This is a genomic window from Rhodococcus sp. 14-2496-1d (genome assembly GCF_002259365.1).
Taxonomy (GTDB): Bacteria; Actinomycetota; Actinomycetes; order Mycobacteriales; family Mycobacteriaceae; genus Rhodococcoides.
The window spans coordinates 1-57,671 of sequence record NZ_NPFV01000009.1 but is presented as its reverse complement, the minus strand read 5'-3'; the positions used below and the strand labels follow the sequence as shown (position 1 = coordinate 57,671).

Annotated in this window: 53 protein-coding genes and 1 pseudogene (1 of these 54 running past the window's edge); 32 read left to right on the top strand and 22 right to left on the bottom strand. The window is 63.9% G+C overall.

The genetic code is table 11. The features are described 5' to 3' along the window. From CH296_RS05685 to CH296_RS05645, 8 genes are all read left to right on the top strand, one after another. Positions 1–672, top strand: the 3' portion of a protein-coding gene (locus CH296_RS05685) for a cytochrome c biogenesis protein ResB (protein ID WP_037106701.1). It extends 954 nt beyond the left edge of the window; the window shows 672 of its 1,626 coding nt (coding positions 955–1,626); its start codon lies off the left edge, out of view; its stop codon occupies positions 670–672. Positions 673–676: 4 nt separating this feature from the next. Further along, a complete protein-coding gene (ccsB, locus tag CH296_RS05680; protein WP_037106700.1) occupies positions 677–1,639 on the top strand; it encodes a c-type cytochrome biogenesis protein CcsB in 963 nt (320 codons plus the stop codon). A gap of 484 nt (positions 1,640–2,123) precedes the next feature. Beyond that, complete coding sequence (locus tag CH296_RS05670; RefSeq protein ID WP_032382568.1) at positions 2,124–2,783, top strand: thioredoxin domain-containing protein; 660 nt, start codon at positions 2,124–2,126, stop codon at positions 2,781–2,783. Next, a complete protein-coding gene (locus tag CH296_RS05665; RefSeq protein ID WP_032382567.1) occupies positions 2,758–3,396 on the top strand; it encodes a vitamin K epoxide reductase family protein in 639 nt (212 codons plus the stop codon). Before CH296_RS05670 ends, CH296_RS05665 begins: the two co-directional genes overlap by 26 nt. Positions 3,397–3,451: 55 nt before the next feature. Next, positions 3,452–4,084, top strand: coding sequence for a TlpA disulfide reductase family protein (locus tag CH296_RS05660; RefSeq protein WP_032382626.1), 633 nt, complete (start codon positions 3,452–3,454; stop codon positions 4,082–4,084). Next, a complete protein-coding gene (locus CH296_RS05655) occupies positions 4,081–4,713 on the top strand; it encodes a TlpA disulfide reductase family protein (RefSeq protein ID WP_052054827.1) in 633 nt (210 codons plus the stop codon). Before CH296_RS05660 ends, CH296_RS05655 begins: the two co-directional genes overlap by 4 nt. Further along, the gene (locus tag CH296_RS05650) at positions 4,710–5,573 is read left to right on the top strand and encodes a cytochrome c biogenesis CcdA family protein (RefSeq protein ID WP_037106698.1); all 864 of its coding nucleotides are present in this window, start codon (positions 4,710–4,712) and stop codon (positions 5,571–5,573) included. The genes CH296_RS05655 and CH296_RS05650 overlap by 4 nt, the downstream gene beginning before the upstream one ends. Before the next feature lie 99 nt (positions 5,574–5,672). After that, on the top strand, positions 5,673–6,914 hold the full coding sequence (locus CH296_RS05645; protein ID WP_037106759.1) for an Nramp family divalent metal transporter: 1,242 nt from the start codon (positions 5,673–5,675) through the stop codon (positions 6,912–6,914). Positions 6,915–7,349: 435 nt separating this feature from the next. On the opposite strand, the gene CH296_RS05640 is transcribed toward CH296_RS05645, so the two are convergent. From CH296_RS05640 to CH296_RS29305, 10 genes and pseudogenes are all read right to left on the bottom strand, one after another. Further along, positions 7,350–8,396: an ABC transporter ATP-binding protein gene (locus CH296_RS05640; protein ID WP_037106697.1), complete on the bottom strand. Its 1,047-nt coding sequence runs from the start codon at positions 8,394–8,396 to the stop codon at positions 7,350–7,352. Continuing rightward, on the bottom strand, positions 8,393–9,907 hold the full coding sequence (locus CH296_RS05635; protein WP_080732884.1) for an iron ABC transporter permease: 1,515 nt from the start codon (positions 9,905–9,907) through the stop codon (positions 8,393–8,395). Before CH296_RS05635 ends, CH296_RS05640 begins: the two co-directional genes overlap by 4 nt. Before the next feature lie 71 nt (positions 9,908–9,978). Beyond that, on the bottom strand, positions 9,979–11,007 hold the full coding sequence (locus CH296_RS05630; RefSeq protein WP_037106694.1) for an iron ABC transporter substrate-binding protein: 1,029 nt from the start codon (positions 11,005–11,007) through the stop codon (positions 9,979–9,981). After that, a complete protein-coding gene (locus CH296_RS05625; RefSeq protein ID WP_241483655.1) occupies positions 11,004–13,613 on the bottom strand; it encodes an AMP-binding protein in 2,610 nt (869 codons plus the stop codon). Before CH296_RS05625 ends, CH296_RS05630 begins: the two co-directional genes overlap by 4 nt. A 317-nt stretch (positions 13,614–13,930) precedes the next feature. Beyond that, complete coding sequence (locus CH296_RS05615; RefSeq protein ID WP_032382621.1) at positions 13,931–14,533, bottom strand: cadmium resistance transporter; 603 nt, start codon at positions 14,531–14,533, stop codon at positions 13,931–13,933. 94 nt (positions 14,534–14,627) lie between these two features. Continuing rightward, positions 14,628–15,182 (bottom strand): signal peptidase II, encoded by a 555-nt coding sequence (locus tag CH296_RS05610; RefSeq protein WP_032382562.1) that lies wholly within the window; start codon positions 15,180–15,182, stop codon positions 14,628–14,630. Further along, positions 15,179–17,131 (bottom strand): cation-translocating P-type ATPase, encoded by a 1,953-nt coding sequence (locus CH296_RS05605; protein WP_037106692.1) that lies wholly within the window; start codon positions 17,129–17,131, stop codon positions 15,179–15,181. Before CH296_RS05605 ends, CH296_RS05610 begins: the two co-directional genes overlap by 4 nt. Continuing rightward, a complete protein-coding gene (locus CH296_RS05600) occupies positions 17,128–17,508 on the bottom strand; it encodes a helix-turn-helix transcriptional regulator (RefSeq protein ID WP_037106689.1) in 381 nt (126 codons plus the stop codon). The genes CH296_RS05605 and CH296_RS05600 overlap by 4 nt, the downstream gene beginning before the upstream one ends. 76 nt (positions 17,509–17,584) lie before the next feature. Continuing rightward, complete coding sequence (locus tag CH296_RS05595; protein ID WP_032382620.1) at positions 17,585–18,538, bottom strand: arsenic resistance protein; 954 nt, start codon at positions 18,536–18,538, stop codon at positions 17,585–17,587. 96 nt (positions 18,539–18,634) lie between these two features. Further along, positions 18,635–18,931: pseudogene (locus CH296_RS29305) on the bottom strand (MerR family transcriptional regulator); the annotation flags it as partial. A 314-nt stretch (positions 18,932–19,245) separates the two neighbouring features. Here CH296_RS29305 and CH296_RS05590 point away from each other — a divergent pair. The 5 genes from CH296_RS05590 (at position 19,246) to CH296_RS05570 (ending at position 25,597) form a co-directional block, all read left to right on the top strand. Continuing rightward, a complete protein-coding gene (locus CH296_RS05590) occupies positions 19,246–20,922 on the top strand; it encodes a Mu transposase C-terminal domain-containing protein (protein ID WP_037106687.1) in 1,677 nt (558 codons plus the stop codon). Positions 20,923–20,986: 64 nt separating this feature from the next. Then, entirely contained in the window at positions 20,987–21,892 is a 906-nt protein-coding gene (locus CH296_RS05585) for a TniB family NTP-binding protein (RefSeq protein ID WP_037106749.1), read from the top strand. Then, entirely contained in the window at positions 21,889–23,127 is a 1,239-nt protein-coding gene (locus CH296_RS05580) for a TniQ family protein (RefSeq protein WP_256980345.1), read from the top strand. The genes CH296_RS05585 and CH296_RS05580 overlap by 4 nt, the downstream gene beginning before the upstream one ends. Before the next feature lie 191 nt (positions 23,128–23,318). Beyond that, complete coding sequence (locus CH296_RS05575; RefSeq protein ID WP_037146834.1) at positions 23,319–24,485, top strand: site-specific integrase; 1,167 nt, start codon at positions 23,319–23,321, stop codon at positions 24,483–24,485. 257 nt (positions 24,486–24,742) lie between these two features. After that, positions 24,743–25,597, top strand: coding sequence for a recombinase (locus tag CH296_RS05570; RefSeq protein ID WP_242640281.1), 855 nt, complete (start codon positions 24,743–24,745; stop codon positions 25,595–25,597). A gap of 135 nt (positions 25,598–25,732) precedes the next feature. Here CH296_RS05570 and CH296_RS05565 read toward each other — a convergent pair whose 3' ends face one another. Further along, positions 25,733–26,758 carry an AraC family transcriptional regulator gene (locus CH296_RS05565; RefSeq protein WP_037146831.1) on the bottom strand — a complete coding sequence of 342 codons (1,026 nt, stop codon included), beginning with the start codon at positions 26,756–26,758 and terminating at the stop codon, positions 25,733–25,735. A gap of 109 nt (positions 26,759–26,867) precedes the next feature. On the opposite strand from CH296_RS05565, the gene CH296_RS05560 reads away from it, so the two are divergent. The 7 genes from CH296_RS05560 (at position 26,868) to CH296_RS05525 (ending at position 33,958) form a co-directional block, all read left to right on the top strand. Then, positions 26,868–27,188 (top strand): 2Fe-2S iron-sulfur cluster-binding protein, encoded by a 321-nt coding sequence (locus CH296_RS05560; RefSeq protein WP_037146828.1) that lies wholly within the window; start codon positions 26,868–26,870, stop codon positions 27,186–27,188. Between the two features lie 24 nt (positions 27,189–27,212). Then, a complete protein-coding gene (locus tag CH296_RS05555; RefSeq protein ID WP_037146827.1) occupies positions 27,213–28,601 on the top strand; it encodes a cytochrome P450 in 1,389 nt (462 codons plus the stop codon). Next, positions 28,598–29,806: an NAD(P)/FAD-dependent oxidoreductase gene (locus CH296_RS05550; RefSeq protein WP_037146826.1), complete on the top strand. Its 1,209-nt coding sequence runs from the start codon at positions 28,598–28,600 to the stop codon at positions 29,804–29,806. Before CH296_RS05555 ends, CH296_RS05550 begins: the two co-directional genes overlap by 4 nt. Before the next feature lie 69 nt (positions 29,807–29,875). Continuing rightward, entirely contained in the window at positions 29,876–30,616 is a 741-nt protein-coding gene (locus tag CH296_RS05545) for a transglutaminase family protein (protein ID WP_037147416.1), read from the top strand. Between the two features lie 394 nt (positions 30,617–31,010). Further along, positions 31,011–31,847 (top strand): SDR family oxidoreductase, encoded by an 837-nt coding sequence (locus tag CH296_RS05540; RefSeq protein WP_037146825.1) that lies wholly within the window; start codon positions 31,011–31,013, stop codon positions 31,845–31,847. Between the two features lie 46 nt (positions 31,848–31,893). Next, complete coding sequence (locus tag CH296_RS05535; protein ID WP_037146824.1) at positions 31,894–32,958, top strand: BtrH N-terminal domain-containing protein; 1,065 nt, start codon at positions 31,894–31,896, stop codon at positions 32,956–32,958. Between the two features lie 445 nt (positions 32,959–33,403). Beyond that, the gene (locus CH296_RS05525; protein WP_008720413.1) at positions 33,404–33,958 is read left to right on the top strand and encodes a PaaI family thioesterase; all 555 of its coding nucleotides are present in this window, start codon (positions 33,404–33,406) and stop codon (positions 33,956–33,958) included. A gap of 16 nt (positions 33,959–33,974) precedes the next feature. Here CH296_RS05525 and CH296_RS05520 read toward each other — a convergent pair whose 3' ends face one another. Further along, a complete protein-coding gene (locus CH296_RS05520) occupies positions 33,975–35,468 on the bottom strand; it encodes an MFS transporter (protein ID WP_080734183.1) in 1,494 nt (497 codons plus the stop codon). A gap of 186 nt (positions 35,469–35,654) precedes the next feature. Between CH296_RS05520 and CH296_RS05515 the strand changes: the two genes are divergently transcribed. Beyond that, complete coding sequence (locus CH296_RS05515; RefSeq protein WP_037147412.1) at positions 35,655–36,359, top strand: TetR/AcrR family transcriptional regulator; 705 nt, start codon at positions 35,655–35,657, stop codon at positions 36,357–36,359. Positions 36,360–36,606: 247 nt separating this feature from the next. Next, complete coding sequence (locus tag CH296_RS05510; RefSeq protein ID WP_037190569.1) at positions 36,607–37,161, top strand: recombinase family protein; 555 nt, start codon at positions 36,607–36,609, stop codon at positions 37,159–37,161. Between the two features lie 14 nt (positions 37,162–37,175). Here CH296_RS05510 and CH296_RS05505 read toward each other — a convergent pair whose 3' ends face one another. The 5 genes from CH296_RS05505 to CH296_RS05485 form a co-directional block, all read right to left on the bottom strand. Further along, entirely contained in the window at positions 37,176–37,952 is a 777-nt protein-coding gene (locus CH296_RS05505) for a GIY-YIG nuclease family protein (protein WP_242640282.1), read from the bottom strand. 155 nt (positions 37,953–38,107) lie between these two features. Continuing rightward, positions 38,108–43,033: a DEAD/DEAH box helicase gene (locus CH296_RS05500; RefSeq protein ID WP_094634730.1), complete on the bottom strand. Its 4,926-nt coding sequence runs from the start codon at positions 43,031–43,033 to the stop codon at positions 38,108–38,110. A gap of 216 nt (positions 43,034–43,249) precedes the next feature. Further along, a complete protein-coding gene (locus tag CH296_RS29465) occupies positions 43,250–43,654 on the bottom strand; it encodes a hypothetical protein (RefSeq protein WP_252342206.1) in 405 nt (134 codons plus the stop codon). Positions 43,655–43,999: 345 nt separating this feature from the next. After that, positions 44,000–44,641: a hypothetical protein gene (locus CH296_RS05490; protein WP_052057730.1), complete on the bottom strand. Its 642-nt coding sequence runs from the start codon at positions 44,639–44,641 to the stop codon at positions 44,000–44,002. Between the two features lie 163 nt (positions 44,642–44,804). After that, the gene (locus tag CH296_RS05485) at positions 44,805–45,314 is read right to left on the bottom strand and encodes a hypothetical protein (RefSeq protein ID WP_052057729.1); all 510 of its coding nucleotides are present in this window, start codon (positions 45,312–45,314) and stop codon (positions 44,805–44,807) included. A 554-nt stretch (positions 45,315–45,868) separates the two neighbouring features. Here CH296_RS05485 and CH296_RS05480 point away from each other — a divergent pair. The 6 genes from CH296_RS05480 to CH296_RS05460 all read left to right on the top strand — a co-directional run bounded on the left by CH296_RS05480 (position 45,869) and on the right by CH296_RS05460 (position 48,518). After that, positions 45,869–46,105 (top strand): hypothetical protein, encoded by a 237-nt coding sequence (locus CH296_RS05480; RefSeq protein WP_037146810.1) that lies wholly within the window; start codon positions 45,869–45,871, stop codon positions 46,103–46,105. Positions 46,106–46,153: 48 nt separating this feature from the next. Further along, complete coding sequence (locus CH296_RS05475; protein ID WP_037146805.1) at positions 46,154–46,453, top strand: hypothetical protein; 300 nt, start codon at positions 46,154–46,156, stop codon at positions 46,451–46,453. A gap of 56 nt (positions 46,454–46,509) precedes the next feature. Next, a complete protein-coding gene (locus CH296_RS05470) occupies positions 46,510–46,839 on the top strand; it encodes a hypothetical protein (RefSeq protein WP_037146804.1) in 330 nt (109 codons plus the stop codon). Continuing rightward, entirely contained in the window at positions 46,836–47,009 is a 174-nt protein-coding gene (locus CH296_RS28825) for a hypothetical protein (RefSeq protein ID WP_155292480.1), read from the top strand. Before CH296_RS05470 ends, CH296_RS28825 begins: the two co-directional genes overlap by 4 nt. Before the next feature lie 396 nt (positions 47,010–47,405). Continuing rightward, a complete protein-coding gene (locus CH296_RS05465) occupies positions 47,406–48,014 on the top strand; it encodes a hypothetical protein (protein WP_052058739.1) in 609 nt (202 codons plus the stop codon). Positions 48,015–48,212: 198 nt separating this feature from the next. Beyond that, positions 48,213–48,518 carry a hypothetical protein gene (locus tag CH296_RS05460; RefSeq protein WP_037154365.1) on the top strand — a complete coding sequence of 102 codons (306 nt, stop codon included), beginning with the start codon at positions 48,213–48,215 and terminating at the stop codon, positions 48,516–48,518. A 305-nt stretch (positions 48,519–48,823) separates the two neighbouring features. Here the strand turns inward: CH296_RS05460 and CH296_RS05455 are convergent, their stop codons facing one another. Both CH296_RS05455 and CH296_RS05450 read right to left on the bottom strand, forming a co-directional pair. Further along, positions 48,824–50,044 (bottom strand): cold shock domain-containing protein, encoded by a 1,221-nt coding sequence (locus CH296_RS05455; RefSeq protein ID WP_114332301.1) that lies wholly within the window; start codon positions 50,042–50,044, stop codon positions 48,824–48,826. Between the two features lie 206 nt (positions 50,045–50,250). Next, positions 50,251–50,589, bottom strand: coding sequence for a hypothetical protein (locus tag CH296_RS05450; protein WP_037154359.1), 339 nt, complete (start codon positions 50,587–50,589; stop codon positions 50,251–50,253). 248 nt (positions 50,590–50,837) lie between these two features. Here CH296_RS05450 and CH296_RS28530 point away from each other — a divergent pair, with 248 nt between their 5' ends. Next, positions 50,838–51,176, top strand: coding sequence for a hypothetical protein (locus CH296_RS28530; RefSeq protein WP_037154356.1), 339 nt, complete (start codon positions 50,838–50,840; stop codon positions 51,174–51,176). Positions 51,177–51,760: 584 nt separating this feature from the next. Then, complete coding sequence (locus CH296_RS05440; protein WP_037154353.1) at positions 51,761–51,988, top strand: hypothetical protein; 228 nt, start codon at positions 51,761–51,763, stop codon at positions 51,986–51,988. Here the strand turns inward: CH296_RS05440 and CH296_RS05435 are convergent. The 3 genes from CH296_RS05435 to CH296_RS05425 all read right to left on the bottom strand — a co-directional run bounded on the left by CH296_RS05435 (position 51,964) and on the right by CH296_RS05425 (position 54,837). Then, the gene (locus CH296_RS05435) at positions 51,964–53,043 is read right to left on the bottom strand and encodes a hypothetical protein (RefSeq protein ID WP_032364200.1); all 1,080 of its coding nucleotides are present in this window, start codon (positions 53,041–53,043) and stop codon (positions 51,964–51,966) included. The genes CH296_RS05440 and CH296_RS05435 overlap by 25 nt on opposite strands. Before the next feature lie 317 nt (positions 53,044–53,360). Then, positions 53,361–53,711, bottom strand: coding sequence for a helix-turn-helix transcriptional regulator (locus CH296_RS05430; RefSeq protein WP_032364201.1), 351 nt, complete (start codon positions 53,709–53,711; stop codon positions 53,361–53,363). A gap of 13 nt (positions 53,712–53,724) precedes the next feature. After that, on the bottom strand, positions 53,725–54,837 hold the full coding sequence (locus CH296_RS05425; protein WP_032405569.1) for a tyrosine-type recombinase/integrase: 1,113 nt from the start codon (positions 54,835–54,837) through the stop codon (positions 53,725–53,727). 213 nt (positions 54,838–55,050) lie between these two features. On the opposite strand from CH296_RS05425, the gene CH296_RS05420 reads away from it, so the two are divergent. Together CH296_RS05420 and CH296_RS05415 are read left to right on the top strand one after the other, a co-directional pair. Beyond that, positions 55,051–55,281, top strand: a complete 231-nt coding sequence (locus CH296_RS05420; protein WP_032364250.1) for a heavy-metal-associated domain-containing protein — start codon at positions 55,051–55,053, stop codon at positions 55,279–55,281. A 33-nt stretch (positions 55,282–55,314) separates the two neighbouring features. Next, positions 55,315–57,483 carry a heavy metal translocating P-type ATPase gene (locus CH296_RS05415; RefSeq protein ID WP_037106642.1) on the top strand — a complete coding sequence of 723 codons (2,169 nt, stop codon included), beginning with the start codon at positions 55,315–55,317 and terminating at the stop codon, positions 57,481–57,483. Positions 57,484–57,671 lie beyond the last annotated feature (188 nt).

The following is a 57,671-nucleotide window of genomic DNA, read 5'->3' as shown; positions in this document are numbered from 1 at the left end:
CGCACCGAAGCGCTGCAGTTCCGCCCCGACGACGCCACCACGTTCCTCAGCAGCGGCGCGCTGCGATTCGACCCGCCCGGGGGGACCTACGCCACCGCCGAGGAGCGGCGCCGAGGGCAGATCGCCATCGAAGGGCTCTTCGCGCCCACCGCGCAATTCAATGGCAACCTGCTCTCCTCCCGCTTCCCGGAATTGGTCGATCCTGCTGTGGCAGTGGACATCTACAAAGGCGATACCGGTCTCGACACAGGCATCCCGCAGTCGATCTTCTCCCTGGACCAGGAGATGATCAACCAGGGCCGGCTGGTGAAACAAGACCGGGTCAACCTGCGGCCCGGAGAATCGACGACCCTCTCCGACGGCACCGTCGTCCGGTTCGACGGGGCCAAGGAATTCGCGAACCTGCAGGTCGGATACGACCCCGCGCAGCGGTGGGTGCTCGTGTTCGCCATCACGATGATGACCGGACTGCTGATCTCCCTGGTGATCACACGCCGCCGTGTCTGGTTCCGGATCCACCCTGGCGAACACGGTCTCTCGCGAGTGGACATGGGTGGCCTGGCTCGCACCGATCACGCGGGTTGGGGACCCGAATTCGAGACCCTCCGGTCACAGATCTGGCCGCAGACAACCCCGAGCGACTCCCAGACCCACGACAGAGAAACGGTGTAGTGCCATGGCGATCGACGACACCTTCGCCCGGTGGAGCGACATCAGCTTCGAGACCGCGTTCGTGGTCTATCTCCTCGCCGCGATCGCGTTCCTCGCGCAGCTCGCGACGACCCGTACTGCGGAACTGCACAATACGGAGCGGCTTCGTGTTCGGATCATTGCTGCCACGTCGGCGACGCCGGGACGTGTTCCCGACGCACCCCGGCGAGTTCCATCCGAACGTTTCGGGCGTAGCGGACTCGGGTTGGTGATGGTGGCACTGACTCTGCACGTGGGGTCGATCGTCCTTCGCGGGGTCGCCACGGGTCGGCCTCCGTGGGGCAACATGTACGAATTCGTCTCGGTCACCTGCGCGGCCGGTGTACTGGCTGCCGTGGTGGTTCTGCGCTCGACGCAGCTGCGCACCCTGTGGTTGTTCGTTCTGGTACCGACGTTGATCCTGCTGTTCGTCGCCGGCACCGTGCTGTACGCCGACGCAGCACCGGTGGTACCGGCACTGCAGTCGTACTGGCTGCCGGTGCACGTCTCGATCGTCTCGCTCGGCAGCGGGGTGTTCTTGATCTCCGGGGTTGCGAGCGCGCTGTTCCTGATCCGCATGAAGCATCCCGAGGACTCGGGGAGCAGAATGAGCCGAATCGTCGCCCGTCTTCCTTCCGCGCAGACACTGGACATCCTGGCCTACAAGACCACGATCTTCGCATTTCCGCTGTTCGGCGTCGGCGTCATCCTCGGTGCGATCTGGGCCGAAGCCGCATGGGGCCGGTTCTGGGGCTGGGATCCGAAAGAAACGGTCTCCTTCATCGCCTGGATCGTGTACGCCTCCTACCTGCATGCCCGCGCCACCAGCGGGTGGCGCAACACCCGCGCAGCGTGGATCAACATCGCGGGATTCGTGGCGATGCTGTTCAACTTGTTCATCATCAACATGGTCGTCTCCGGCCTGCACTCCTACGCAGGATTGAACTGATGCCGCCCGCTACGTGCCTCCCAGCGCGTCCGCACGGTCCCGGGACGCGGGGTATCGGTGTCGTCGACCCACCCCAACCGCGATCCTGGAGCCTGGGCCGCGATCTGGAGCATCTGACCCCGAGAGTCTTGCCGAACATGTTCTGTCATAGCGGCGTTCGATATATCGTCAGAGTGCGAGTATGCAGCCATGGATAGGGCTGCGAGAGAACGTGCGCTCGTTCGAGGGGTGCCGGCGCACCTCGGTTGTCGATGCCCCTGCTGCAGTGGTCATGCCGATCCCGTCGAGCCCGCGTGCAGTCCGGTCCCCTCTCCCAGATCTGATCTCTTTCCATGGTCGAGTTCGCGGTGCCGACACCGGTGTCGGTGATGTTGTGGTGCGAGACCAATAGGTTTCCAGACGCGATAGGTACCGCCCATTCGGGCACATCGATCATTCCGAACGACACATCGATCAGCCGGAACGAACCGAAAAGGTAGTTGTTATGAGCCGAGCGTTGAAGATTTCCTTGTCCCTGGTGGTCGTGTTCGCCGCCGCGTTGGCTGTATTTCTGGTGGTGGACCGATCGGGGTCCCCGGATGCTGTGGCCGCCGAGCAGGCCGCGACCGACCCTGCCTCGATTGCGGTGCGCGAGAACAGTCATCGGTTGAACTCGGTGGCCGATGGCCGGGTCACGTTCGTGGAGTTCCTCGACTTCGAGTGCGAGGCCTGCCGGTCTGCCTACCCGGCGATCGAACAACTGCGTGAAGAGTACGGCGACCGAGTGAGCTTCGTGGCCCGCTACTTTCCCATCGCCTCCCACTTCAATGCCGAACGAGCCGCACGCGCCGTCGAAGCCGCAGCGCAGCAGGGCGGATTCGAGGCCATGTATCAGCGCATGTACGAAACGCAGGCGCAATGGGGCGAACAACAGATTCCGCAGGACGAGTTGTTCCGCAGCTTCGCCGTCGAGCAAGGGCTCGACATGAACGCCTTCGATGCCGCCTACACCGACCCCGTGACGCTCGCGCGCATCGAAGCCGACGTCGCCGACGGAATCGCGCTCGGCGTGCAGGGCACACCGACGTTCTTCCTCAACGGCACCAAGATCGAGCCCACCACCTACGGAGACCTCGCCGATGCCCTCGACGCTGCACTCGGCTGACCCCACCGCTGCCACCGGATTCGGTCAGGGCGGACAGTTCGTCCGGAGCCTGCCCTGGCTGCTGCTGGTAGGGGGCGTGACCGGACTGGCCGCAGCGTTCGTGCTCACGGTAGAAAAGTTCGCTCTGGCGCTCGATCCCGCCTACGCCCCGACCTGCAGCATCAACCCGGTGCTCAACTGCGGATCGGTGATGGACACCCCGCAGGCATCGGTGTTCGGATTTCCCAATTCCCTTCTCGGTATCGCAGGCTTCGCCGTCGTGGCAGCAGTGGGAGCCGCCCTTCTCGCCGGCGCGGTGTTCGCGCAATGGTTCTGGGGTGCACTGCAGGTCGGTGTCACTGCTGCCGCAGTCTTCGTGCACTGGCTGATCGGACAGAGCCTCTACGACATCGGCGCTCTGTGCCCGTACTGCATGGCAGTGTGGGCGGTCACCGTACCGATCTTCTGGTACGTCACGCTGCGCAACCTCGACCGCGCAGCTGCGAGTGCGAGCCGACGGCAGTGGATGGAGGTGTTGATGCGCAATCACTCGATTCCCCTGACCGTGTGGTACCTGACAGTGATTGCTCTTATCGCACAGCGCTTCTGGTCGTATTGGTCCACACTGCTATGACCGACGGCACGTGTTCGCCTCGTGTGCGATCCCCGCGGTGGGGACGGTCGAGGCAATGAGACACAGCGGAACGGTTGTGATGCTCGTACTCGTGGCCGCATCGATCGTGGCTCTGTGGCCACGCTCCGACGACGTCGAGCGCGGCCCGTCCGACGTCATCGCCGACAACTTTGCACCGGTCGGACCCGAACCCGCATCGACCCGGCCGGCCGGTGTCACGGAACAAGGAGCAGCAGCGCTACCGCTGTGTCCGCCACCGATACCACGCGCAGGCGGTCCACTGGCGGGGATGACAGTACGCTGCATCGGCGACACTGTCGACGTCGATCTCGCCGCCGCTCTCGGCAATGACACGACGTTGATCAACGTGTGGGCATCCTGGTGCGGCCCGTGCCGCACCGAGATGCCCGTCGTCGACGCCTACGCCGCAGATCCCGACGCGATCCGAGTCGTCGGAATCAACGTCGAGGACCGACCCGCGGACGCGGCCTCGCTGGTGACGCAACTGGGCCTGCGCTATCCGAACTACATCGACGGCGGCAGCGTCCTGGACGCGCTCGCGGCACCGCCGGTCCTGCCCCTGAGCTTTCTCCTCCGTCCGGACGGAACGATCGAGCGCGTCACCGACCCGACAGTGTTCGAGACGACAGACCAGATCCGCACTGCAGTAAAGGACTTCACCTCATGAAACGCTTCCCGCCAGTGCGGGTCGGTGCGCGCCGTCAGGGCTGCAGGCCCTCCGCGGCAATTGGATCGATCGTTGCCGCCGTACTACTGATCTCCGGATGCTCCGGAGGCACCGACGCCGCGGCTCCCGCGGGGAGCTTCGACTTCGTCGCCCCCGGCGGACAAACCGACATCGTCTACGATCCACCCGAAACCCGAGGAACCGTAGGCGAACTCGCAGGGCCTGACCTGATGGAGGAAGGCAAGAGCGTCGCTCTGGCGGACTACGACGGCAAGGTGGTCGTGATCAATCTGTGGGGCCAATGGTGCGGGCCCTGCCGCGGCGAAGCCGACGACCTCGAAGAAGTCTACGAGGCAACCCGCGAGCGCGGTGTGCAGTTCCTCGGCATCAACGTCAGAGACCCGCAGAAGGACAAAGCGCAGGACTTCGTCGTCGACAACAACGTCTCGTACCCCTCGATCTACGACCCCTCGATGCGGACACTGATCGCCCTCGGTGGGAACTACCCGACGAGCGTGATCCCCTCGACGCTGGTACTCGATCGTCAGCACCGAGTCGCGGCGGTCTTCATGCGCGCCCTGCTCACCGACGATCTCCTTCCCGTCGTCGAACGGATAGCCGCCGAATGACGACTCTTCTCGCCCAAGACATCGGGTCGACGTTCCAGAACGCCGCGTCGAGTGGGCCCCTGGTGCTGGCGATCGCGGCATGCATGCTCGCCGGGCTGGTCTCGTTCGCCTCACCGTGCGTGGTGCCGCTGGTGCCGGGATACCTGTCCTACCTGGCGGGAATCGCCGGTGCCGACGCCCAATCAGCCGAGACCCGAGCGCCCGGCAACTCGACCACCGGCAACTCGACCACCGGCAACTCGACCACCGGCAACTCGTCGACGGAGCTGGCGAATCGCTGGCGTGTGGCCGGTGCCGCGTCGTTGTTCGTCGCCGGGTTCACGGTCGTCTTCGTCCTCGCCACAGCCTCGGTCTTCGGGGTCATCGGCACCTTACGCATCAACGAGCAAGTGCTCCAACGCGTCGGCGGTGTCATCACGATCGTCATGGGTGCGGCCTTCATCGGGTTGATTCCCGTCTTGCAACGCGACGTCCGGTTCGCACCTCAACGCATCTCCTCCCTCGCCGGAGCCCCGCTGCTCGGCGGGGTGTTTGCGCTCGGCTGGACGCCGTGTTTGGGTCCCACCCTCGCCGGCGTGCTGTCCGTGGCGGCGGGCACCGAAGGCGCAACAGCAGCTCGCGGGGTCACCCTCATCGTCGCCTACTGTCTGGGACTCGGTCTGCCGTTCGTCGTTCTTGCGTTCGGCTCGAGTTCGGCGATGCGCGGTGTGGGGTGGCTTCGGAGGAATTCGCAGAGGATCAAGGTCGCGGGCGGCATCATCATGATCGCGGTCGGCGTCGCGCTGCTGACAGGGGTGTGGGGGTTGTTCATCGCCTGGATCCGCAACGAATTCGTCACTGCCGTCGTGTTGCCCATCTGAGGTAAGTACGCCGTCTGCACCACCTCCATTGCATAGTTCGGGTAGCCGAACTATATTTTTCAGGGTCCTGAAATGATGACGGTGCCTGGGGGTGTGGTCATGTCTGTGCTGCAGCGCCGATCGTCTCGGCCGCCCTCGAGGTTCCGCGCGGGATTCGTGTTGCTCGGCCCGGCGTTCGTCGCCGCGATCGCCTACGTCGACCCGGGCAACGTCGCCTCCAACGTCAGTGCGGGCGCGCAGTTCGGATATCTGCTGGTCTGGGTGATCGTCGCGGCCAATGTGATGGCCGGCCTCGTGCAGTTTCTGTCCGCCAAACTTGGGATCGTCACCGGCATGAGCCTCCCTGAGGTCGTCCGTGAGAAATCGAGCAAGTCTGTGCGACTTGCCTATTGGGGGCAGGCCGAAGTCGTCGCCATGGCCACCGATCTCGCGGAGGTGGTCGGCGGTGCCATCGCGCTGTACTTGCTCTTCGACTTGCCACTGCTGGTCGGGGGCCTGATCACCGGGGCCGTGTCGATGGTTTTGTTGATGGTCCAGGACCGGCGGGGCCAGCGTCCCTTCGAGTTCGTGATTCTCGGTCTACTCGGTGTCATCGCCGTCGGATTCCTCGCCAGCGTCGTGGTCGAACCGCCATCGTTCACCGAGGCCGCGGCCGGTCTGATTCCTCGGTTCGACGGCGCGGAAAGCGTGTTGATCGCCGCCGCGATGCTCGGTGCGACGATCATGCCGCACGCGGTCTACCTGCACTCCGGACTCGCACGTGACCGGCACGGACACCCCGATGCAGGTCCGGTCCGTCGGCGGTTGCTGCGTGTCACCCGGATCGATGTCGGGTTGGCGATGCTGTTGGCCGGAGCGGTGAACATGTCGATGTTGCTGTTGCCGGCGTCGACCCTCGGCGGGCGCGAGGGCGTCGATTCCATCGAAGGTGCCCATGCAGCAGTGGGTCAGACACTGGGGCCCGCTATTGCATTGTTGTTCGCCGTGGGACTGCTCGCGTCCGGTTTGGCGTCGACCTCGGTCGGGGCATACGCCGGCGCGATGATCATGGACGGCCTGCTCCGCAAACGCATCCCGATCATGGTGCGGCGGCTGGTGACCCTGATCCCTGCACTGGCGATCCTCGCCGCTGGAGTCGACCCCAGTCGCGCTCTCGTCGTCTCGCAGGTCGTGTTGTCCTTCGGTATTCCGTTCGCGCTGATTCCCTTGGTACGGTTCACCTCCGACCGCATCCTGATGGGCAGCGATGTCAATCACCGGATCACTCGATATGCCGCCTGGTTCATCGCAGGAGTCGTCGCCGCACTCAATGTCGCGTTGATCTATCTGACCGTCGCCTGAGCGGGCGCAGGTGAACAAGTCCTGCATGCCTGTGTTCGCGAATCGATCACCGTTCGAGTGGTGATGGTGGTGGGCGGTGAATCGGAATCAGTGGGTTCTTCCGCAGCTCGGCCGACAGGTCGTCCGTGAAAGAGGAGGGCTCCGCAAGGGTGCAACGGTTCGTACGCAACGCAATCGATGCAAATACGGGTGACGCCGCCGCCGGGCATCTTCGACGTTTGACCAGTTTCTTCGAGGCCGCCAACCCGGCGTGCGGATCGTCGACGTCGGTGGCAGGTCGATGTCGGCCTGTTTCGTGCCCGGGGTCGAGAGGGGGGAATGCATCGGGGCGTTGCCTCGGTCCGGGATGCAAGTCCGCCCACTACCTACGCATTGTTCGCATCGGTCGCATGATCGAGCGGGACGCGCGGGGCAGTCTCACACCGGGTAGCACCCTCACAGGTCGTACGCGACGGCGTCACCGATGACGCGGATGGCGACCCTGTCGCCGGGGGTCAGGGCTGTGGTGCCGAAGCGACGTACGGTGACCCGCTGGGCCATAGTGGTGTTCGCGGCGTCGAGGCGGATCCCGAGCAGCATCTCCGACCCGAAGTATTCCACGTCGACGACGGCCCCTGATGCCCCCATGCCGTCGGGTGCCACCTCGATTTGCTCCGGCCGCAGCATGATTCGGGCTGTGCCTTCGATGGCGTTGGGGGATGGGGCGATGTCGACGTCGCCGAGGGTGCAGCGGGCGCGGCCGTTCTCGATGTGGGCGGGCAAGATCACTGCGTCGCCGATGAATTCCGCGGTGGTGACATCGACAGGGCGGGAATAGATTTCGCGGGGTGTGCCGATCTGTGCGAGCCTGCCCGAGCTCATCACCGCAACTCGGTCGGCGAACGACAGGGCTTCGGGTTGGTCGTGGGTGACGAGGATGGTGGTGATCCCGGCCTTGGCGAGGACGTCGGCGACGATCCGTCGAGTGTTCGCCCGCAAGCCGGCGTCGAGTGCCGAGAACGGTTCGTCGAGCAGCATCAAGTCGGGTTCACGTGCCAGCGCCCGTGCGAGCGCGACTCGTTGCTGCTGGCCGCCGGAGAGCTGGTCGGGTCGACGTGAGGCGTAGGACGAATCCAGTGACACCGTCTCGAGCAGTTCGGTGATCTTCGAGAAGGTGCGGGCACGGCGTGGTAGGCCGAATCCGATGTTCGCGCCGACCGTGGCGTGTGGGAACAGGGCCCCGTCCTGGGCGACGTACCCGATGGACCTTCGGTGCGGAGGCGTCCAGTCGGCTCCCGCGACGATCTTCCCGGTCAGTGCGATAGTGCCTGCGTCGGGATTGTCGAAGCCCGCGATCAGACGTAGCAGCGTCGTCTTACCGCAGCCGGACGGTCCGACGATGGCTGTGGTCGACCCGGCCTCGACAGCGAATTCAACTCGACGTAGCACCGTCACAGGACCGAACGACTTGTCCAGCCCATCCACTTCCAACGCGTATGTCATAGTCCTGCCGCCTTTTTCGACTGGGAGAAGAGAACGTAGGTCATGGGCAGCGACAGCACGATCATGATCAACGCGTACGGAGCGGCACCCGAGTAGTCGATCTCGCTGCTCAGCGACCAGAACTGCATCGAGAGAGTGCGGGTTCCGGTCGGTGCCAGCAGCAATGTCGCGGTCAACTCGTTCACGATCCCCAAGAACACCAAGGCACAGCCCGCTGCGGTGGCCGGCGCAGCCAATCTGAGAGTCACCCGAAAGAAGCTCGACAGCGGTGACAGACCCAGTGACCGAGCCGCCTCGTCCAAACCGACGGGTGCCTGCGCGAGCCCCGCCCGCAGATTGACCAATGCGCGTGGCAGGAAGAGCACTGCGTAGGCCGCGATCACGACGACAACTGTTTGATACAGCGGATGTGCGTACCGAATGGCGGTGGTGACGAACGCCAGCGCAACCACGATGCCGGGCAACGAACTCGAGATGTAGGTGCCGCCCTCGAGGACACGGCTGAACCGTCCGCGGTGGCGAATCGAGATCCACGCGACCGGGAACGCGAGTGCACACGTGATGACCGCACCGGCAATTCCGAACCCGAGCGTCTGCAGCAGCGCGGAAGAGACCTCGTCCCATTCCCACACCGCGCTGCCGCCGATGACAAGCCACCGCGCAACACTGGCGATCGGGACTCCGAGAGACAGTGCGATCAACATCCCCAGGAAGACGAGCGCGATCGGCGAGTACTGCCAACCGAGTTCTGCAGGCACGGCCGGGCGGGCTGCACCCGAGCCGATGCGGGCATACCTGGCACTGCCGCGCACAGCCGCTTCGATCACCAACAGCGTGAGGCACAGCAATACCAGAACCCCGGCGAGCATAGTGGCCGCAGTTCCGTTGAACGTCGATTGATACTGCTCGAAAATCGCTGTCGTGAAGGTGTCGAATCGGATGAAGACGAAGGCACCGTATTCGGCGAGTAGGTGCAACGCGACCAGAAGCGCGCCGCCGGCGATTGCCAGCCGCAGCTGCGGCACCACGACGCGAAAGAACACTGCCCACGGTCCGATTCCGAGTCCTCGCGCCGATTCCTCGACCGCGGGGTCGAGCCTGCGAAGCGTCGCGGCCACGGGAATGTAGACGAGAGGAAAATAGGAGAGCGTCGCAATCAGAACGCCGCCGCGCAGCCCGCCGAGGGAAGGGATCGTCGTCACCCACGAGTAGCTGTTCACGAACGCCGGGACAGCCAGCGGCGCGGCGAGTAATACCGCCCACACCTTCGCTGCGAATACTCGTGTGCGCTCGACCAACCAAGCGGCCGCGACGCCGATTGCGACACAGATGGGCACGGTGATCACTATCAACATCACGGTGTTGACCAATAGTTCGCGGACCCGCGACCGGAACAGCAGCGCCGACGCGGTGGCCCAGCCGGTGTCCGCGCTCTCCACGATCACGTATCCGAGTGGGATGAGCGAGATCCCCACGACAATCACTGCGGTGACAGCCAGTGGCAAGGGCATACGCGACCGGCCTGCGTGGCGACGCAGCCTGTCGGTCGGCCCCCGTTGTTCTCGGCCGTTCGTCGTTGGAATCAGAGCAAACCGGCTTCGGTCATGAGTTCGGTGACTTTCGGGCTGTTGAGCGTGGCCGGGTCCACCTGCGGTGCCTGCAGTTCGGTCAGGGGAACCAGATCCGCGTTGGCCGGCACTCCGCTGCCCACCGAGTACTCGAACGACGTTCCGTCCTCGAGGATTTCCTGGCCTTTCGGTCCGGTGACGAACGCGAGGAATTTCTGTGCTGCATCTTGTTTCGCGCTGGATTGTAGGACGCCACCGCCGGAGACGCTGACGAAGGCACCGGGGTCTTCGTTCTTGAAGTAGTGCAGTGCGACGTTGCTGCTGTTCTCGCCGGTCTTGGCTTGATCGCCGAACCAGTAGTAGTGGTAGATCACGCCGCCGGGGATTTCTCCGGCGTTGACGGCTTTCATCACCGTGCCGTTGCCGTTGTAGGCGCGGACGTTGTTCTTCATCCCCTCCAACCAGGTGCGTGTGGCGTCCTCGCCTTTCAACTCGAGCAGCGCACTGACGATGGCTTGGAAATCGGCTCCCGACGGCGATGCTGCCCAGCGGTCCTTCCAGGCGGGGTCCTGCAGGTCCAGGAGTGAGGCCGGGAGCTGATCGGGGGTCAGCATGTCCGTGTTGTAGGCGAACACGGTCGAGCGGGCGGCGATACCCGTCCACTTGCCGTTCGACGGGCGGTATTGGCTCGGAACCTGGGCCAGCACGGCCTGGTCGACGTCGGTGAACAGGCCCGCGTTCTCGACGAGCGTCATAGCCGGGGAGTTCTCGGTGAGGAACACATCCGCTGGCGATCGGTCACCCTCCGCTACGAGTTGGTTGCCGAGTTCGGTATCGCTCCCTTGGCGCAGGTCGACCTCGATGCCGGTCTCCGCGGTGAACGCGTCGGCCCATTCTTTCGTCAGCGACTCGTGTTGGGCGTTGTAGACGGTGATGCGGTTGTCCCCGCCCGGGTCGGACTCAGCGCTCGAACACCCCGACACCGTCAACAGTGCTGCGGTCGCCAGTGCGAGGCCCGCCATCAGTTCGATCCGCTTGCTCATCGTCCGTCCTTTGCATTTACCGGACCACTTCCGGTCGTCCCCGCCGCCATGGTACTTAGAGGATTGGCAAACCTAATGCCCGGCCCTGTCCCGCTCCACGGTAGGCGCGAGAGCACGAAGGTCGCGGCCTGCCAGTAGACAATCCCCACGACGATCGACAGGGCGAATGCTGTCCAGGGATGGTCGTCGCGCAGCGGTAGATAGACCTGAAACTGGGTCAGGTAGATGTAGAGTGACGCGCTTGCCAGAACCCCCGCAACTCGGCCCACAACTGCGGGGCACGGGACGGATGTGAGCCACACCAGCAGGCAAAGCCCGGCAATCACGATGACTTCTCGCTGGGTGTCGCCGAAGAAGAACCCGGGGATCGATAGCACGATTGCCGCGGTGACCCCCACTCGATGCCACACGGTCTGCGCCCGGGCGGCGGCCCAGCCGAGGGCGAACAACCAGAAGACAACCGCCGCGGTCAGAATGCGATTGCGGCTGTCGTCGATCTCGATCAATCCGTAGCGGGTAACCAGGCCCAATGCCACCAATCCCATCGGGAACCAGAACGGGTGACTGCGTTCGAGACGTGCGACCGCCGGAACATAGAGCACAGCGGCGGCTAGGAGGACGATGTACACAATCGCCTCGACGAACCAGTATCGCCATTCGACAGACCAACCGTCCGGGCCGAAGATTCCGTTGAGCAGCAATGCACTGGTGATGCGGTAGTCCCCGGTCAGAGCGATGATGGCCCCGATCCACACCATGCTGGGGATGGCGATCCGAGCGACGCTGCGCACAGCATTGCGTGCGCGGGCGGTGCGATCGACCGTGCCGAGGTGGAAGCGGGCGAAGTTGTAGCCGGCGATTCCGAGAAGCACGTGCGCCCCGCCGAGCACCGAAAACAGGTGTATGTGCGATCCGGTGATCAGAACGATCGCAAGGGCGCGCAGCACAACGTTGGTCTCCACCTGTCGCCAGCCGCGGCGTAGGCGCGGTGCCTGAACGAAGTCCACGACTCGGGTGTTGTGCCAGTCCGCCGGGAGGTGACCGAGCAGCTCCTCCAGCCGAATAGACATCCGCACATACGACAAAGAGTCACCGCCCAAGCTCACGAACGTGCTGTCGTCGTCGACCCTTGCGTGATGCAGGATCTCGGCATACATCGCTTTGACATCGGTGGTCTCGGGCTTTGTCGTCGTCGAGGTGGGCTGAACAGGGCCGGGCTTGCCTGCGAGTTCCGCGACCGCTCGCGCATCGGGTTTGCCGGTGGAGGTGCGCGGCAGCTCATCGACGACACACACCCGAACTGCTGTTGCGGGAAGGCCGCTGAACTGTGCTGTCAAGCGTCGCACGTCGTCGACGTCGGCGTTCTCCGCGACGACGACGAGTTCGTCCGTGCCGTCGGTGCAGCACACGGTCAATCCCAGGTGTGCGAGCGCGGACTCGACGCGGTGCAGATCGATACGTAAACCGAACACCTTCGCGAAACGGCTGCGTCGGCCGACCACTTCGTACAGTCCATCGGCCGTTCGCCGGGCCAGGTCGCCTGTTCGCAGCTCGCCGGTGAGCGTGTCACCCAGGCGCAAGTCGTCAGGGTCGTGTGCGTAGCCGAGCATGACGTTCGGCCCCGAATAGATGAGCTCGCCCGTCCCGTCCGGGGCATCCGCGACCGGCTCGATCCGGAAGGACCCGCCGGGAATGGGCCGTCCGACGGTATGCGGATGGGTGGCGGCAAGATCCGGTGGCAGATAGGCCATTCGGGCGGTCGCCTCTGTTTGCCCGTACATGACGAACAAGTCCCACCCCTGACGTCGGCCCAGCTCGGCGTACGTCCGGACGCGATCGGGTGACAGCTTTCCGCCGGCCTGCGTGACGTAACGCAGGTCGGGAAGATTCAGCTGGTCGAACCCGATACGGTCGAGCAGATCGAAGCTGTACGGCACACCCGCAAAGGTGGAAGCGCGGTGGGTGCGCGCAAGGTCCCACAGTCGAGTATCTGTGACCGAGGAGTTGGTCAGAATCAAGGCGGCACCGCGCAGGAGATGGCTGTGGACGACCGAAAGCCCATAGCAGTAGTGCATGGGTAGCGTGGTCACGGCACGGTCGGTGGGGCGGATGTCGAGATATTCTGCTATCGACTCGGCGTTGGCCTGCACGTTGTCGTGCGAGAGACGGACGAGTTTGGGTGATCCGGTCGAACCCGAGGTGCACAGCAGCAACGCGAGATCCGGGTGCAGCTCATGTCTGGATTGTCGATCGAGTTCCTCGACGACCGTGTTGCCGTCGAGGGTGCGCACCACCACATCGGGCCGATACGTGTCGATGAGCCCGTCGAGACGGTCAGGGTTGTCCCCCGAGGCCAGCAGTACGGGGTGTCCTGCACGCAGCGCCGCGAGGTAGGTGACGATGACCTCGACATCGTTGGTGCCGGCGATCAGTACCAGACGACGGTCGTGTCCAAGTCTGGCCGCCTGTCGGTCGATGCGCTCGTCCAGGTCGCGGTAGGTGATCGTCTCGTCCACCGATATCAGACCCGGTGCATGACCGAACCTGCCCACATCGTGCACGAAGCGCACACCGGGGCGTTTCGGGCGGCTGAAGTCTCTGGGCACCGAGCGAGTCTATAAGGGCTGCCGAACCTAACCTTCCGGCAACGACTACGACTACGACTCCGCCGCCCGCGGACGAGCGTGGCGTCGTCTGTCCGCACACCGCACGGACCGCACGGACACAGATGATCGGGGTCAGCAACGCCTGCTCGGCGGTCGATCCGAAGATCGCCGACGGATCGACCGAGGATCGATGCGACGCCCTCTTCTCACCCTCACGCACGATCGATGGCATGGAGGGGGCAACACCGGGGCGGTTGCGGGATTCGATCCGAGTCGGGCTGTCGTGGTTCGGCAGGCTGCGCGCGAGCGGGTGTCGGTCATGACGCGGCGGCGATCAGCCGGGCGAGAACTCCGGATTCGAGGAGGATGAACAGACCCAAGCCGATGAACACCGCTGGGACGAGCCAGTGCTCGACCCGTTCGAGAGTGTCGACGACCTTCCTGCGAGTGCCCAGTAGCCTGCCGGCGTAGCACCAGATCCCGACGCAGATCAGGAACACGGCGATGGTGACTGCGGTCTGTGGTGGACCGAGCGTCCGAAAGACTGGGGTGTAGACGGCGATGTTGTCGGCACCGTTGGCGATGGTGATGGCAGCAACGCCTGCCATTCCGGTGGCAGCCACCGGGGGTTCGTCCTCGTGGTCGCTGCGCAGCCAGCGGATCAGCGTCCAGAATCCCAGCGACAGGGGCAGCACACCGAGTAGCCCGACCCATTCTTGCGGCACGATCACCAGTCCCAGGGCGGCGACGACGCTGGTCGCGACGAGGGTGATCAGGCCGAGGTATTGGCCGGCGACGATCTGCCACACCCGCGGCCTACCCTGGCTCGCGGAGGCGACGAACAGCACCGTCAGCACGACGATGTCGTCGATGTTGGTGCCGGCGAACATCGCCACTGCCGCGGCGATGGTGGTGATCACTGCCGCACCGGGCGTCGGCGATGAGGTGACCGGACGTCCCCGGTTCCGCACGCGACCGTCATGGAGTTCGATCGGATTCCAGGTCGGGAAGCAGTCATCCGGATCGTTGCTCCGTGCCCGTGGGATCGACGCTGGTTCGGCCCTCCCGGAGCGAGGCGAGGACGACCAGGACGACCCCGCATGTGAGGTAGGTGTCGGCGAGGTTGAAGGTGGGCCACCATCCGGTGTGGAAGTAGTCCGTCACGCGGCCGTCGGCAGCGCGGTCGATGACGTTGGCGGCCGCTCCGGCGACGACCGCCGACAGCCCCACCGTCCCGGTCAGTGAGCCGGTGGGGACGGTGCGCCACGCGTACACGGCGATGGCGGCGGTGATGGTGGCGGTGACCGCGATGAGCACCCACGGCGGCAGCCCGTTCCCGACGCTGAAGGCGACACCGCTGTTGTAGGCGAGCTCGAGCTGCAGTGGCCCCAGTTCGACGACGCGGCCGGCGGAGAGTGCGCGGCGGGCGACGGGGTCGGCCGCGAGTGCAGCCGCAAGGAGGACAGCGACGACGATCGTCAGGGTCCAGCGGGACCGAGCCGCTGAGCCGACCCTGGCCGGAACGCCCGGCGTCGAGCCTGCCGGGCCCCAGGTGGGGATCGGGCTCATGTTCGGGCCTCGACCGCGGTCGAGGTCTGGGCGGGCACCGCTGCGGCGGTCAGGGGGTGGGTGCGGCCGGCGCGGACTCCGTTGGCGATGACCACGATCTCGGCGAGTTCGTGCACCAGCACCACTGCGGCCAGGCCGAGGATTCCGAACAGGGCGAGCGGCATCAGCACGGTGATGATCGCCAGCGACAGTCCGACGTTCTGCAGCATGATGCGCCGAGATCGGCGGGCGTGGGCCAAGGCGTGCGGTAGGTGCCGCAGGTCCTCACCCATCAGGGCGACGTCGGCGGTCTCGATGGCCACGTCGGTGCCCATGGCGCCCATGGCGATTCCGAGGTCGGCGGTGGCCAGTGCGGGGGCGTCGTTGACGCCGTCGCCGACCATCGCAGTGGACCGTCGGAGCTTGAGGTCGCCGATGATGCGTGCTTTGTCCTCCGGTCGCAGATCCGCGTGCACCTCCGTGATGCCGACGTCGGCGGCCAGAGCCCGTGCGGTGCGTTCGTTGTCCCCGGTCAGCATCGCGACGTGGTAGCCGTCGCGGCGGAGACCGGCGACGACCCCTGCCGCTTCGGGTCGGAGTTCGTCGCGGACCCCGATCGCGCCGAGGGTGCGGCCGTCCCGCTCGATAAGGACGGCGGTGGCTCCGGCGTGCTGCATTCGTTCCACGTCCGCTGCCAGCGGGCCGGGGTCGATCCACCCGGGCCGCCCGAGTCGGATGTCGGTGCCGCGGAAGCGGCCGGTGAGGCCGGCTCCGGTGACTGCGACGACGTCGTCGGCGGGAGTGTGGTCGTCGACGGCGGCGAGGATCGCCGCGGCCAAGGGATGCTCGCTGCGTACTTCCAGCGCTGCGGCCACTACGAGGACCTGTTCGCGGGTCGCACCGTGGGCGGTGGCGACGTCGATGACGACCGGCTTGTTGCGGGTCAAGGTGCCGGTCTTGTCGAGCGCGATCGCGCGGATTCGGCCCAGCGCTTCGAGGGCTGCGCCGCCCTTGACCAGGACGCCGAGTTTGCTGGCGGCGCCGATCGCCGCGACGACGGTGACCGGGACGGCGATGGCCAGTGCGCACGGTGAGGCGGCGACGAGGACGACCAGTGCGCGTTCGATCCATACCCGTGGTTCGCCGAGCAGGCTGCCCACGGCGGCGATGAGGGCGGCGGCGACCATGATTGCCGGCACCAGGGGCTTGGCGATCGTGTCGGCCAACCGCTGCGCCTCGCCCTTGCGGGACTGCTCGGCCTCGACGATCCGGACGATCTTGGCCAGCGAGTTGTCCTCGGCACGTGCGGAGACCTCGACCTCGAGAACGCCGGTTCCGTTGATGGCCCCGGCGTACACGTCGTCGCCGGGCCCGGCCTCGACGGGCATCGATTCGCCGGTGATCGCCGAGGTGTCGAGTGCGGTGGTGCCGCGGCGGATGGTGCCGTCGGTGGCGATGCGTTCGCCGGGCTTGACGATCATCATCTCCCCGAGCATCAACTCGGTCGGTGACACCGCCTGCTCGAGGCCGTCTCGTCGGACTGTGGCGGTGTCGGGAACCAGGGACAACAGTGCCCGTAGACCTCGCCGTGTGCGGGCGACCGCGTACTCCTCGAGGCCCTCGCTGATCGCGAACAAGAACGCGAGCATTGCGGCTTCGCCGACCTCACCCAGGATCACGGCGCCCACCGCCGCGATGGTCATCAGGGTGCCGACGCCGATCTTGCCGCGCGCGAGCCGCTGGAGTGTCGACGGGACGAAGGTGTAACCGGCGACAATCAACGCGAGCGATGCGAGTACCAGGGTGACGCGATCGGGTCCGCCGGTCCAGCCGACGATCAGGCCTGCCGCCAGCAGAACACCGGCCAGCGCGGCGGCGCGGATCTCGGTGATCTGCCACAGTTTGTCGGGTTCGTGCTCGTCGCCGTCCGGGCGAGGTTCGTCATGGCCGCAGCCGCATGCGTCGCTCATGCGATCACCGCCGGCCCGGCGGACTCGGTGCCGTAGTTCGGGCACAACGCCACCGCGTTCCCGGTGGCGGCGAGGAGGGTTTCGGCCGAGGCGAGCAGATCCAGCAGTTCCGGCCGGTCGAGCGAGTAGAAGACCTGCCGGCCTTGAGGGCGACCGATGACCAGACCGCAGTCCCGCAGGCACGCCATGTGCGCCGATACCGTCGATTGAGCGAGACCCAGCTCGCTCACCAGGTCTGCTACACGCACCTCCCCGCCGGCGAGACGGCGGACGATCGCCAACCGGGTGGCATCGGAGAGGCTGTGGAACAACGACACTGCTGCATCGAGAGTCGAGGTGGTATCGCCGAGCAGGCACCCATCCTTATTGATCGTCATTCGGCGATGATAACAGCATTTGAAGGTGTGATCGGTTCTCGGCGATCATTTCGCCGACTGGCCGCGGCGGTGGTGGTCAGCCGGCCACCATGCGTGGTACGTACCGGACGTAAAGCACCATTCCGATCAGCTCGACCAAAGTCTGCGTCACGACCACCACGGCGGCCAGGCTCAGCGCCGGCGGCAGCGCCAGAGCGAGGGGCAGCACGACCAACGAATTACGGGTGGCGCCGGAGAACACCAACGCCCGCGTCGCCGGCATGTCTTGACGAAACAACCTTCCGACACCTACCCCGACGAACGCCATCACGATCAAAAACGCCACGAAGATCGCTGCGGCAGCAGCGAGTTGATCGATACGGCTGCGGACGGCATCGATCTGAGAGGCGACGACGACCGCGAGCGTGAGCATCATCACAGGCACCATCGCCGCTGCCACTGCCTCCATCAACCGCTCACCGCCGGTACGGCGACTCGCCCACCACTGCGTCGCCGCCGCCAGCGCCAACGGGAGCACGATGAGCAGGACGAACGCTTCCACGAACGGGGCAATGTCGATGATCGACACCGTCTCTGCCCCGACGAACAACCACAGCCACAACGGCAACAGGACGATCTGCAACAACATCAACATCGGTGCCCCGGCGAGCAGACGCTCCGATGCGGCCCCGGCCAGTCCGCTGAAGACGATGACGTAGTCGATGCACGGGGCGAGCAACACCAACACCACCCCGACCAGCACCAGCACTGCCTCGTTCCCGGCGACGATGCGGGTCAGGGCGAACACGACGATCGGGACGGCCAGGAAGTTCAGGACGACCACAGCGGTGGTGAACCGCGCGTCACGCAGCGACCGGCCGATCGCGGCGAACGGCACAGCGAGGAACGTCGCGTAGAGCAGCACGATCAGTACCGGGTTGATGGCGTGCTCGAACGCCGACGCCGAGGAAGGGAAGGCCGACCCCACTGCTGCGCCGGTTGCAAGCGCAAGCAGATACAGGCCGATCTGGTGGGTGTCCCACCACTCCACCGCCGAGGCCCGCAGCGACCCGGTCACGACGCGTCCACGGGTGCGGTCACCGTCGACGCCAACCAACTGCACTGCTGGTCGCACGGTCAGCTGTGCGATCGACTCCTCCGCCCGGGCGATGTGCTCGCGCAGCGCCGGCCGCAGCCCGGACTTCACCGCGGCGCACGAGTCGTTCTCCCATGCCCGCAATACCGTCTTGATTTGCGGCAGCGTCAGATTCAAGCTTTTCGCGGCGGTGATGAACGCCAACCGTTGCTGAGCTCGTTCGTCGTAGACCCGGTACCCGTTCGGGGCTCGGTCCGCTGGCAACAGGCCCTCGCTCTCGTAGAAGCGCAGCGTCGTCGCTGGCACCCCCGTCGCCGAGGACAGTTGCGAGATCAACAGAGCAGACATGACCGCAAACTAAAGGTTCCAGTCAGCTCGAAGGCAAGTCGGCAGAGGCATCGACCAGATTCCACTCAGACCCGCGAGCTCCTCGAGACGTACGTTAATCTCGACCTCGGCGCACCCATGAAATGCGATTAGTGCAGTCCACTTCTGACGCCGTGCATTCGTCTTCCGAAACTGACAATCAACCGATGTCAGTTTCAGAAGTGGGCGTCATAAATTCCTGGGGTTTCACCTCTGATTGCAGTCGTCTTCTGACATTCTGAGTGCAGGAGTGGGCTTCACAATCGGTCACCTGGGTTAGGTGTTCGGAGGCTGCGATGGATGCGGACAAGTTCGACGTCGTAGAGGCGGGTGTGCTGACCGCGTCGGCCGAGCAGTGGGAGCAGGCACGGTCGCGGTTTGCGGTGCTCAGCGGGCTGTTGGATCGAGGCTCGGTCGGTGCCGCAGCGGTCGAGGATGCAGCAGAACAGTTGGGGGTCTCGGCCCGGCGTGTGTACGTGCTGTTGTCCCGGCTCCGGAATGGGGAAGGGGTGGTTACCGATCTGCTGGTCTCCGTGCCCGCAGGCGGACGTGGACGCTCCCGTGTGCCGGTCGAGGTGGAAGACGTGATCACCGAGCACATCAACCGTGAATTCCTGGCTCGCCAAAAGCTCAGTGTCGCTGCACTGCATCGGCGTATCGCGCTGGCCTGTCACCGCGCCGGACTCCCGATCCCAGCCCGCAACACAGTCAATGCCCGGATCGCAGCAATGCACCCAGGCCGTGTCGCACGCTCACGTGGCGGACCGGACGCCGCCAGGTCGCGGCAATCCGCGGGCGATGTCCCGCCGCCGGTGGCGGCCGTTCTCCAGCAAGTCCAGATCGATCACACCGTGGTTGATCTGATGATCGTCGACGAATACGACCGGGCACCGATCGGACGTCCTTACCTCACGATTGCCATCGATGTCTTCAGCCGCTGCGTGCCAGGCTTCGTGGTGACACTCGATCCTCCGTCCGCAGTGTCGGTCGGGCTATGTCTGGGCCGGGTGTGCTCGGACAAAAGCGTATGGATCGACTCTCTGGGCCTCGGTGCGGATGTGCGATGGCCGATGGCCGGAAAGCCGCACCGCCTGTACGTCGACAACGCCTCCGAATTCAAAAGCGAAGCGTTACAACGCGGTTGCGAGCAACACGGAATCGACCTCGGCTACCGCCCACCCGGCAGGCCGCATTACGGCGGGATCGTCGAACGCATCATCGGCACCGTCATGACTCAGGTTCACGAACTCCCCGGAACCACATTCTCGAACCCAACCCAGCGGGGCAGCTACGACTCGGATAGTAAGGCGGCGTTGACGTTACGAGAACTGGAACGCTGGCTGATCCTGGCGGTCGCGGCGTATCACGCAGAGGTGCACGCCAGCCTGCGGCAGAGTCCGGCTGCACAGTGGACCAGCAGCACCGGCACCGCTTTGTCGACGTCGACGGTGGTTGACGAGACCACATTCCTGGTGGACTTCCTTCCCGTCATCCGCCGTCGCCTGACCCGGACGGGGTTCGTCATCGACCACATCCAGTACTTCTCGAACGCTCTGAAACCGTGGATCGCCCGACGAGAGACCTTGGGCCAGTTTGCGATCCGGCGGGACCCACGAGATTTGAGCAGGGTGTGGGTCCTGGACCCCGACAGCGGCGGCGGATACATCGAGGTGCCGTACCGGACGATGTCACATCCAGCGGTGACCTTGTGGGAGCATCGCGCAGCAGTGACACGACTGCGCGAACACGGCCGAGCACATATCGACGAACACGCCTTGTTCTCGATGATCGACAAGATGCGAGAGATCGCTACATCGGCGCAGAAGGACACCAGACGGGCTCGACGTAACCGCAGTCGTCGTGCGCACCTGAGCAGCGTCGTGACATCACCGAACGCGATGGGCCCGCCCGAGCTCGGCCCAGGCACCGACGACGTGTCGGTTCCGATCTTCGACGACATCGAAGAATGGTGAAACGGTGAACAACGACCCCCGAATCACTCCCGCAGGAGACGGCGACGACCGCAGCTGCCAGGACATCGACCCCGGTAGTGCGGATCTGACCCACCTGCGAAGTTCGGTCAGATCGATAGCGGGTCTTCCTGCAGCGCAACGCATCAGGCACATTCGTACGGAACGGTGGATCGGGTATCCGCGTGCACGGTCGGTGATCGAGCACCTCGAGACGTTGCTGGTATGGCCGGATCGGCAACGAATGCCGAACCTGCTACTGATCGGACAGACGAACAACGGCAAGTCGATGATCATCGAGAAGTTCCGGCGTGCGCACCCCGCTGTCAGCTTGCCCGACCGTGAGCACATACCGGTGTTGTGTATGCAGATGCCCCCTGACCCGGCACCCACACGGTTCTACCTCGCGATGCTCGCTGCCCTCGGAACGCCGACCCGGCCACGGAGCCGCGTTCACGAACTCGAACAGCAAGCAGTCACGCTGCTGCGAGCAATCGGGGTTCGTATGCTGATCATCGACGAGCTCCACAATGTTCTCGCCGGCCGCGACAACGTGCGCCGAGAATTTCTGAACCTGTTGAGGTTTCTGGGCAACGAACTACGGATCCCTCTCGTCGGAGTCGGTACCCGAGAGGCGTACCTCGCGATCCGCAGTGATGCACAGTTGGAAAACCGTTTTCGCCCCATGACGCTGCCGATCTGGACCAACGACACCGACACCCGCTCCCTGCTGGCGAGCTTCACCGCCAGCTTCCCGTTGCGTGCGCCCTCTCACCTGACATCGACGGAGATGACCGATTACCTCCTCACCCGGTGTGAGGGCACCATCGGCGAACTGGCCACGCTGTTGACCGCGGCCGCAGTGACCGCAATAGAAGCCGGAGAGGAATCGATCACCTCACAGGTGTTGACCCAAACCGCCTACTCCGGGCCCACCGAACGCCGCCGCCACTTCGAACGGCACCTGGCATGACACCAGCCGATGCCCCTGCAGCGCACACGGCGCTCGACCACAGCGCGCATCCGCGGTGGCCACTGCACCCGCAACCACTACTTGGTGAGACTCTGACGTCGTGGCTGGCCCGGACCAGCGAACAGTATTCGTCGATCACCGCCGCGGACCTCCTCGACGGGCTCGGCCTCGAGACTTCGGGCGTGAACCTGGACCGCTACACACCCGAGCCGATATTGAACGCGCTCGCCCAGAGGAGCACCTCTACTGCGGAACGGCTGCGTGAGATGACGTTGGCGGGCTGCACGCCCTGGCTCCTCGACAGCATCGACCTCACCGAATGCGACTTCGACACCTACGTCCACCAGTTCTCTGTCCTACTACCGGCGGGTCTGGCGATGGCAGATCGACGTCGACGCACACCGCCTGCCGGCACATGGCTTCCCTGGGTGAGCACGCTGACTACGCGGGCATGCCCCCTGTGTATCGACGACCTCGACACAGACACCGATATCGCGGTCATGATGGCTCACCAATACCCGATACTGACCAGTTGCACGAAGCACCTCTGCCGGTTGGAATTCTGCGCTGTGGTGCCCGGCAGACTGGTTTTCTGGGACAGGACACCGCCCGGCGCGGACCAACACGCATCACCGATACCGGTCGCGGCGGCCGTCGCAGAAATCGACAGACGCAGCGTCACCGCGTTGACGAGCGGGTCGGTCGAGCTCGGCGGAGGCCGTGTTCATGCAGCAGTGTGGTTCAGGCTGCTGCGCACCGTCGTCGACGAAGTGTCCACACCGCTGGTCCGCACTGGATGGTGGGCGAAGCCACTGAGCGCGATCTGGAAGTCCACCGGCTGTTCTCGACCTCTCCGGACCGCGTGGGTTCCGTTCGAGGACCTGAGGTGGAACGAGCAGTCGACAGTCATGCTCGCTGGCGCAACCGCGATGATCGCGGTCGAGAACGACGAGATATTCGCAGGTGGTGCTGATGCGGCTCTACTGCGCCCACGTTCGCACGAGCCGGTCGATCCGGGGACCGCTCCGACGAGGTCTCGCAGTCCGGTACCGGCCCGCAGCGCTTGGGACGGTGTGATTGCGGCGATCGATGCCGCTGTCGCCGCCGCCCGCGTCGACAGCGACGCCGCCCGATCTCTGTTCGGATTCGCTCGAACGGGGTGCCGCACCGAAGACGACGTCGATGAATTGGCCTCTGCCTTCGTCGAACTCGGCATCCGGCTGGACTGGGACTGAAAGCGCGCGTGATCTCCACACGTTTCTTTACGGTGGCTTTCAGGCGGAAATCGATCGCCCCTGTAGTCACCCACGATTTGTGTGCGGTAACCGACGAGAATTTTCCTTCCCGCACCATCATCGCGAAAAGGCCTGCTCAGCGTGTTTTCGGCTTGAGAAGTCTGTCGGAGGTGCTCGCTACAGTGCTTGTCATGGCAGATCGGCAGCTCGGTGAGGTCGGGGACGCGGATTCACTCGTCTCGGTGAGTGGTGTGGCAGTGTTCCCGGACCTACCGGTCGAGGTCGCTGCTCGGATAGAACAGTCGATCGCAGCTTCTCGTTCGGCCGGAACACGCCGTGCCTATGCCTCGGCGTGGAGGCGATTCGAGAACTGGTGCATCGTCCTCGGGCACCAGGCTTTGCCGGCGCATCCCGCAACGGTGGCGGCGTACCTCGTCGGCGCGGCCGACACGCTCACCGTCGACGGGACGCGGGCGTATGCGCCGTCGACGTTCGACAAATGGATCGCGGCGGTCGCGGACCGCCACCGCGCTACTGGACACGACAACCCGTGCGGGCACGAGATGGTCCGCGCCACCCTCTCGGGTATCCGGCGGGATTACGCGTCTGCGGGGGAGCGGCCCCGCAGACCCCGTGCCCCGCTCCTCACCGCTGACATCACTACGATCGTCGACCACGCCCGACGCACTGCAGCGGGCTGGGCGTCGGAGGTCCTCGAACGCCGCGACACCGCGCTATTGCTGATGGGCTACACCGGCGCATTCCGCCGCAGCGAACTCGTAGCGCTCGAATGCCGCGATGTCCACCGCGACCGCCTCGATGGTGCGCATGTACGTATCCGGAAGTCGAAGACCGACCAGGACGGCACCGGAACCGTGAAAGCACTCCCGTTCACCGCCCGCCACGAGTCATGCCCGGTCTGCGCGTGGGTGCGATGGCTGCAGATCGTCGCAGCGTTCGACACCGGCGGCAGAGTTGCTGTCATCCGAATACTGTCCCGCGCAGTGGAATTCGACTCCCATATCTGTCGCGGCACCCTTCCTGTGGTCGAGAAACGGTCCCCTCTGTTTCGGTCCGTCCGCAAGAACGGCAACCTCTCCGACACAGCCCTGTCCGGAGCCGCGGTGCACGCGGCGATCCGCCGCCGCGCTACTCGAGCTGGATACGACCCCGTCACCGTCGCTCAGCTCGGCGGGCATTCCCTCCGTTCCGGCTTCGTCACGCAAGCCTTCCGCAACGGAGCTGACGCGCATGCGATCATGCGCCAAACCGGGCACACCACACCCGCAATGGTCGAAACATACGCTCACGAGAATGCGCCACTGATCGGCAACGCCGTCACCGAGCTCGGCTTATGACCAGGCACCCGACCGAGCCAGTGACCGGCGACGGGACGACCGGGGCAGATGCTGACCACGACGACCGCCCTTGTCCGATACGACCAGCGGACATCACGAACACGTCGATACCGAGGCGGGATCGGCACACGTGGTCCCTGTTCGAGGACTGGTGCACCGCCCATGGCGAACCCTCACTGGCGGCCTCTCCGGAGTCGCTTGCTCGGTTTCTCCACGCGCACCCCGCCGCGCCGACGACCCAACGCCGTCGGATCGCGGTGATCGACATCGCTCATCATCGGCATCTATTACCTCCTCCGGGGTGTGCGGAGATCGTTCGGGCTGCGCTGGACGTGGCGCGTACGGCGCGCCTGCACGAGCTGGCAGCCGTGATCGGCGGTATCGTCGCCCGCCTCCCCGAATCCGGTTGGCCGTCAGAACAGTTCGCGCGGCGAGACGCCCTCGTCCTGATCTTCGCTTCGACCGGTCTGCCGTACACCCAGATCGCGGCCCTGCGGCACTGCGACGTCACCGCCGATCCGAGGATCGACGCCCTTCGTATCGACACAGGCCGCGGCGTCCGCACTGTCACTTCCCTCGCGCTGGCGGGGACGGGCATTTCTCCGCGCACGGTGTATCAGCGCTGGTGTGAGGTACTCGGCCATCAGACCCAGTATCCGAGCACCCGAATGCTCGCCGACGCTCTCGATGCCGTGGACGGCACCGGGCTCGGCGGATACGACCGGTATTTCGACCCGGCCGGGAAACAGCCGCTGTCGACTCCTATCGACCGGTGGGGCCACACCCCGTTGGCTGCGACCCCGCTGACCGCCCGTGCGGTCGCGGGCATCGTGCGAATGCACCTGGACGGACGGGCACCCACCCACCTGCAGTCCACTGCGCGGTCACAACATCCGGAGCAGATCGCGGCACCGGATCCAGTACCGCGGGTCCTACTTGACCCCGGCTACTACGAACGCGGAACGCTTGCGCGTAGACACGCCCACGGTCTTCTCGACGACGTGGACTCCGTCCTCGCCGATGTCGAAACCCGCGCGGACAGCCTGTTGGAAGCACTCGTCGACTTTCTCGAATCGGAGACCGCACGCGTACCGGCCGACACCGTCGAGTGACAAGTGGTTCGTACTCGGGTCTGCACACACTCTTCTTCTCACGGCAGGGAGGCGGTGACGTCTCCGAAATCTCCGAGATGAAGATCGACCAGGCCGCGAACGAACGATGCATCGATCTGACCCCGTCTGTGTGGTCTACGTCGAATCCGGGTCGTCCGAGAGTCGTGGGTTTCGGAAATCTCTCGGAGAGCGCCCGGTCCAGCGTTTGAAGGCATGAGAGAAGTTGGCGAGGTCGCTGTATCCGAGTTCAGAAGCGATCTCGCTGACCGAAACCGAGCGATCAAGGAGCCGTAGCATCGCGCGTTCGTACAGCAGCGATTGGCGCACCTTGCTATAGGTGGTTCCTTCTTCGGCAAGCCGCCGTTTCAACGTGCTGCTGGACATTGACAATGCTTGTGCAACATCATGGTTGGTTCGCTGTCCGAGGTCCTTTTCCAACAGTTGCCTCACCTTCTCGGCGGATGACATGGACCCACTCCGATGGGCGAGTGTCCGCTGCAGATCAGTGATAGCGAGACGATATGCGAGAGGGTCCGAGAACCGACAAGCCTTGTTTAGTGTGTCCTCGGGTACGTGGACGAAGGAAATCGGAGCGTCGAAGAACCGGCGATTCGCCGGACCTTTGTCGTGGCTCACCTCGGTCGGCTCCGGCCAGCTCAGATGGAGTGTCACCGGCGATATGTCACCGGCGAGCATGTCCAGCAGTCGTAATAACGCCGACCCGCCGTAGGTGATGACCAAGCAGTCCAGTGCGGAATCGCCTGTGTGCGCAGTGAGCCCGACGATCAGACCGTAGTCGCCAGTGTGGAACTGCGATTTCAACGCCGTGGAGATCAATGGCAGGTATGTCAGGAGATCGACGATCTCGGCGACCGAACCAGCGCTGATCAAAGGTGAACTCAGGGGCCCGAACGATGTCAACTGGGCCTGCTCGGCAAACGCAAATCCGAGTCGAGTGGCCTGGGCGATATCGAGTTCGGGATAGACCTCCCGAAACCACCGTATCGGCGCCTGGACGTCATGCTGAATGAGCGTCGCTTCACTGGTTCCTTCGCGGTGCATGATCGCGCGAAGGCGCGCGGCGGCGTCAGGGTCGAGTGCGCGGCGTTCGAGCAGCTGCACGAACGCAAGCGGTGGCACGCCCTCATCGCTCAGCTTCACGGTGATTCCTTTGACCCGAATTCACAAGTTTATGACTCCACCGAACATAGCCGTCACCCGCGTTTGCGACGACACTTTCGTCAATCACGCCGGAAAACGAGGAGTTGACATGGCAGCTGTAACTTTCGTCGCCCACGATGGTGAGAAGCACGAGGCGGCTCTGGTCGAAGGTCGATCGCTGATGCAGATTGCAACCGACAATGCTGTGCCGGGGATCGATGGAGACTGTGGGGGCGAAACGGCCTGTGGCACCTGCCATGTGATCGTCGACCCGCAGTGGTCAGGAGAGGTGGGTCTGTCCGGCGCCGACGAGGAAGAGATGCTGGCGATGAACCCCGAGCGTGAACCCACGTCTCGGTTGTCGTGCCAGATGGTGGCCTCGGAAGCGTGGGATGGCCTGATCGTTCGAACACCTGAATTCCAACTGTGATGTGCGAAAGGCAGGCACGACAGCATGAAAGTTTCTGAGTCGATCACCGACAAGGTCCAGTCGACCATCCCTATAGGGCTGCAGATCCAGGGCGCTCATCTGTACGACAAGACCCGACGGTGGGTGACTGGCACGAATGGCAAGAAGATCTTCGTCGAAAGTCCCATTCCACCGGTCGAGGATGTCGAGCTCGCCGACATCGACCTCAGTAACCCCTTTCTTTACAGACAAGGGCGGTGGCAGTCGTACTTCGAGCGCGTGCGGAACGAGGCACCGGTTCACTACCAACCCAACAGTCCGTTCGGCCCGTTCTGGTCGGTCACGCGCCATGCCGATATCGTGGCCGTCGACAAGAACCACGCTGTGTTCTCGGCCGAACCGTTCATCGTCATCGGCGTCCCGCCCCGGTTTCTCGATATCGAGATGTTCATCGCGATGGACCCGCCACGCCACGACAAGCAGCGCGCTGCCGTCCAGGGGGTTGTCGCACCGAAAAACCTCCGGGAGATGGAGGGACTGATCCGATCGCGGGTACGGGAGGTGCTGGACGACCTCCCCTTGAACGAGCCGTTCGACTGGGTGCAGAATGTCTCGATCGAGTTGACAGCTCGGATGCTCGCAACTCTTTTGGATTTCCCCTACGAACAACGCCGCAAACTCGTCTACTGGTCCGATTTGGCAACCTCGATGGAGCAAGCCAACGGTGGGCCCTCGGACAACGACGAGGTGTTCGAGGGCATGCGTGACATGGCCCGTGGCCTCAGCGCTCTCTGGCATGACAAAGCAGCCAGGAGGTCTGCAGGGGAAGAGTCCGGTTTCGATCTGATCACCATGTTGCAGAGCAACGAGGACACCAAGGATCTGATCGATCGTCCGATGGAATTTCTGGGCAACCTCGTCCTGCTGATCGTCGGTGGGAACGACACGACGCGAAACTCGATGAGCGGTGGCGTTCTTGCGTTGAACCAATTCCCCGACCAGTTCGAGAAATTGAAGGCCAATCCCGATTTGATCCCCAACATGAACTCGGAAATTATCCGATGGCAAACACCCTTGGCGTACATGCGCCGAATCGCCAAAGCCGACACCGTTCTGAACGGACAATTCATCCGCAAGGGTGACAAATTGGTGATGTGGTACGCCTCGGGTAACCGCGACGAACGCATTTTCGAGAATCCTGATGATTTCATCATCGATCGTGCCAATGCGCGCAATCACATCGCGTTCGGATTCGGTGTACACCGGTGTATGGGCAATCGGCTGGCCGAAATGCAGCTGCGGATTCTGTGGGAGGAGTTGCTTCCCCGCTTCGAGAACATCGAGGTCGTCGGCGACCCCGAGTATGTTCAGTCGAATTTCGTGCGGGGCATCAGCAAGATGATGGTGCGCCTGACGCCTACTTCCAGCGCATGACATCGCAACGGGCGATCATCGTCGGCGCAAGCCATGCTGGGGCACAACTGGCAGCTAGTTTGCGCCAAGAAGGTTGGACAGGCGAGATCGTCCTCATCGGTAACGAGTCCGCCACTCCCTATCAACGCCCCCCGCTGTCGAAGGCATACCTGGCGGGCAAATGCGTACTCGACGATATCGCCATTCGCAGCACGGACTTCTACTCCAAGCAAGGTATTCAGCTCCTGAACGCGCAGGTGGAGGCCATCGTTCGGTCGGAGGGCGACGTCGTTCTCGACACCGGGGAGAAGCTGGCCTACGACAAGCTCGCGCTGTGCACGGGAGCCCGCCCTCGTCGGCTCACCGTTCCCGGGGCCGATCTCCACGGGGTCTACTACCTGCGCACCGCAGCGGACGTCGAGAGGATCCGTATGGCCACCGGCCCTGGCCGGCGGGTGGTGATCGTCGGAGGCGGCTACATCGGACTCGAGACAGCGGCATCACTGCGCGCACTGGGCGTACAGGTCACAGTCCTCGAGGCAACTGGGCGTGTGCTCGAGCGGGTCACTGCTCCCGAGGTATCGACGTTCTTCGAGCGGATACATCGCGAGCAGGGAGTCGACATCAGAACGAACGCGATGGTCGAAGGCCTGTCCGGTGACCGTGAGGTTCGTGAAGTCAGTTTGGCCAGCGGGGAATCGATCCCCGCAGATCTGGTCATCGTCGGTGTCGGCGTCGAGCCGAACACCGACCTCGCCGCCGATGCGGGTCTTGTCATCGACAACGGCATCGTGATCGACGATCACACTCGGACCAACGACCCCGACATCATGGCGGCGGGGGACTGCGCGAGCCACGACATGGCCCGTTACGGCCGTCGACTACGGTTGGAGTCCGTCTCGAGCGCAGGAGAGCAGGCCAAAGTCGCTGCCTCGACCGCCTGCGGGAAGTCCAGAAAAATCGAAGCGTTGCCGTGGTTCTGGTCAGATCAGTATCACTTCAAGCTGCAGATCGCCGGCCTCAACACTGGATACGACGAAGTGGTTCTCAGCGGTGACCCCACCCGCGACAGTGATTTCAGTTGCTTCTATCTCCAGGCCGGTGAGCTCATTGCCGCCGACTGCATAGGTCGCCCGCGCGAGTTCATGTACAGCAAACGGGTGATCGCCCAGCGACTCCCCGTCCAACGCGAAGACCTGATGCTCGGCGGACTCGCGCGCAACTGACCGATCCTTCGGTCGTTGTGCACACAACAGCAACCGGTTTGCTCAGAAAAGGGAACATCAGCGATGACCATGACAGACCGCCCGCCCGGAGCACATACTACGCAGCCACCACACGCGTACCTGGGAGCAACGGACTTCCTCGACATCGAGCACGAATCCGTGCGGGCGTTCACCGCCGCGGCAATCGGAGATGCGAGCAGCGACCGTGACAAGGCCAGACGCCTCTTCGCCGCCGTCCGCGACCAGATCTGGTACGACCCGTACACCGTGTCGGATGATCCGGCCCACTATCGAGCGAGCTTCGTCCTCGAGACCGGGCGCGCTTACTGCGTCCCGAAGGCGGTGCTGTTGACCGCAGTGTGCCGGGCGGCGGGTATCCCGGCACTGCTCGGCTTCGCCGACGTCCGAAATCACCTGCAGACCGAGACGTTGCGCGCGCTGATGGGCGGCACCGACCTGTTCGTCTACCACGGCTACAGTCGCCTCTACATCGAGGGCCGGTGGTTGAAGGCCACGCCGGCATTCAATGTCGAGTTGTGCGCTCGTTTCGGCGTGCCGCCAGTGGAATTCGACGGCGATCGCGATGCTCTCATGCATGCCTTCACCGCAGACGGAGCTCAGCACATGGAGTATGTCCGCGAGCGAGGAGTCTTCGACGACCTACCCTTGAACGCGATCTTGACGGTGCTTCGGCACGCCTACGGCCCCACGATCTTCACGGGCGCTCACCCACTCGATGATGTTTTCACCGGCCGCACCCGGCCGGACGAAACTCCCGGGGATCGAAACTCGCCGCGGGAGTCTCGATGAACACAAGCGGTGAGAACATACGCGCCGAACCCCGTATCGCGGCCGACTGCCGATCGGTCGGAGCTCTCTCCGCGAACAATCGCGATCGTGAACACTCGGACCGCCTCGGACACCTTCGAATCGGGTGAGCCGATACCTGCTGGCAGAGCTGTGCCACATGACTGTCTCGTCGCCGCGGCCGTGGTAAGGCCGACACCGGAAGTTGCACCGAACAGACGAGACCCGTTCTGCCGCTGGGGTTGCGGCTGCGGGCGATGAACGACCGATCCGAACGCCTCCCCGGGCACGAGACGACGTGCGATACCCATATCCCTCTCCCGTGTGCGCAGCCGCTACCGCGAGAGCGGGCCGACAGGCGTCTACCGATGTCTCTCATCTATGCAAGGAGCGCAGCATGACGAACAACGCACCTCACACCCCCGCCAGGACGGTGGCGATCACAGGTGGAGCTCGCGGCATCGGCTATCAGACAGCGAAGGAGTTGATTCGACGAGGCCACCGGGTCGCCATCGGCGACATCGACGAGGCACGTGCGAAGGAGGCCGCCGCCGAACTCGGGGTGAAGGTCGTCACCCGACTCGACGTCACCGAACCTGACTCGTTCACAACGTTTCTGGACCTGGTCGAACGTGAACTCGGACCCCTCGACATCCTGATCAACAACGCGGGCATCATGCCTACCGGCCACGCCCACGAAGAGGACGATGCAGTAACCCGGCGGCAAGTCGAGATCAACGTCCTGGGTGTCATCTTCGGGACCAAACTGGCTCTTCAGCGCATGCTGCCGCGCCGCACCGGACACATCATCAACACTGCGTCATTGGCCGGCGAGCTCGCGGTACCTGGTTTGGCGACCTACTGCGCTACCAAGTTCGCAGTCATCGGATTCACAGAGGCCGCACGACTGGAGTACCGCAAGTCAGGGGTTCGACTGTCCACAGTCCGCCCGACGTTCACCAACACCGAACTCGTCGCCGGAACCGCCGGCGCAAAGGGATTACGCAACGCCGAGCCGGAGGAGATCGCCCGCGCGACAGCAGATCTGATCGAGAATCCACGCCCCTTCGTCCGCGTCACCCGTCTCGCAGGCGCAATGGTCGCGGCGGTGAAATTCGTCCCTGGGCGTCTGGCGACCGGACTGGGTGCGGCCCTGAACACAGATTCGGTGTTCCTCGCGGACGTGGACATGGCTGCTCGCCGAACGTATCTCGACAGAATCCGGAACAGCTGAGCGTGCCGACACGCGCGCTCGACCAACCACCCGAAAGGCAGTCACAGTGACCCCCACGACTCTGATCGAGAACTATCCCCACCGGATGGGAGGGCACTGCGGGTCAGGTGCAATGCGAGACCTTCTCCAGTGGCACGGTCTGGGATGGGACGGACCACCCGACGAGGGGTTGGTGTTCGCACTGGGTGGTGATCTGGGTTTGTCCTACCTGCGATCGGACGACCTGGTCCCACCGATGTACCTGGTCGGCCGCGGTGCCGACTTCGAGATCGACTTGCCGCGCAGGCTCGGCGGACAAGTCGAGGTTCTCACGACCGACGATCCCGGTGAGGGATGGTCATGGGTTCGCGACGACATCGATGCGGGACGACCCAGTCTGGTCTGGGCCGATATCGCTGAGCTGCCCTACTTACGGGTGAAACTGCAGATGAGTCGCCACGACATCGTGGTGATCGGCTACGACGAGATCGGGGGGACTGCCTCGGTCGTCGACAACGATCGGGCCGACGTGCAGGAGATCCCGCTCGACGCGCTCGCTCGGGCGCGATCTTCCACCTCGTTCCCGCAACCGACACGTCACTGCACGTACCGAATCGCATGGCCGCAGACACTGCCGCCCGTGTCGACTGCCGCGGCCGCGGCCTTCGCCCGATCCGCCGCCAGCATGCGCGCCCCATCGACACCGGGAATAGCCGACCACGTACCAGCAGCCGGTGCCGAAGGATTGGCCGCGGTCGACCAGCTGGCAACCGACGTCAAGAGCTGGGTCGACCTTCCGCCCGATGACCTCGAGACGCTGCTGTTCAGTCTCGGTATCTTCATCGAAAAGGCCGGAACCGGAGGCGGGCTCTTTCGTCGGCTTCTCGCCGACGGCTGTACCGAGATTGCACGTCTGACCGGTGATCCCGCTACCGCAGACCTCGCGGCGGCCGCCGATCACTGCGCCCAGGCCTGGACCGAAACTGCCCGCGCCGGAACACAACGCGGTCTCGATGTACGAACACGCGCAGCTGCGGTGGCCGTGTCGGCTGCCGGTCTGCCTGCACTCGAGCTGATCCTGGTGGAGTCCCTGGAGTCTGCTTCACGCTCGCTGTCCGCCATCACGAGATGATGCCCATCGTCGTTCGACGGCGCGCGGTGAACGGCGCATCGCACTGTGCTGCAGCCGCTCGTGTCGGATCGCCCCAGGCGTGCGGAGGCACCGAACGACCGAAGAGTTGCCGGACGGAACAGTCGGACGCCTCTCGGTGGACGCTGTATCGATGCCGTGTCGTTGCTCGGCAACAGACCCTGATCCCTGCCTCACGCCGACAGCAATTCAGCCGCCGACGGGAGCTGTCGATGTTTCGCGGTCACCGTTTTCGGCTCGGCGGCCGCGTCGTGTGCGCTATCGGGCCGAGCGGTGCGTTGAGTGAGAACACTCCCGCTCGTGGTAATCATGGCGGGGGCGAGTGCGCCGACCGGTCGGACGAACGCCCGACCGGACGCTGCGGTGCAGGCCGAGCGCGCGAAGACGCGACAGACTCGGCACGGTTTCACGACAGAGAGGTCCGACCATGAAAAGAATTCCGGACGAGGTCAGCGGGTCGGCCGGCCCCGCTATCGAGAACTGGGCGCGCTCGTTCTGGAGCACGACTTCCGAGTCGCCTGATCTACCGCCCCACCACCCCGACTGTCTTGGTTGTGGGCCGGAGAACCCGCACGGCCACGCCTTGTCGGTCCAGCGTGACGAGAACGGCGTGGTGGCTCACCATGTGTTCGATCAACGTCATGTCGGGGCACCCGGGATAGCACACGGCGGCGCGGTGGCGACCGTTCTCGACGATCTGTTCGGCTTTTTGCTCTACACAGTGGGTGAGCTCGCCGTGACGCGGCGTCTCGAGCTCGACTACCTAGCGCCGGTTCTGCTCGGCACTCCATACGTATTGCGTGCTGCCGTTCGGTCTCGTGATGGGCGCAAACTGGATCTCACGGCCACGATGGACGATGCGCAGGGCCGCTCCGTAGCCACCGCTACTGCCCTGTTCGTGGTGGTCGAGGTCGAACACTTCATGCAGTCCCAAGCCCGAGCCCAACTCCGGGCCACAGACACGAATCACACCGAAGAATAGACACCCTGGCCGACCTTCACCGACGTCCATCACCCGCGGTGGCTGTCGTACGGCTGCGTCTACCTGGCGCAAAGACGGCGAGGACGAGTGCCCCAGCGGCGGTCAGCGCCGCCAACGACAGCGTCGCCTGACCACTTCCGTGTACGAATGCGGCTCTGGCGAACTCGGCCAGCGGCTGACCAGCTGGTCCTGCGCGGTCGGCGACCTGTAACGCGGCGGCCAGAGAATCGGCCACCGGACCACGGGCAGGCTCGGGTAGCTGGGGCAGAGCCGGCTGAATGTGCTGAACGTAACCGGCCGCGAGCACGCTACCGGCTACCGCAATCCCAATCGCGGCACCGATTTCGCGAGCTGCGTCGTTGACCGCGGCAGCCACCCCGTGCTTGGCCTCAGGAGTGTCCGAGACGATGGCGAAAGTCGCAGGGGCGGTACACAACCCCAAACCCGCGCTCATGATGAGCAAGGGCCACAGCAGGTCAGGGTAAGTCGCCGCGACGGTCAGTCTGCTCACCATCACCAGTCCCGCCGCGATGGTGAGCAGACCTACAGTGGTCATCACCCGCAGCCCAACAATGTTCGACAGCCAGGGTGCAATCACCGAGATCACGATGAGCGGCACGACCATAGGGGTCAACGCCAACGCGGCGGTGAGCGGTCCATAACCGAGAATCAACTGCAGATACTGCACCAACAGCAAGAACACCCCGAAGGTCACCAGAAATTGGATACAGACCGACAGTGCGCCGGCACCGAAACCACGGCGGGCGAACAACCGGACATCGAGTAGGGGTGCCGAGGAACGTAGTTCTACGACGACGAACACCACAACCGCGAACAAGCCCACCGCAGTGCTGATGGCGACGAGCGAATCCGACCAGCCACGGGCCGGAACCTCGATCACAGCGAAGACGATCGCCCCGACCGCGACCACTACGGTCACCGCGCCCACCCAATCGACCGGTGGATGCTCCTGTTGGCGGGACTCCGCGATACTGCATGCCAACCCGGCCAGAACCGCTCCGGCGACGGTCAACCCGACGAACACCGAGGTCCACGACCACTGCTCGAGCAGCACACCAGCCCCGAGGATGCCCAGGACAGCCCCGGATCCAGCAACCCCGGCCCACACACCTACAGCGCGACCGCGATGCGCCGGTGGAAATCCCGCGGTCAGTATCGACAGCGTCGAGGGCATGACCAGCGCCGCACCCGCCCCAGCCAACGCGCGAGCAGCGATCAGCCACGCCGGGTCGGCGAGAAACAAGGGCAATGCCGACGCGAAAGCGAACAACGCCAACCCCGCCACGAGCACCCCGCGGCGACCGTACCGGTCACCGATCGCACCGGCAGGCAGAACGAAGCACGCCAATACCAGCGTATAACCGTCGACTATCCAGGTCAGTTGAGCTTGCGTCGCCTCTGTCGCGACCGCGATCTGTGGCAACGCTGAATACAATGCCGCCATTGCGGCCACCACCAACGCGACCGCCATGCACGACACAATCAACATCCACCACTGGGCACCGCTCCATCGAGCGACGCTGGCAGAGTCGGATCTACGTTCGTTCAACGGCCAGCCTCCCAGTTCGAGACTGATCGTCTCGGTACGAGACTATTAGTATCATAACTTTGCGGGTGTGACAGAATGGTCAAGCGAGGACATGTTTTGTCAGTCAAAATGGAGCGGAGCCCGTTCATGGTCGACCCTCTCGTTGCAGCCGAGGGCCCGGCCGACCCCCGGCTGGCGCGCTCACGTAACCGGTTACTCGAAGCGGCGGGCCAGCTGCTGTCCACCGGCGGTGTCGAGGCGGTCACCGTGGAGGCGGTCACCCGCATGTCGAAGGTTGCACGTGCCACTCTGTACCGCCACTTCGGAAGTACCACTGACCTGCTCGCTGCAACCTTCGAGCGACTACTACCCCCAGTCGACACCGATATCGATACCGGTCCGCTACGCGAACGTCTGATTTCGGTGCTCACCACCCAAGCCGACCTCATCGACCAAGCTCCGGTGCAAATGACCACGCTGGCGTGGCTGGCAATGGGACCCGTCAACAGCGGCGACGCCAGCCGGCGCGATCTCGATCCTGGCGCGGTGGTCTCGCTTCGGGCCCGTGTCATAGAGCAATACCGCAGGTCCCTGGATCAGATCCTGACGGCCCCTGACGCCCGCACTGTGCTCGGCGAGATCGACACCACCTTCGCCCTCATTCAGCTCCTCGGACCGATAGTTTTCGCTCGCCTCACAGGACTGCGCCACATCCACGCCGACGACTGCATCCAAATCGTCGACAACTTTCTCGCCGCCCATGCCGCAAGTGTCCGATCGAGCACTTCGCGCGACAACAGCCGTCCACGGCCGGCCGCGACGCTAGACCCGCAGCTCACCGACGGCCAATAAAACTTGATGCGAAATTTCACCATCGATGCGCTATCCAGTCAGGGATCGCAGCGCTCACTGGATACGGCCGGACGTGTGCTCGAGAACTTGGAGTTGCACTGCAGTGCACTTCGGACATCGTGCAGCCGTCTTCTGAAACTGACATCCGGTGCGGAAGCGACCAGCCCGAATGTCGTGCCAAAAACGTGAGCTAAACCGATCGTGTCAGAACCTGCCGTGTCAGTGAGTTGTGGCAGTCTCTAGCCCTGTGGGGCACAAATACGGATACGCCAGGGTTTCGACCACTGATCAGACACCCGCGCTACAGAGCGACGCTCTGACTGCGTTCGGGTGTGAACGGCTCTTCGTCGACACTGCGAGTGGGTCCACGACCACGAGGCCCGCGCTCGACGAGCTCCTGGCCACCCTGTTGCCCGGAGACACCTTGTGCGTGTGGCGGCTCGACCGGCTCGGCCGTAACCTCCCGCACTTGATCGAACTCGTGACCGAGCTGAAATCCAGGGGAGTGGGGTTCGCATCGGTCACCGAACAGATCGACACTGCCACCGCCGGGGGTGAACTCATCTTTCACATTTTCGGTGCCCTCGCCTCGTTCGAGCGGCAGCTGCTCCGCGAACGCACGAACGCTGGCCTCGCCGCCGCGCGCGAACGCGGCAAGATCGGTGGCCGGCCACCCGCACTGTCGACCGCCAAGAAGCGTGAAGCCACCCGAATGCGTAACCAGGGCAGCACTATCGGCGACATAGCTGAAATCCTCGGAGTGAGTCGGCGAACCCTGTACCGCCATTTTGCGCAATCCTAGAGCTGAGGGGAGAACTACGCGGTTGGCACTCCCGCTCCGACCTCGACGGAATCACTCGCCGGTGACGCCTCACGCTGCGCCTGAGCGCTGGCCAGCTCACGGGCCTCTAACACGTTCAGATCTTCGCCGGCTTCGTTCTTCCAGCTGATGCGTCCATTGTTGCTTCCACCTACGAGCACTGCGCCGGCAGCGGATGGACTGTCGAAGAGCTCGTCGTCGCGAAAAATGAAAGCGTCATCTTCGATCGTCGCGCGGCCGCTGGCGATAAGAGACTCGCGGGTAGTCCTGACGCGCTCGGTAGCTGCGCCACGTAGATCCGGTCGGCCACGGGAACCTCGTTGCACAACAATGCCTTCGGAAGTCAAGTATCCCTGCGCGTCGCATCCGGACTCACGGAAGAACAGAGGCTGGTTTGGCGATTCTTCACCTGCTCTGGATTCACCCTTCGTTGGACGAATCGAATCGAGGATCGGTGCACCAAGGGTGGTCAGCAGGACGGAGATCGTGTCCAGAAACTCGTGGCAATCCGCCTCGAGCGGTGCTGGTGTGAACGGGTTGCTCGCATCGTTGCCATTGGTCAGCGTGTACCGGTCTGCGCGTTGGGCGGTTCGGATCGACAACCACTCCAGATAGGAGACGTGCGTGGACGTCCATTCATTGGTCAACGACACTGCAACCATCGCGCGGGTCCAGTTCTTCTCGCCATGCTCACCTAAGCGTTTACCGACGTTCCCGGTCTGGCCGATGTACGCGGTCCGCTCGTCATCGCTACCTCCGAACAGGTAGTACACCCCGACCTGCGTCGATGCCGGTAGCTTTGCAAATTCGCTCAGCAGCGATCGCGGGATGTCGAAGACCCGGACAGTCCTAGTGGTCAGGCTCGCGACCCGAATACCGGCGGGATCCCCACCGGGTAGATAGATCTGGATTGTCTGAGCCCGGACCATCAGGCAGCCTTCTCGATGTCGAGTTCGCGAACGATGCGCATGGTCTCGACGGCGACGGTGGTGACTTTCTTGATCAGTTCGACTATGTAGGTGGGGTTGTCGTGCTCGTCGCACCATAGGTTCGGATCGTTCACGATGCCCGATGGCTTGTCGGTCTTGACCTGGTAGCGGTCGATGATCCATGCCAGCGCTGACCGCGAACCGAGCATGTACTCCTCGGCTTCGGGTGGAATGCCGGTGAGGCTGACCTTCGAGTTGTAGACGATTGCGGTGTGGTCGGACTTGTTGCGCCACTTCAGTTTCTGTACTCGCCATGTCTCACGATCGTGTTCGTCGACACCGGCCTTTATCTCGACATCGAGTGGGTAGGGATCGACGTCCTCGTACTGCATATGAAGGGTGCCGAGCTGCTCGCCGGCGTTAGCGAGCTGGGTGAAGCGCTCCAAGCTTTCAGGGGTGGGGATGTGGGGGAGCATTTTCTTCAGATCCGCCGCGTACGTCTCCCGGTAGCCGGGGACATGCAGCTGCCCATACACCGACCAGAAAACCTGATCCTTGGTCACCGAAGCGTCAAGCGCGGTCCGGTAGACCTCGAGGATCTCATCGGTGATGTTGTCCACCCGCCGGTAACCCCACTCATCGACCCCAAAAGTATCGGCCGTCGATCCGAAGTCGAACCCGCCGCCCGCAGCACCGTCGATGCGTTCGTAGGTGTAGCGAGGGAAGAACTGACCAGTGTCCAGGAGGTGCAGGTTGGGAATCAGATTGGTCGCAAATGGAGTGAAGTCGAAGTGTGATGCCGGTCCAGTCAGAACGATGCCGTAGTTCCGGTGGTGGGGCGTTGGGAACATCGAAGGGAGCCTGCCAGGGCGGTCATTCAGGGACTTGTCGAAGTAGACATGGCTTCCTTGGAATGGCCGGTAAGCGCTTTCGCGGTATGCAGAAGTCTCTTCGCGAATGACCCTGCGCGCGTCGATAGATGACAACAGCGAGCTGCTCCACGAGATACTTTGGGGATCGCGGTTCACCACGTCCTGAAGGCGTTCGTTCCCCCGTTGAGCCTCTGCGCGATGAAGTTCCGCTTGATAGAAGGTGAGCGTCCTGCCGACCTGTTCGTGGAGCGAGTTCAAGGAGAAGCTGTAAACCCAGCTATCTCGGTTGGTCTTAAGTCCGCCCGAGAAAGTTCGGAAGACGACGGCTCCCGTAGCACCGCGGCTCGCGATCGCCGGCCATGAGCTGAAAGCACTGTCTCGCTGGCTGATCCAGTCGCCATGCGCGTTCGGCTGCACACTCTGCCATTCGAGGTTCTCGATAGTGCTCGTGTCAACGAGACGGAGTTTTTCGGCGCGGTCGAGATAGTCGCCGATATCTCGGTAGTGGATCTGTACGGGTCCTGTGTGCTTTTCGTTCTTAACACCGACGAAAATGACGATGGTGGAACGGCTTCCGGAGCCGAACACCTTGCCGCCTTCTCGTCGGGAAAGTTCGCCGGCTGTGCGTTGGTTACCGCGTAGATTGTAAATCCACAGGTGGGCGAACTCGTCGGCCATGCTCAGCCGCACTCCGTCGGCCGTGTTGCCGTCGATCCATCCTCCGTTGGAGACGAATGCGACTATTCCGTGGTCGCCGACGCGGTCGGTGGCCCATCGGTAGGCGCGGTAGTAGGAGTCGTAGAGGCTGTTCTTGAGCTGCGCCGTCGAGCGGCCGGCGTAGGTCGCGGCGATACGGGCGTCGAGAGTGGGGTAGCTGAGGTTGGCGTTGTTGTCGTTGGCGCTGTCCTGCCCGACCGAGTACGGCGGGTTACCTACGATGACATTGATCGGGGCTTCGACCTGTTTGACGATGCGGTCGTTGTTCTGCGGGAACATGATCGCGTCCATACTGTCGCCGTCTTCGGAGATCTGGAACGTGTCGGTGAGTACGATTCCCTCGAACGACTCGTACTGCCCGTCCTCGCCATTTGGGGTAGCCAGAGCGTGATAGGTGGTCTCGATGTTGACTGCCGCAATGTAGTACGCGAGAAGCATGATCTCGTTGGCGTGCAACTCTTCCCGGTACTTGCGTGCAAGGTCGTCGGGGAGAATGAGCCCGGATTGCAGGAGTCGGGTGAGGAAAGTGCCGGTCCCGGTGAACGGGTCGAGGACATGTACGCCGGTGTCGGTGAGGCCCTTCCCGAAATGCTCCTTCGAGACGTGGTCTGCGGCGCGGAGGATGAAGTCGACGATCTCGACGGGGGTGTAGACGATGCCGAGAGCGTCGGATTGCTTCTTGAACGCAACACGGAAGAATCGCTCGTACAGCTCGGCGATGACCTGCTGTTTGCCTTCAGCGCTGGTCACTTCGGAGGCCCGGATGCGCACCGAGTCGTAGAACGAGTCGAGACCGTTGGTCTCCGATTCGAGGTTGGCGTCGCCGAGAGTGTCGAGCATCTGCTGCATGACGATCGAGACGGGGTTGTGCGCGGCGAAGTCGTGGCCGGCGAACAGGGCATCGAACACCGGCTTGGTGATCAGGTGTTGGCTGAGCATGCTGATTGCGTCGTCGCGGCTGATGGAGTCGTTGAGGTTGTCACGTAGTCCGGTGAGGAACCTCTCGAACTGCTCCGTCACTTGGGAGGATGCACCGCTGAGAAGCGCGTTTATGCGGGCGATCTGGGCGGCGGCGATGTCGGCGACGTCGGCGGCCCATTGTTCCCAGTAGACGCGTGTGCCGACCTTGTCGACGATGCGGGCATAGATAGCTTCCTGCCACTCCGAGAGTGCGAACAACGCCATCTGCGACGCCACCCCACCACCGCCACCTTCGCCGTTGTCCTGCTTCGGATCCGTGTCCGGGGTGGGGTGTCCGTCGCCGATCGTTTCGTCGGAGTCGGTGGTCGGGCCGATGTGTCCGCCGAGGAGGCGATCGTTCCCCTGGCCGGCTTTTGCTTGTTTTGTGGTGGCGTTGAGGGCGATGGAGTTGACCATCGCGTTGAACCGATCATCATGCGCTCGAAGGGCGTTGAGGACCTGCCACACCACCTTGAAGCGGCGGTTGTCAGCGAGGGCCTGCGACGGTGACACTCCGGCGGGCACGGCGACGGGCAGGATGATGTACCCGTAGTCCTTTCCGGGGGAAAGGCGCATGACGCGCCCTACGGACTGGACGACGTCGACGACGGAGTTGCGGGGGTGCAGGAACAACACGGCGTCGAGGGCCGGGACGTCGACGCCCTCGGACAGGCAGCGTGCGTTGGACAGGATGCGGCATTCACCCTCGGGGACTGGCGCTTTGAGCCAGGACAGTTGCTCGTTGCGCTTGAGAGCGTTGAAAGTGCCGTCGACGTGGCGGGCGGAGACGACGAGGTCTCGGTTGGTGGCGTCGACCTGTTCGCCGTCGTTCTCGTTTTCCTCGAGGAGGGCGCGGTAGGCGTCGACTACGTCGGGGAACACTTCGGCGACCTGCTTGGAGGCGGCGATGTCCTTGGCGAACGCCACGGCCCGTTTCATCGGGGGTGCGCCGATCGCGAACCCGTCGCCGTCAGGGGAGCGGCCGGCGCGCTTAGCGAGACCGTTCCAGCAGCCGACGATCTTGGAGGCATCGTCGAGTTGGAGTTCGGCGAAGTTGCCGGCGAGCTGTTTCTGCATAGGGGCTGCGACGAGGTCCTCGTCGACGGTGAGCACGATGACTTTATAGTCGGTGAGCAACCCGCGCTCGACGGCGTCACCGAAGGACAATCGGTGCATCTCGGGGCCGAAGATGTCGATGTCGTCCATCGACGACAACTCGGCGGAGTGGTCGGCGGCTTTTTCCTTGACGGCGTCGTCGAAGATCCGGGGCGTGGCCGTCATGTACAGCCGCCGTGATGCTTTGAGGAACTTGGCGTCGTGGACGCGGACGAAGTTCGATTCGTCCGCGCCGGCGACGGTGACACCGGTGGTGCGATGCGCTTCGTCGCAGATCACCAGATCGAACGCATCCACCCCCAGTCCTTGCGCCGCAGCGACCGTCGGCAGGGACTGGTAGGTGGTGAACACCACGGTCAGTCCTTTGGAGCGTTTGCGGTGCGCCATGTGCGATGCGAGGTTGTCGGGGTCGGTGGTCACCGGGATCGCGACGTCGACGGTGCTGTAGTCCTCGGCGGAGCGGGAGACTTTCGAGTCCGAGCACACGGCGAACGCGCGAATGTCGAGCTGGGTTTGTGCGGTCCACTCTCGGAGTGTCTGCGAGAGCAGGGAGATGGAGGGGACGGCGAACAGGATGCGTGCACTGCCGCCGGCTTCGGCTGCCGTGCGTTCGGCGATCTTGAGTGCGGTGAACGTCTTTCCGGTTCCGCAGGCCATGATCAGTTTCCCGCGGTCGTTGCCGGCGGAGAATCCGGCGAAGACAGCGTCGATCGCCTCGACCTGGTGTGGGCGGGGTTCGTTGCGGATCGCTTCACTCAACTCGACCGTCAGTTCGCCCTGCGGCCATGCGATGTCCCAGTCGATCGGGGCTTCGGCGATCTCGGCCAGACCGATCCGTTGGACGGGGATGGTCTGGTGGTTGATGGCGTCTTCGGCGTTCTTTCCCCACCGGTCGGTGGTGGAGATGATCACGCGGTTGGTGAACGACCGATCCCCATCGGCGGTGGGAAATGTTTGTCCGGAGGCGGTGAAGAACGAGTCGAGATCGCCTTTGCTCAACGTGGTGGTCGGTTCGTAGAACTTGCACTGGATCGCGGTGTAGTCGCCGGTGTCGCGTTCGCGGGCGACCAGGTCGATGCCGGTGTCGGCCTTACCTTGACGGTCGGGCCAGTCGATCCACCGCCACACCTGCTCGTACTGCTGCGCCAGCGTCGGATCGAGCTCGAAGTATCGAACCATCAGCTGCTCGAACTTGGTGCCCCGCTCCGAATTCGACGGCTCACCGCGGAACGCTTCGATAACCTCGTGCACACTCGCCATGACTACCGAAACCACCTCAACGTCGGGGACGATCAGACCGAGTATGCCGCTTACATCGACGACAACCGCCATCCACGGGGACTCTTCGGCGTTTCGGTCACTGAAGAGGTCGTGGCCCAGCGGAGTCTTCCTGGTCGAGCCGCAGACGCAGGACGCTCCGGTGTCGAATCCTCGAGTGCGAAGGGGCGTGCCGCCACGAAGCCTGCTCGGTCGGAGTCAGGATTGTTCGCGCGCGGCGGCCTGGACAGCACTGGCGAGTCCGGAGAACGAACATTCGACGGGATCGTGCGAGAGCAGACTGCTCAACACAATCGACTTCTGCTCCCCGAACGTGGAGTTGAGGCGCTGGGTGGACATCACGTAGAAGTCCCACTGGTCTAGGTCGAGCGGGTCAGCGGTGGCCCGATCAGTCTGTTTGAAGACGCAAAAGACGTAGACGTCGGCCTGCCGCTTCCGTTGCGCGGCAATTGTGTTCGTCGTCGCGTCCCAGCCGTTCGTTGGCTGGATCCCGAAGCTGATCGTCGACAACCTCTCCTGCTTCCAACTTTGCAGGTACGCAGACGATTTCACCTCGACGCGAATTCCCCCTTCGGTCAGTAGATCAGAAGCATCCCACTCCACTCGGACTCCATCGGCTACGCATCCGAGTGCGAGTCCGACGATGTATTCGGCGAGAACACCGCGTTGGGCGTTCCCGATGAGATCCGAGCACGCCCAACGCCAGAACTGGTGAAGATCCGATCCGATCGACTGCCCCTGCTGCGTGAAGGGCTCGTCGCCACTCTTCGGTGCTGTCACGAGTGAGTCGAAGCGGTTCGTGAGCTCGATCGACGAGCATTCGGCCACGTCGGCCGCATACCGGGTCCCGTGGTGGTCGTGCAGCATCGCACTCGATGGGTCGACATGCCGATGAACTCGAAATCGATGGCCATGAAAATTCTCCCTCGATCGGACAGGTGAACGGAACTAGCTCTTCCGAGGTCTACTCATGTGCCGCCAGATCGAGTGGTCGAGTGCCGACACCGGCATGTCCATTCGCCTCGCAGCGTCGGTCACCAGCCGTGAGACTTCTTCGCTCCCGAGTCTGCGACCCAACGCCTCCACCACGAATCGAGTGACGAGAGTGTCGGCTTTGACGCCGTCGTGGCCGACCAGCATGAGGAAGTAGTCCCACGTCACCGGGCCCAAGCCGCGAGTTCCGCAGTACGCGGCTCGCTGCGCTGCCGAGTCCCGATCGATGTCGGATGCGTGGCGCGCGCCCGACGCTGCGAGCCGGCCGGCAGCAGAGACGATCGCCTCAGCCTTCGGCACACCCCCGGTCTTCTGCTTATTGCCGAGCACCGTCTGAAGCCACTGCGGGTCGGCCTCGCCCAGTACACCGAGGTCGTCCCAACTTTGCCTGCCGGACTCGGCCTTGTACCGCTTGATCGCGCCGCGTACGCCCGTGTCGGCAGAGACTCCGTAGACCGCTCTGATCGACAGGACCGCATCGATCAACGCCAATTCCACATGCCCCGGCCATCCGTCCGGGGCAGCGTGCATCTCAGTGATCTCAGCCGTGAGGTAACCGACGAGCACCTCGACATCGCCTGCGTCCGTCGTCGCCATTTACGGTGGATCCCTTCTGGGTCGATGAGAGCGGACGTTACCGGCCAGCGCCGACCTATTTACACAGATCTCGTCATCGACGCCCACAGTCCGTCGTACGGGCGAGGGTAAGGCAGTCGACACACGTTCCGGTGCCGCCTGCGACAGTCAGGCGGACGTTCGGCTATCCGCGGATGACGATCTCGATGGCGTCGACATCGACGTCGTACGTCTTCGCCAGACCGGCCTTCGCCTGCCGGATCGTCAACGCGGCGACCTCCGTCGTCGGTGCTTGCGTACTCGTGGACTGATCGTCGAATTTCTCGAAATTCGCATCCGCCAGGTCGATTCCCAGATCGTCCAACGTGGTGTACCGCACCGGATTTCGGTCACCCGTCCAGACATCAGGGACGCTGATGTGGGCGTACTCGCTGAACTGAATCTTCCACCGGTCGGGCCTATCGTCCGTCGCGGGAACCAGCCGAGAAATCCGCCCCACCAAAAAAGCGCTCCCATGATCCTCGGTGCCGTCCGCATACGCCTCGACGTTGTGTGCATTCTGCGTGCACACCACGTACTGGCACTTCCTGGCTCGCGCTGCATCCAGTTTCCACGACTGCGACCCACCCTCACCCAGAATCGAGTCGAGGCTCTTGCCGGTGAACACTGCCACTGTGTCTTCGTTGGTTGTCATGCCGAGAACGTAGCAAACTATCCAGCTTCGTGGCACGAACTATAGCTAGTTTTATTAATAGTCTGAAGCATCATGCCTGTTGGAGCACGCAGAAGTATGCCTCACCAGCGAGCCTCGCGGCGCTACCGAGCGTGGTCGGTCCCCGTCGCTCCCGCACAGTTACCCGAAGTGCTCCACAGGTGGAAGGTTGCCATCTGACGACATCGACGAGCGGTCGCGCATTCCGCCTGCCGGCGGTGCCGGCCACCTGCGGTGTCCCCTGAGTGGAGCTCCGCTGCGCTCCGCACCGTAGAAGAGCATCGTTCTTTCGGGCATCTGGCTGCCATCGAGTCTGCGTCACCCGTGCCCGCCTTACCCACCCCTGACTCCGCGATGCTCCGGCCCTGCGGGCGCCGAGAACTTTTCACGAACGCCTCCGGCTGAAAACTTCCCGGCCCAGGGGCAGGACGCCGTTCCCGTGCGCCGCCTACTCTCCCCACGCCAGATGACGGCGAAAGAACGCAGGGGAGGACGCAACACCGACCCGGCACGAGTTCCGAAGGGCAGCAACAGTTATGACCGAGACCACGAACACCGACGCCGTCACCTGCATCGCGGACGGCCCCGACTGCACCGGTGACGTCGAATACCGGGACGCACTGTCCGGGACCGGGGTATCGCATCCGAGGTGCGACAAGCACTGGCAAGGCCGTCTCGACCTCGAGGACGACCTCCGCCGCCGTTACCCGGCCCACGCACCCGCCGACTTCGACCCCACCTACGCAGGCGAGCACTGGGACGAGGACTACTGACCCTGCCCGCTCACCCATCCGAACCGCACCGACCGAGGAGCAGAAGCCATGACCGCCAACGACATCGACGACTACTGGACCACCTACGACAAGGCCCTCGACGCGGCCGCCGAATGTCGGAGCGTCGAATCGCTGATCGACACCCTCAACCGCTACTACCCGCCCTCGTCCGGAGTGGCGTTCTTCCCGAACGGGGCCGACCGAGACCTACTCGGCACACTCACCGACGCCGGACACTTCGCTACCGTCTGGATTCACGCGGACTACCACTTCGCGCTCCGTGACGGCCGCGGAGATGGATTCACCTACATCGAAGGCGACATCGTCCGCGGAACCTCACGCCGGTAGAACACCCGCCCCGGTGCCAGACGGCACCGGGGCACCACCTGGAAGGAACGCCCCTGATGCCCGCTCAAGCATGGGTCACCCTGATCGTCGGCGTCCTCGCCGTCGTCGGCGTCGCCCTGACCGTCCGCCAACGCACCGTGGCCGACAAACGCGCCCAAGCCTGGCAACGGATCACCTGGTGCCTCGAGCGCACCACCAGCGACAACGACACCGAAGCCGAACTCGGATGGGACATCTACGCCACCGTCACCGACTCCGCACTGATCACCCGAACCGAGCAGGACGTCCTGGTCGCGGTCTCCGATCGAGCTGCAGCCCGACGTGCACTGGCGGACCAGGACCAAACCGAGGACACTGACAACCAGAACGATCAGGAGGACCCATGATGACCACCACCGAAAAGCGCACCGACCGCCCCGCCGAGCGTCCCCGAGTCGCCGCCGCAGCAGCCCGCGCCTCGATCGCGCTCCGCGAACGCACCGGCCGAGAGGTGCCGCAGTGGCTCCGTGACACCGCCGAAGGGCGCCCGACCACCCCACCCGCCGAGCTGACCTGACACAGGCACCAGCCGCAGACCGATAAGGCCCGCACCCGACACAGGGTGCGGGCCTTATCCGTTGCGCAATAAGGGCTCAGCGGCTCGCGTGGGGCCGGGCCACCCTGCGGGCGTCCACCGCATCGAACTCCGCTGCGCTCCGTCCTGTGAAAAGAATTCTTGTTTTCCCTTCTGGCCTTCCGATTTTGACCGGCGGTGACCTCCGCGCAACCGCCGGCGTCCGCTGCGCTCCCGGCCCGAAGGGCTCCGGAAACTTTTCACAGACGCCTCCGGCTGAAAACTTTCCGGCCCGACCATTGCACTCCGGCCCCCTCATGCCGGTCCAACTCTCCTCTGCCAGAACGGCAAAAAAATTGGCGGGCCGCGAGGTCGCCACGTTGAGTAGGGGAGCGCGAGATGCCGAAGACTACCGCCCAGAAAGCCCACAGCAGCACCGACACCGACAACTACGGCGCAGTGGTCACCCACACGACCGCCACCATCGTCGGACGCCAGAACGCCGTGGTCAACGTCCACGCCGCCGCCACCGACGACGCCCAGATGATCGTCACCATGGGCCGCCTGATGATGACCTTCCGCTCCGCCGCCGCCGTCCACGCGTTCATCGCCGGACTGGCCGACGCCCGCACCCTCATCGGCCGCATCGACAACCAGGCACCCCAGCCCGGGGGACCGGGCGACGACTACGCCCGCGCCGCCATGTCCGTCGTCTGGATCGCGCCACCGGAAACCGCCGTCACCCCACGCGAGCAGTACGTACCCGCACGTCGACGCACCATGCACTGGGTCGAGGTCCACATGGGACCGGTCACCTGGCGCATCATCGACCGCCTCGGCTACGTCACCATGCTCGACGAGCTCCGAAACGTCCACCGCATGGCCGTCGCGATCTTCACCGACGGCGACCAGTACCTCAGCGACCCCACCACCCTCACCGACGCATTCGACGACGCCGAACGCGAACACCAGGAAGACATGGCCGCACCCTGGCGACGACGCCTCTGACCCCGGCGCACGGACGCGGCCCCGGACCCGACACGGGCTCCGGGGCCGAGTCGTATCCATCCACAGGGAAACTCTCTATCCCCAGATTCCGGAAAATGCCTGCGCATCGCGGACCTCGCTGGCGCTCGGTACGCGATGCTGGAAGAACCCCCGCACCCGCAGGTCGCCCGGCTCACCCACCGAAGGAACACGACACCGATGATCACCTGGACCGTCACCACCCGCCCCGACCGACGACCCGAAACCATCACCGCCGCAGGAGCAGAACCCAGCCTCGACGCGGCGAAACGAGCTGCCGCCGACGCCGTCCGCTACGCCCTCCTCGACGCCCAGGCCCACGCCGATGCCAGCCCCACCAACACCCCACCGACCTACCTCGTCACCATCGACGGAGCCTGCGCCCTCATCGTCAGCCTCGGAGCCTGCCGACCCGCCAACTACACCGGCGTCCTCGACAACCTCGAACACTTCGACGGCACCGCCACCCACCTGCTCTACCTCTAGAACCGTGCGGCCGCGGACCCCGCTAAAGTCGTTGCAAGAGAACCATTTCTGTCGGTACCCGCTGCCATGCTTGTGGCATGCGAATCAGAACCGTCGACGGCCCTCCGCTTCCAGCGGAAGTCGCAGCACATACTGCGCGAATCCTTGCCCTTGTGGACCTGTGTACAACCGTCAATGTTCAAGACAGACACCGGAAGCAGGACCACGGGACGGCGAACATGGTTCGTGGCTATCTCAAGACCGACACAGAGATGCGGTCCGCTTCGCCGGTGGGCGAAACGGACCGCATCTCCATGTGAAGCAATCTATGCAACGGCAAGGTCACCTTCGCCGAGCTTGCCGACGTTGATGGCCCGCGCACGAGTGCCGCTGGCGTCGAGAGCGACCTGGAACCCTACTTCGTCGCCGGCCTTGAGGGCCGTACGGAGTGCCGCGTCGACCACCATGTGAAACCGAAGCTCTCGCCCGTGGTCGTCCGCGACCGCGATGAAGCCGAACGGCTTCTCGGCATGAACGAACGACACTCGGCCTTCGGCCTCTTGCCCGACCAAGACCACGCTGAAGGCTCGCCGGGACTTCCCCGCCTCGGCGGCATCGGCGGGAAGGAACACAACTCGAGTTCCGGTTCTCAGATGCTCGGCATCCTCGCCGTAGAGAAGTGCTCGACTCGAGACGTGGAAGTCCTCCCCGTCGTGGCCGGTGACGAATCCGTACCCACGGTCCGACATCCACACCTTCGTCGTCCCGATCAACTGATCGCTCCCTGTAGAGGATCGGGCCGCCGCCGGGCTCGGTGATCCTGGAGGCGGCGGCGTCGGCGCGGACGAGATCTCGGTGACGACGGACGAGCGGACGCCGAAACGGCCCTTCGACCAGAGCAGCTCGAAGTAGGGCACTGGTTCGGGGATCCCCTTGAGCTGCACACTCTGCTTGTCGCCCAGGTAGTCGTCAGGAGTGCGGCTCAGCATGTCTCCGAGCGGTGAGGTCACCAGAGTCATGTTGGCAGCGTTGACGGTGTGAGGATCCACGAACAGTGCTTGCGCGGAGGCGGCGGAGCACAGTCGTGCCGAACGGTCGCACACCGACGATAGATGGTCGACGTTCCCGCCATGCTTCGGCCGAAACCGGAATGCAGGTCCGGTCGCGATGCCGGCTCGGACCTGAAAATCGATCTCGCCCATCGGTTGGCCACCGGCAGTGGCCCCCAGCTTCTCGAATTCGTGAAGCATTGCCATTGCCAGGTTGATGACCTCGCCGGCATGCATGCTGTCGGCCGTGATGTGAAGACCATCGCCGGAGAACTTCTCGACGAACTTGAACGGCGCTGCGTCGAGGTGCTTCGACCAGACGTCGTACATCTTCATGAACTCGGTGTTCGAGGACATGATCGATTTCGAGTATCGCTGCGAAGTCGAATCGATCATGTCCATCGACAACGTGGTGATGGAGCAGTTGGTCCCGGTACTAGCGGCATCTCGCGGCCCCGGGATGTCGGGGCCGTCGATAGCGACGTAATTGGAATTCATAGCCGTCTCCCTGTGTCGCGCCCCTACCTCGCTGGATGCGGGGTTCACTGGCGTGAGACGAAAGTATCGCAGAACCACGGAGTTGGCAATGCTGAGATGCTGAGTATCTGCGTTTTGGCTGAGAAGGCCAACTATGTGCTGGACAGCAAGAAGGGGAACGGCCGACGTCGGCCGTTCCCCTTCTTGCTGTAGTCGAATCGGTGGGGTTAGGTCTTGGTCTTCTTTGCTGTTTGGCCCGGTGTCTTCTCGGTGACGGAGCTGGTTGCGGATGCTTCCGTGGTGTCCACGGTTTCGACCGCGTCACTTTTCGGCGGCGATGCCATGCGTTTGCTACTCATCTGCTTTGCAGCGTTGAGCAACCGCTCCTTCTCTTTCTCGATCGCGGCGGTGATTTCGGCCGGGTCGAGCATCAGCTCAAGGCCGTCGATGATGAGCTTCCTCGCCATCTCTGCGGCGGTCGTGTTGTGCAACTTCGCCATTCCCGCCAGAACCTCGTGGTCGGCAGGTTCTAACCGGACCGAGAATGCAGTCGTTGTAGTTGCCATCCCCTCTCCCTAGAATCTCTCGTCGCGAAGCCGAACCGCTCCTGAGTGGTAGGCGATCGACGGCGGCGATGTCGAGAATGCAGTGTCCACGGTTCTCTCCTATTGATTCGATGATGGCAGGTGCAATCGCACCAGCCGCTCGCGTGTAGATGCCTAGATGCTATCAGCATCTCGACTGCTCACGTTCTTAGGAATACTAAAGATTCTCGGTGGTATTGTTGAGGAACTGATTCTGAAAGGTACTCGCTATGAGCGATGAGCAAGAGCCCCGATCACGTCATGTAGTAGAGCTCTACGGTGCCAACGCGCCCCGGATCGATGGAAAGGTCCTCTGCAGCAGGAAACTGATCAAAGAGATAGCACTGTTCGAGATAGTCAACGAGATGTTCCTCGGGGCGGTCCGTGCCACCGCCGACACCATCGACACCGTCGACACCATCGACAAAATGTCCCAGTTCGCCGATGGCGCAGACCGGAAACTCGAAGTGGTGGATGTGATGCCTGATCAACGCGAGAGTCTCGACATTCTCCTTCAATTCCGAGACGACGACGATGACCCTCTGATCGGCAGAGACCCAGTTCCGTAGCCAACGTCCTCCCACTGAACAGCACTTATTGACTCATAGCAGCAGCTTCCGTCTACGGCCCCCGGTACATACCGGGGGCCGCTTGTTTTGCATCCCCACGAGTGGCCGCCCCGTGCCGAAGCCCCTGAGAAGGCAGGTGCTACCGCGGCACCGAGTGTGGCCGGCCTCCGTCGCTCCCGCACAGTCACCGCGCCAGCTCCACAGGTGGGAGGTGGCCACCCCGCCGACACCGACGAGCGAGCGTTCTCGCCTGCCCGGCGGTGCCGGCCGCCCTGCGGGCGTCCCCCGAACCGAACTCCGCTGCGCTCCGCACCGTCGAAAGACATCGATTTCTTGTCGCACATCTGGCTCCCGGCGATACTGCATCACCCGTGCCCGCCGCCTCAACCCCTCGCTCCGCTGCGCTACGGCCGAAGGCTCCGAACACTTTTCGTCCCGTACTCGCTGCGCTCCCACGAAAACTGTCCGGCCGCGGGGTTGCCCCGTCGTTCCCGTGCGCTGCTGTCTCTCCTCACGCCAGATGACGGCGACAAGAAATTGGCACAGCAGGCCGGGGGACCGGTCACGAGGGAGAGGGGCCAGTCATGGCATCACGGACCAAGACCAGCGCAGCGGACAAGGCCGAAGCACGCCGCGAGCTGGCGGCATCACTGCACGCCTCGATCACCGACAAGGTAGCCGAGCTGACCAGCTCCGACACGTGGCGCGCGTACCTCGATCACGTGGCCTCGTTCCACTCCTACAGCACTGGCAGGGATGGTGTATTCGGGGGTGCGAATGCCGTCGCTCAGGGTCGGCGGTCGGCGGCGTAGTTTGCCCATTGGCCGTTCGTCTTGAAGGTGTGTTTGGCGACGGTATGAGCGTTGAGCCCTAGGATTCCCGCGAGCACACTCGGCGGGAGCTCACGGGCTAGCTGTTCGGTGGCGGACAGTCGTAGCTTTCGGGGCTCGATTCCAATGGCGCGCAGCCTGTTTCCTAGACTGGTTGCACTCAACGGTTTGCCTGCGTGGCCACCTGCGAAAAGCCATGTCGTAGGTAGTTGTTCCGCAGTTCCGGTGCGCCGCTTGAGGGGTAGATTTCGGGCGATGGCTGCGAACGGATCTGGCAGGTCGAGGACGTCGGTGGGACCGAGTCGTAGACCTGTGGTTGTCGCGGTGGCGATCACGTCGGCTGTGGTGAGGCTGACGATTCGCCGTAGCGGCTGGGCGTAGAGGGCGACCAGCGCACCGGCCAGTCGATCTACCGGGTCGAGTGACTCGTCGTGGATAAGGCGCCGGCCGATCTGCCAGCGATCCTCGGCGTCGGTCGGTAGTTCTGCATGGGCTCGACGCTCTTTCGGGAGGGCAATCTCTTTCGATAGGTGCCGTGTTCTTTGTGCCCAGCTCAAAAACGGGCGGATGTGCCATCGGGACGCACCGGGCTCTGCGAACCAGGCGTCAATGTCGTATTGCGCACATCGAGGCATCTCGGTTCCTCGTCGTTCGAGTGTGTTGAGGAACTGAATGACTTGGAGGATCTGGCAACGTGCGTTCTGTACGGCGGTGCCGATCGGTCGGTGCGTTTCGAGTCCGCGCAAACGCGGCAGTACAGCCCAGTGCGTCCACTGGCTAGCGAGCTTGCGATGGCCTGTGTCGAGTCCGCTGAGGAGTTGCGGGAGCTCCGTCTCGAGCCGCCGGAGACTACGGTGCACGTCGGGGTCGAGGATGCCCGTAGCGATGAGGAGTGATCGGAGGTAGTCGACCGACTTGGGCCGAGGGAGCAGGTCGAGTGATTCGTGCGTGAGGGGAATGGTGCCGTCGTGGAGGCCGCGCAATAGGTCCGTGTTGCGGTTCAGCCATCGCCGTGTGGTCGTCGGTTCAGCCTGCATTATGGCGTCACGAAGTGGTTCCAGGAGCCCGTCGGCAGTCGGTGGTAAGACGTGCTCGAGGTGGCAGCGGAGCGCGCATCGCGCGCACATGCGTTCGCCGTCCATGGCGATCAGGGGCTGACCGACGCTGGGGCACCGCGGGCAGCTTCGCTGCGCCTTCTCGCGACACCATCGGCATAATGCGTTGTCGTCCAACAGCTTGTCGGGTTTCGTGCAGCCGGTGCACGCGCCGCGATGCTGTCGTCGTCTTTTCCTGCAGCGGTCGCACACCCGGACGCGGTCTACGACTGAATTGCACAGTACACAAACAGTATTGATCACTTCTTACGTTTGATTTCCGCTCGCCGTGGTGTGCGCGTCTTCGCGTCGGATGGTGTTGCTGCGGTCTTGGGCCGATGGGTAGTTGTACCGGTCGCTCGCACCGTCGCCCGTTCGGCGACTGGTTCGATCAGATCGTTCGGTGTGCACGAGAGTATGTCGCAGAGCGCCGCGAGGGTACGCAGGCTGAGGCGTTCCGGCGTTCCAGTGACCAGGCGATACACCTGAGCTTCGGACAAACTGATCCCGCGCTCGGCAAGCAGCGGTCCCAAACCGGTCGTCGCGAATATTCCCCTCTCGGCCAACAGTCGGCGTAGGTGCCAGTCGTAGTTCAAGCGTGGCTGTTGCATCCCTGTCTCCGTCCTACTCTGCGGTGAACGCTCGGTCCAATGCCCGTCGGAGGGCATTGTTCTTGTAGTCGGTGCCGACGCTGGTGTAGATCGCGGTGGTAGATCCCCAGGAGTGTCCGAGTTGTTGCTGAACAAACAGGTGGTCGAAACCGTCTTCGAGTAGGTGTGTCGCATACGAGTGCCGTAGGCAGTGCGGACCGAGATGCTTCTCCAGTCCGATTGCGTCCCGGTACTCGGCGAAACGGTGCGAAATCGACTCGGTGCCGACGCGTGCCCGACGTTCTGTCGGCCACATGGCGAGATGGTCGGTGTCGTACAGGGGCCGAATCTCGGTGACCCACTCGGCGACGGCTTCGGCGGCCCACCCCATCGTGGTCAGTACCGTTCGGCGGCGCGGTGGCCCTCCATTGAGGGCTTTGCCGTAGCGAACCGACAATGCGCCATGGCGGCCGAACTCTTTGGCCGCGGAGTTCGCGGTCCAGTCCACGATGTCCAACATCGCTGCCTCGCGGCGACGCAGCCCCCAGGCATAGATGACCTTGAACAACGTCGCGTCTCGGTAACTGGCAAGCCATCCCTTGCGGCCGGACAACCCAACCCGGTTCACCCGCTCATCGCAGTAGTCGAAGAAGGCCTGTAACTCGTCCCTCGTCAGTGGCCGGTTTCCTGGTCGACCTTCGTACTCCCCGCGGTGGACGACGGTGTTCCATTCGTGGAAAACCTGCACCGGGTGAACGCGAAAGTATCGCTGACACACTTCATCCCACCGATATCGGACATCAGTGATGTAGGCGCAGAACAGCGACGCGGCCATCTGGTAGAGCCGCACAGTCGAGTGAGCGACCCCCGAATCGACAAGATGTGCGGTCCACTCCTCGACGTCCATCGACGACCAGTTCCAGGGGTAGTCGTTCGTGAATGCGACCAGCCTCCGCACGATCTGTGTCCGTCGCTCGATCGTCAAGTTTGCGAGCATCCGCGCACGTTGCTGCGTCTCCCATCCGTCGATCATTCCTTCCAGGACCGTTTCCTCCGGAACCAGTAATACGACGCCATCACTGAGGAAGCGGTCGGCGGAACCTTTGGCGTCGGACGCGGGCTTTTTGGCAACAGGGTCGACCGGCACTGGATGAATGTAACAGTCATTCGATGCATGTTCACGTGATGCTCTTCAGCTGCTGATGACCGACGAGCCCGCGGCCGCCCCCGGAGATCGACGCAGATGCAAGTAGGCGGTTGTGACATGGATGCCCCCTTTTCAACGGTACGGGGAGGGGGTATGGTCCGAATCGTCGCAAGATACCCCCTGGGGGTATCACTCAAGATGAAGGAGTACCTCATGATCACCACGAATTACCGAGTCACCGGCATGACCTGCGGACACTGCGAGGCGTCGGTCCGGGAAGAAGTCGGTGCTGTGGCCGGGGTCGACACGGTCGAAGCATCGGCGTCGGCGGGGACGCTGACGGTGACAAGCGCCGATGAGCCCGACCACGCCCAGGTCGTCGCCGCCGTTCGCGATGCCGGATACACAGCCGAACCGCAACCCGCAGATTCACGCACCGCGTAGCCGCTGAACTCGGTGGAGAGAAGGATTCGCACGATGAACAACCACACACACGCCGATGTCGGCGTGGCCGAGACAGCGGGCACACAGTCGGGCCACGACCCGTCTGGACACAGCGCAGCCCACACCGGACACGGCGAGCAGACTGAACACGAAGGCCATACCGGGCACGGTGGCCATGCCGGTCACGGCGATCACGTCGGCATGTTCCGTCGCCTGTTCGCGATCATGCTGGTCCTCGCCGTCCCGGTGATCGTTGCCTCGAACATGTTCGCGATGCTCCTCGGATACTCGCTGCCCGACGCAGCGTGGATCGCGTGGGTCTCCCCGGTACTGGGCACCGTGATGTATGTCTGGGGCGGTTCCCCGTTCCTCACCGGCGCAGTCAGCGAAATCCGTTCACGTGCACCAGGAATGATGCTGCTCATCGCCCTCGCGATTACCGTCGCATTCGTCGCGTCGATGGGAGCGAGCCTCGGCCTGCTCGATCATCAGCTCGACTTCTGGTGGGAACTTGCCCTGCTGATCGTGATCATGTTGCTCGGGCACTGGATCGAAATGCGATCCCTCGCTCAGACCACCTCCGCCCTGGACTCGTTGGCAGCACTGCTCCCGGACACCGCCGAACGCGTCGACGGCGACGACGTAGTGCAGGTATCCCCGGCCGAGCTGCAGCTCGGTGATCTCGTCGTCGTCCGCCCCGGCGGACGCGTACCCGCGGACGGCACCATCGTCTCCGGATCGGCGAGCATGGACGAATCGATGATCACCGGCGAATCACGCACCGTCCGCCGCAGCGACGGCGACCAGGTCATCGCCGGCACTGTCGCCACCGACTCCGGCCTGCGCATCCAGGTCACCGCAGTAGGGGAGGACACCGCCCTCGCCGGCATCGGCCGGCTCGTCGCCGACGCCCAGAACTCGACCTCGCGCGCTCAGCGCATCGCCGACACCGCCGCCGGCTGGCTGTTCTGGTTCGCTCTCGGATCCGCGATCATCACCGCCGCCGTGTGGACCCTGGTCGGGATGCCCGACGACGCCGTCATCCGCACCATCACCGTGCTGGTCATCGCCTGCCCGCACGCACTCGGACTCGCGATCCCGCTGGTGGTCTCCATCGCCACCGAACGCGCTGCCCGCGGCGGCGTTCTGGTCAAGGACCGGCTCGCACTCGAAACCATGCGCACAGTGGACACCGTGCTCTTCGACAAGACCGGGACCCTCACCAAGGGTGAACCCACCGTCACCGCAATCGAGGTGACGAACGGGCGCACCGCCGACAATGTCCTCGCTTTGGCTGCTGCCGCAGAAGCCGACTCAGAGCACCCACTCGCACGCGCCATCATCGGTGCCGCACGATCACGGAACCTGACCGTCCCGGCGGCCACTGACTTCCAGTCGTCCCCCGCTGTCGGGGTCTCTGCGAATGTCGACGGTACCCGCGTACAGGTCGGCGGGCCCGCGCTGCTCGAGCAGGAACACGGATCCGAACTCGCCGTCGCCGACCGGTGGCGCGGTGACGGGGCGATCATCCTGCACGTCCTCGCCGACGGGGCCGTGATCGGTGCACTCGCGCTCGCCGACGAGATCCGGTCAGAATCACGCACCGCGATCGATGCACTCCACGCCCGCGGAATCACCGTCGTGATGATCACCGGTGATGCCGATGCCGTCGCGAAGTCCGTCGCGACCGAACTCGGTGTGGACCGCTACTTCGCCGGGGTGAAACCGGAAGACAAGTCCCACACCGTCGCTGCACTCCAGAGCGAAGGACGCACCGTGGCGATGGTCGGCGACGGAGTCAACGACGCCCCAGCGCTCGCGCAAGCGGACGTCGGTATCGCGATCGGGGCCGGCACCGACGTCGCTATCGCATCGGCCGGAGTGATCCTCGCCAGCGACGACCCGCGGTCGGTGCTGTCGGTAATCGAACTCTCGCGCGCCTCGTACCGAAAGATGAAGCAAAACCTCTGGTGGGCAGCGGGATACAACCTCATCTCAGTCCCACTCGCGGCAGGAGTGCTCGCACCGGTCGGGTTCGTACTGCCCATGTCCATCGGCGCGATCCTGATGTCGCTGTCGACGATCATCGTCGCCGCGAACGCGCAGCTGCTCCGGCGACTCGACCTCACGCCCGACACCATCGCCGGAGCGCTGAACGAGGGGAGTTCCAATCCTCCGTCGCAGCGCACACCGTCACTGTGAGAGCTGATCTCGTACCGGAAACGCAGCCCTGACGACTGCGAAACGCTGATGGCCGCACCCTCTCCGCCGGAGAGGATGCGGCCATTGTTTTGTGTGGCGGGCCGGGTCAGCCGAGCAGCCGCTGCATGGTCTCGATTTCCTGCTGCTGAGTGGCGACGATGGCGCGTGCCATCTCCAGGGCGTCAGGA

Bases quoted from the DNA above. Each gene is read 5' to 3' on its own strand.
- ccsB (WP_037106700.1), top strand. From the start codon at position 677: ATGGCGATCGACGACACCTTCGCCCGGTGGAGCGACATCAGCTTCGAG.
- CH296_RS05670 (WP_032382568.1), top strand. From the start codon at position 2,124: ATGAGCCGAGCGTTGAAGATTTCCTTGTCCCTGGTGGTCGTGTTCGCC.
- CH296_RS05665 (WP_032382567.1), top strand. From the start codon at position 2,758: ATGCCCTCGACGCTGCACTCGGCTGACCCCACCGCTGCCACCGGATTC.
- CH296_RS05660 (WP_032382626.1), top strand. From the start codon at position 3,452: ATGAGACACAGCGGAACGGTTGTGATGCTCGTACTCGTGGCCGCATCG.
- CH296_RS05655 (WP_052054827.1), top strand. From the start codon at position 4,081: ATGAAACGCTTCCCGCCAGTGCGGGTCGGTGCGCGCCGTCAGGGCTGC.
- CH296_RS05650 (WP_037106698.1), top strand. From the start codon at position 4,710: ATGACGACTCTTCTCGCCCAAGACATCGGGTCGACGTTCCAGAACGCC.
- CH296_RS05645 (WP_037106759.1), top strand. From the start codon at position 5,673: ATGTCTGTGCTGCAGCGCCGATCGTCTCGGCCGCCCTCGAGGTTCCGC.
- CH296_RS05640 (WP_037106697.1), bottom strand. From the start codon at position 8,396: ATGACATACGCGTTGGAAGTGGATGGGCTGGACAAGTCGTTCGGTCCT.
- CH296_RS05635 (WP_080732884.1), bottom strand. From the start codon at position 9,907: ATGCCCTTGCCACTGGCTGTCACCGCAGTGATTGTCGTGGGGATCTCG.
- CH296_RS05630 (WP_037106694.1), bottom strand. From the start codon at position 11,007: ATGAGCAAGCGGATCGAACTGATGGCGGGCCTCGCACTGGCGACCGCA.
- CH296_RS05610 (WP_032382562.1), bottom strand. From the start codon at position 15,182: ATGAGCCCGATCCCCACCTGGGGCCCGGCAGGCTCGACGCCGGGCGTT.
- CH296_RS05605 (WP_037106692.1), bottom strand. From the start codon at position 17,131: ATGAGCGACGCATGCGGCTGCGGCCATGACGAACCTCGCCCGGACGGC.
- CH296_RS05600 (WP_037106689.1), bottom strand. From the start codon at position 17,508: ATGACGATCAATAAGGATGGGTGCCTGCTCGGCGATACCACCTCGACT.
- CH296_RS05590 (WP_037106687.1), top strand. From the start codon at position 19,246: ATGGATGCGGACAAGTTCGACGTCGTAGAGGCGGGTGTGCTGACCGCG.
- CH296_RS05580 (WP_256980345.1), top strand. From the start codon at position 21,889: ATGACACCAGCCGATGCCCCTGCAGCGCACACGGCGCTCGACCACAGC.
- CH296_RS05575 (WP_037146834.1), top strand. From the start codon at position 23,319: ATGGCAGATCGGCAGCTCGGTGAGGTCGGGGACGCGGATTCACTCGTC.
- CH296_RS05560 (WP_037146828.1), top strand. From the start codon at position 26,868: ATGGCAGCTGTAACTTTCGTCGCCCACGATGGTGAGAAGCACGAGGCG.
- CH296_RS05555 (WP_037146827.1), top strand. From the start codon at position 27,213: ATGAAAGTTTCTGAGTCGATCACCGACAAGGTCCAGTCGACCATCCCT.
- CH296_RS05550 (WP_037146826.1), top strand. From the start codon at position 28,598: ATGACATCGCAACGGGCGATCATCGTCGGCGCAAGCCATGCTGGGGCA.
- CH296_RS05545 (WP_037147416.1), top strand. From the start codon at position 29,876: ATGACAGACCGCCCGCCCGGAGCACATACTACGCAGCCACCACACGCG.
- CH296_RS05540 (WP_037146825.1), top strand. From the start codon at position 31,011: ATGACGAACAACGCACCTCACACCCCCGCCAGGACGGTGGCGATCACA.
- CH296_RS05525 (WP_008720413.1), top strand. From the start codon at position 33,404: ATGAAAAGAATTCCGGACGAGGTCAGCGGGTCGGCCGGCCCCGCTATC.
- CH296_RS05520 (WP_080734183.1), bottom strand. From the start codon at position 35,468: ATGTTGATTGTGTCGTGCATGGCGGTCGCGTTGGTGGTGGCCGCAATG.
- CH296_RS05515 (WP_037147412.1), top strand. From the start codon at position 35,655: ATGGTCGACCCTCTCGTTGCAGCCGAGGGCCCGGCCGACCCCCGGCTG.
- CH296_RS05500 (WP_094634730.1), bottom strand. From the start codon at position 43,033: ATGGCGAGTGTGCACGAGGTTATCGAAGCGTTCCGCGGTGAGCCGTCG.
- CH296_RS05490 (WP_052057730.1), bottom strand. From the start codon at position 44,641: ATGGCGACGACGGACGCAGGCGATGTCGAGGTGCTCGTCGGTTACCTC.
- CH296_RS05485 (WP_052057729.1), bottom strand. From the start codon at position 45,314: ATGACAACCAACGAAGACACAGTGGCAGTGTTCACCGGCAAGAGCCTC.
- CH296_RS05480 (WP_037146810.1), top strand. From the start codon at position 45,869: ATGACCGAGACCACGAACACCGACGCCGTCACCTGCATCGCGGACGGC.
- CH296_RS05475 (WP_037146805.1), top strand. From the start codon at position 46,154: ATGACCGCCAACGACATCGACGACTACTGGACCACCTACGACAAGGCC.
- CH296_RS05470 (WP_037146804.1), top strand. From the start codon at position 46,510: ATGCCCGCTCAAGCATGGGTCACCCTGATCGTCGGCGTCCTCGCCGTC.
- CH296_RS28825 (WP_155292480.1), top strand. From the start codon at position 46,836: ATGATGACCACCACCGAAAAGCGCACCGACCGCCCCGCCGAGCGTCCC.
- CH296_RS05465 (WP_052058739.1), top strand. From the start codon at position 47,406: ATGCCGAAGACTACCGCCCAGAAAGCCCACAGCAGCACCGACACCGAC.
- CH296_RS05460 (WP_037154365.1), top strand. From the start codon at position 48,213: ATGATCACCTGGACCGTCACCACCCGCCCCGACCGACGACCCGAAACC.
- CH296_RS05455 (WP_114332301.1), bottom strand. From the start codon at position 50,044: ATGAATTCCAATTACGTCGCTATCGACGGCCCCGACATCCCGGGGCCG.
- CH296_RS05450 (WP_037154359.1), bottom strand. From the start codon at position 50,589: ATGGCAACTACAACGACTGCATTCTCGGTCCGGTTAGAACCTGCCGAC.
- CH296_RS28530 (WP_037154356.1), top strand. From the start codon at position 50,838: ATGAGCGATGAGCAAGAGCCCCGATCACGTCATGTAGTAGAGCTCTAC.
- CH296_RS05440 (WP_037154353.1), top strand. From the start codon at position 51,761: ATGGCATCACGGACCAAGACCAGCGCAGCGGACAAGGCCGAAGCACGC.
- CH296_RS05435 (WP_032364200.1), bottom strand. From the start codon at position 53,043: ATGCAGGCTGAACCGACGACCACACGGCGATGGCTGAACCGCAACACG.
- CH296_RS05430 (WP_032364201.1), bottom strand. From the start codon at position 53,711: ATGCAACAGCCACGCTTGAACTACGACTGGCACCTACGCCGACTGTTG.
- CH296_RS05420 (WP_032364250.1), top strand. From the start codon at position 55,051: ATGATCACCACGAATTACCGAGTCACCGGCATGACCTGCGGACACTGC.
- CH296_RS05415 (WP_037106642.1), top strand. From the start codon at position 55,315: ATGAACAACCACACACACGCCGATGTCGGCGTGGCCGAGACAGCGGGC.